A 57671-nucleotide genomic window follows, 5' to 3' on the forward strand; every position below is an offset into this window, starting at 1 on the left:
CGGCGCGGGGGTGGGGGCGCTGCACCCCCGGGCGCACGAGCCGGCGGTCGGCGGCGCCGCGTGCCGCCGCCCAGGCGCACCGCTGGGTCGCCTCGCGGTGTTCGAGGAGGGCGGCGCGGTCGTGCTCGAGCGCCCAGATGAGGGCGGAGCGGACGTCGTGGTGCGCGGGGGCGGAGGGCAGGGTGTCGTGCATGGTCCGTCTCGTCGTGTCGGTGGGTGGCCTGTCGGCCGTCTCTATCGGACAAGACGGAGATCCTGGTCATCCGTGACGCGACTTCGACACCTTTTTTCACCCGGCGCCGCAACGACCGTCGTTCAGCCCTGGCGCGCGGAGGCCACGATCGCGTCGGCGAGCTCGCGCGGCCGGGACAGCATCGGCCAGTGCCCGGTCGGCACGTCGAGGTAGGTGAGGTCGGCGATCTCGCCCAGCTCGGTGTGCAGCGGCGGGCCCGGGTTCGCGAGCTCGGCCAGCACGGCCGAGGGGATCGAGGAGCAGATGGCCGTCGCGGGGACGGCGAACCGGGCGGGGTTCGACACGCGCACCGCCTCGCGGGCCACCGGTGCCGGCGTCGGCACCGCGCGCTCGCGGAAGGTCGCGAGCGCGGTGTCGTCGAGGCCGTCCGTGCTCGAGCCCTGCTCGGCCAGCTGCTCCCACGACGGCAGCGGCAGCTCGGCCGCGTCGGCGGGCAGGTCGGGGTTCAGCGCGGCACCGTCGACGAGCGGCCCGGTGTCGACGTAGACGACGCGGCGGATCCTCGCGGGGTCGCGGTCCACGACCTCCTGTACGACCGGCCCGCCGCCGCTGTGGCCGACGAGCACGACCGGCCCGTCGAGCCCGTCGACCAGGTCGACGACGGCGGTCACCTGGTCCGCGCGCGAGACGGACGCGCGGTCCGTGGCGGTGCTCTGCGGCGACATGCCGGGGAGCGTGACGGGGTGCGCGACGAGGCCGGCGGCCTCGAGGTGGGGGACGACGTCGTCCCACGCCCACGCGCCCAGCCAGAAGCCGGGGACGAGGACGACGTGGACGCGCTCGTCGCCGTGGGCGGCGCTGCTGCTCTGGTGCGTTCTCTCGGTCATGGCACGACCGTCCCACGCGGACGGTGACACCGGTCTGTCACCATAGTTCCGCGCGACACCCACCTCGCGCGAGGTGGACGGGGCCGCGCCGGAGGGGACGGCCGTGAACAGGACCGAGCGGCTCTACGCGATCGCGGAGGAGCTGCGCCGCGCCGGCCGGACGGGGACGACCGGGCGGCGCCTGGCGGCCGCGCTCGAGGTGAGCGAGCGGACGGTGAAGCGCGACGTCGCCGCGCTCCAGCAGGCAGGCCTGACGATCTGGGCGCAGGCGGGCCCCGGCGGGGGCTACGTGCTCGACCCGAGCGCGACGCTGCCGCCCGTGAACTTCACGCCCGGCCAGGCCGTCGCCGTCGCGGTGGCCCTCGCCACCCTCCCGCCCGGCAGCCCGTTCGCCGTCGACGCGCTGGCGGCGCGCGGCAAGGTCTGGGACGCCCTCGCGACCGGCGACCGTGACCGTGCGGACGCGCTCGCCGCGCGCGTGTGGGTGCGCCAGACCCCGGAGGGCGGCGGTACGCCCCCGACCGAGCATGCCCCGACCGAGCCTGCCGCGACCGAGCCTGCCGCGACGGCGCACGGCGGCGTCGTCGGCAGCGCGCGCTCCCACCTGCGCGTGCTGCGCGCGGTCGAGCAGTCGCTCGGGTCCTCGCGCGTGCTCGCGATCCGGTACCGCGACCGCCACGGCCAGGAGTCGGACCGGCGGGTCGAGCCGGTGATCCTGGCCCACACCGACGGGCGCTGGTACCTCGTCGCGTGGTGCCGGCTGCGGCAGGGCGTGCGCTGGTTCCGCCTCTCGCGGGTCGTGCGCGCCGACGTGACCCGCGAGGCGTACGTCCCGCGCCCGGTCGCGGACGTCGGCGAGCCGCCCGCCGGGGCGGCCGCGGTCGGCTGAGCGTCGGGGCCCCGGGCGGGCGTCCGTGGGCGGCAGCCGCCAGACTCGCGGCATGGACCACGACGAGGCGCGAGAGATCAAGTCCCAGCTCGCCGGTTACGCGCGCGAGCTCGCCGAGCGCAGCGGCGCCCCGGGGATCGAGGCCAGCGGTGTGCCCGACGACGCGGCGCGCCTCGTGCGGGCGCCCACCCTCGCGATCGGGCTGGCCCCGCGCGAGGACGGGTACGCCATCGCGGTGCGGTACCGGCTCGGCGTACCGACGGCGCGGAGCATCGCGCGCCGGGTCGCCGCGGAGGCCGGGACGGGCGTCGACGTGCGGCGGACCGGCCGGATCCGCGCGCTCGGCGAGCGCCCGCGCGCCGCGGCCCGCTCGGGACGGCCCGACGGCCCGGACGTCCGGCCGCCGGTCGTGACCGCCCTGGCGGCCGGCGAGACGGGACGGGTGCGGCCGCTGCGTCCCGGGGTGTCGATCGCGCACGTCGACGTCACGGCGGGGACGCTCGGCGCCTTCGTGCGGACCACGACGGACGGGACGTCCGGCTCGGTGCTCGCGCTGTCCAACTGGCACGTGCTCGCCGGGTCGCCCGCAGCGCAGGTAGGCGACGTCGTCGTGCAGCCGGGGGCGGCCGACGGCGGACGCGCTCCGGACGACCGCATCGGCACCCTCGCGGGCCTCGTGCCGCTCGAGGCCGGCGTCACGCAGACGGTCGACGCCGCTCTCGCGCTGCTGGACGACCCGGACGTCGACCCGACGTACCCGGTGGGCCGCGTCACGACCACGGCCGTGGCCCTGGGCGGTGAGGCGGTCGGCAAGGTCGGGCGCACGACGGGCATCACCGCGGGGCGCGTGTCGGCGATCGAGCTCGACGACGTCGTCGTCGGGTACGGCGACGAGCTCGGCGCGCTGCGCTTCGACGACCAGATCGAGGTCGAGTCCACCGGCGCCGGCCCGTTCTCGCGCGGGGGCGACTCCGGCTCGCTCGTGTACCGGGAGGACGGCGTCGCCCTCGGGCTGCTGTTCGCCGGCTCGGAGTCGGGCGGGGCGAACGGCACTGGGCTCACGTACTGCAACCCCGTCGGCACCGTGCTCGACCGGCTCGGTGTGACGCTCCTGGGCTGAGCACACGACCGGGGCGAGCCTCGGCCTGCGCGCGCCCTCCCGCCCGACGGCGCAGAGGGGCACAATGGCAGCGAGCGCACAACGGTCCCGGGAGGTGGTGCGTCGTGGCGACGCTCGAGCACGCGCGCGAGGCGAAGTCGTTGCTGCGCCACGAGATCTCCGGCCGCCGGGGGGTAACCGGCATCGGCCTCGCACGCGCCGGCACCGGGCGCAGCGGTGAGCCCGGCGTCCCCGTCCCGGGCCGGACGGCCGAGCGTGCCGAGGACTGGGTCCTGCGCGTCAACGTCGCGTCCGCGGACGTGCCCGTGCCCTCCACCGTGGACGGCGTCGAGGTCGAGGTGCGCGTCACCGGCGCGGTGACGGCGTCGTCCTGACGGATCCGACCGTCCCTGCCCGCCCCGGCACAATGTGGTCGTGACGACCCACGACTCCTCGCCCGTGTCCCGCCTGCCGCGTGTCCGCGCGTCCGAGCTCGTCGGGCGGGGTTGGTTGAACACCGGCGGCTGGGACCTGTCGCTCGCCGACCTGCGCGGCAAGGTCGTCATCCTGGACTTCTGGACCTTCTGCTGCATCAACTGCCTGCACGTGCTCGACGAGCTGCGCGAGCTCGAGGAGGCGCACCGCGACGAGCTCGTCATCGTCGGTGTCCACTCGCCGAAGTTCGAGCACGAGGCCGACCCCGTCGCGCTCGCCGCCGCCGTCGAGCGCTACGAGGTCCACCACCCCGTGCTCGACGACCCCGAGCTCGTCACGTGGTCCGCGTACACCGCGCGCGCCTGGCCGACGCTCGTCGTCATCGACCCCGAGGGGTACGTCGTCGCGCAGATGGCCGGCGAGGGCCACGCGTCCGCCATCGCGGCGCTCGTCGGCGAGCTCGTCGCCGAGCACGACGCCAAGGGGACGCTGCACCGCGGCGACGGCCCGTACGTGCCGCCCGCCCCGACGTCCGGCACGCTCCGCTTCCCCGCGAAGGCCATCACGCTGCCGGACGGCAACCTCCTCGTCGCCGACGCCGGCCACCACTCCCTCGCCGAGCTCGCGCCCGACGCCGAGACGCTCGTCCGGCGCATCGGCACCGGCGAGCGAGGCCTCGTCGACGGTGGACCCGACGACGCACGGTTCAGCGAGCCCAACGGGCTGTGCCTCGTCCCGGAGGAGCTGCGAGCGTGGGTGGGGTACGACGTGCTCGTCGCCGACACGGTCAACCACGTGCTGCGCGGCGTGCGGCTCGCCGACGGCGTCGTGACGACCGTCGCCGGGACGGGGGAGCAGTTCATGGTCGGGGGCGCGGAGAACGTCCTGCTCTCCGGCGCTGTGGTCGGGGCGGCCCGGGACGTTGGTGGCGGCGGGTCTACCATCCGGTCGCTCGTTCCTCGCGACCTCCCGCCAGACCCGCCACGACCCGCCACCACCACCGACCCCGCCCTCTCCGGTGAGCGGCGCCGTGGTCCGTTCGACCCGGGTGTCACGTACGGGCCGCTCGACGTGAAGCTGTCGTCGCCGTGGGACGTCGCGTGGTCGCCGGATCTCGACGCGTTCGTGGTGGCGATGGCCGGGAACCACACGTTGTGGGCGTTCGCGCCGGGAGGCGCGGAGGAGTCATCGATCCGGCTGCTCGCCGGGACGATGAACGAGGGGCTCGAGGACGGGCCGGGGGAGTCGGCGTGGTTCGCGCAGCCGTCCGGGCTGGCCGTCGCCGACGACGGCGGGATCTGGGTCGCGGACTCGGAGACGTCCGCGCTGCGGCGCGCCGAGCCGGTGAACGGTAGGGAGGTCGCGGTGCGGACCGCCGTCGGGCAGGGGCTGTTCGACTTCGGGCACCGCGACGGGCCGACGGACCAGGCGCTGCTCCAGCACCCGCTCGGCGTCGCCGTGCTGCCCGACGGGAGCGTCGTCGTCGCCGACACGTACGACGGCGCGGTCCGGCGCGTCGTGCTCGACGACGCGGCGCCCGCCGCGGACGTCGGGGACGGGGTGGCCGGTACGCGGCTCGCGGGCCAGGTCACGACGCTGGCGACGGGCCTCGCGGAGCCGAGCGACGTCGTCGTGGAGGCGGGTCAGGCGCCGGACGGGTCGCCGCAGGTGCACCTGCTCGTCGTCGAGTCCGCGGCGCACCGCATCACGCGCGTCGCGCTGCCCGCCGACCTCGCGGGCGAGGTGCTCGACGGCGGCGCCCACCGGACCCAGCGCCCCGTCACCGACGTCGCGGCAGGGCCGCTGCGGCTCGACGTGCCGTTCGTGCCCGCCCCGGGGCAGAAGCTCGACGACAGGTTCGGCCCCTCCACGGAGCTGCGGGTCAGCGCGACGCCGCCCGGGCTGCTGCTGTCCGGGGAGGGCACGGGGACGGACCTCGGTCGCGACCTCGTGATCAACCCGGACGTGGCCGAGGGCGTGCTGCACGTGACCGCGCGGGCGGCGTCGTGCGACGTCGTGCCGCTCGGCCCGGACGGCGAGCCCGACCCGGACGTGTTCCCCGCCTGCCACCTCGCGCAGCAGGACTGGGGCGTGCCGGTCCGGGTCGTCCCGGCGGGCGAGCCGGGGGAGGGTCCGGTCCTCACACTGCCGCTGCGGGGCTGAGTGTCCCACGTCCTCCACAGGCTGTCAGCGCTGGATGTGAGGCACGGACGTCGGGTCTAGTGTGGCGGGCATGTCAGACGCGACGACCCCGCGTCCTCCCTCGGACCCGGGAGAGCCGCGCATCCCTGTCACCCTCTCCACGGCGAGCGTCTACCCGCGCCGTGCCGGCTACGCGTTCCAGGCCGCCGCCGACCTCGGCTACGACGGCATGGAGGTCATGGTCTGGTCGGACGAGGTCACGCAGGACGCGGCCGCCCTCCGCAAGCTGTCCGACGAGCACGAGATGCCCATCCGCAGCATCCACGCGCCCACGCTGCTGGTGAGCCAGCGCGTGTGGGGTCGCGCGCCCGGTCCGAAGCTCCGCCGCAGCGTCCGGCTGGCGCAGGAGGTCGGGGCGAGCACCGTCGTCGTGCACCCGCCGTTCCGGTGGCAGTACAGGTACGCGCGCGAGTTCGAGGAGCTGGTGCGCGAGCTCGACGAGACCGAGGGTGTGACGATCGCGGTCGAGAACATGTACCCCTGGCGTGGTCGCAAGCGCGAGATGCAGGCCTACCTGCCCGGGTGGGACCCGTCCGAGCACGGCTACGACCACGTCACGCTCGACCTGTCCCACGCCGCCGTCGCGCAGCAGAACTCGCTCGAGCTCCTCGACGTGTTCGACGGGCGGCTGCGCCACGTGCACCTCGCCGACGGCTCGTCGTCCATCAAGGACGAGCACCTCGTCCCCGGGCGGGGCGACCAGCCGTGCGCCGAGGTGCTCACCGAGCTGGTGCGGCGCGGGTGGACCGGCGACGTCGTCGTGGAGATCGCGACCCGTCGTGCGCGGACCGCGGCCGAGCGGCGTGCGGACCTCGCGGCGTCGCTGTTCTTCGCGCGCACGTACCTGACGCCGGGGCCGCACCCCGCGTACGAGCCGCCGCCCGGGCCGGTGCACCGCCACGCCGACGCGTGGTGACCGCCGGCGAGGACGCGGCAGCGCCCGACGCCGGGGGCGTCGGGCGCTGCTGACTGGTTCCGGGACGCCGACGGCGGCGCCGTGCCGGGCTCGCTCGTCGGACGGGGCGAGCCGGGCCCCTGGGCCGGCGTCAGTCGGAGCCGGGGTACGCGACCGTCGCGTGATCCCACACCTCGGTGCCGTCGCGCTCGGCCGAGACCGTCACCTCGACCTCTCCGGCAGGGGCCTGTGCGACGCGGGACGCGAACGCGTGGTAGCTCGAGCGCCCGGGCACGACGTCCTCGAACGTCCGGGAGCCGTACGCCGTGGCGATCGTGACGTCGACCGGGACGTCCTCCTGGTTGTCGACGCGCACCGCGACGTAGTCCTTGCCACCGAGCGAACGCAGCTCGGCCTGCGCGGAGAACTCGAGGTCGTCACCCTCGCCGGGGAGGGCGGACTGCCACTCGATCAGGTCGTCGATCTTGTCGCCGAGCAGCGCGCGGTCGCCCGCCGCCTCCGACAGATGGTCCACCAGGGCACGAGCGCCGCCGAGGACCTGGACCGCGGTCGCGTGGTCGTCCGCGTCGGCCGCCTCCTCGGCGCTGTCCAGCAGCGCCGTGATGGATCCGGTGATCACGCGGTCGCCGAGCGCGGTCGTGTCGAGGCCCGCGACGATCTCGTCGACCTCGCCGAACGTCACGCAGTCGCCGCCGCCCTCGACGAGGCCCGCGGTCCACTCGATGCCCTTGAGCACGTGCTCGAGGAAGAGCGGGTCGGTCCACGACGCGTCGGTGTGGCCCGCGCCCTCGTACCAGGAGCGGCCGCCCTCGAAGTTCTGGCACCACGCGATCGGGTGGTCCTCGCCCATCGCGTTGTTCCCCGGGTCGTACGTCGACTCGTCGAGGGTGATGAGGACGTGGACGTCCTCGCGCGGGTTGGTCGTGTAGTTGTACCACTCGTCGAACCGCTCCCAGGCGGCGGGCAGGTGCTCCGTCGACGGGTGCGCCGGGCTCTCGACCCGCATGGTCGCCGTCTGCTGCTGCGGGTGGCTGACGAAGCGCGCGCCGCCGCCGGTGAGCTCGCTGTACCAGGGCACGGTGTGCATCGTGTCCGTCGCGGCGTGGAGGCCGACGAAGCCGCCGCCCGAGCGGATGTACCCCTGGAACGCCGCGAGCTCGTCGTCGTCGAGGAGGCGCGGCTTGTCCGGGTTCAGGTCGTTGGTGTTGTCCACCGGCGAGGCGAACACGATCGTGGCGTACTTCTGCAGGTCCTCGGTGCTCGTGAACGGGGTGCTGTCGAGCGTCAGGTCGGGCTGACCGGGCGACCCGTCGCCCCACCAGCCGCCCGAGTCGTTCGGCGGGTCCCACACGTCCACGGTGAAGCCGTGTTCCTCACCGAGGTCGATGAGCGCCCGCGTGGTGTCGTCGATGTGGGAGTGCCGGAAGCCGAGCGTCTCGCCGACGACGAGGATCTGGTAGTCCTCGTCGGCCGCCACGGCTGTCGGCGCGACGGCGGGAGCCGTGGGCGCGGATGCCGCCGGCCCGGCGGACGCGAGCGCCAGCCCGGTCGCCGCCAGGGGGACGGACACGAGCCCCGCCGTCGTCCTCTGGAACGTCTTGCCGTTGAACAAAACCATGCCTGCGTCTCCTCGTCTCGCCGGTGAGTCCTGAGAGCGTCCGGTCGCGCGTGCCACGTCGCCGCGCGGCGGCCAGGGCCTACTTTTCGCGGGCGTCAGGCAGAAGTCAAGAGCAGGCTCCCCGGCTTGCGACGGGCGTCGACCGTTGGTAGGCGGCATCGCGTAGGCTCTGCGATCGTGTCCCGGGTCAACGGTCTCCTCGCCGACACGACGCCGTTGCGGACCTCGCCGCCGTTCCGCCGCCTGTGGTGGGGCCTGGGAGTCTCGAACCTCGGGTCCCAGCTCACCGTCGTCGCCGTGGGCCTGCAGGTGTACGGCCTCACGGGGTCCTCGCTCGCCGTGGGCGTGCTGGGCGTGTGCGCGCTCGTCCCCCTCGTGGTGCTCGGCCTCTACGGCGGCGCGCTCGTCGACGCCTACGACCGCCGCAAGGTCGCGCTCGGTGCGTCGACGGCGCTGTGGGTCATCACCGTCCTCATCGCCCTGCAGGCGTGGCTGCGCCTCGACTCGGTCGGGGTGCTCTACCTGCTGGTCGCGCTGCAGTCCGCGGCGTTCGCGATCAACAACCCGGCGCGGTCGGCGATCATCCCGCGCCTCGTCGAGCCGCGGCTGCTGCCCGCCGCGAACGCGCTGCAGACGCTCGCGTGGAACGTCGCGCTGACGGTCGGGCCTCTGGGCGGTGCGTTCCTCGTCGCGCTGTGGGGCTACCCGGTCGCGTACACGATCGACGCGGTGCTGTTCACCGTGGCGCTGTGGGCGGTGTGGCGGCTGCCGGACATCCCGCCCTTGTCAGCACCGGAGGTCGCCCCGGCGGCTCCTGATGCTGACACGTCGCTCGGGGCCGACGACGTGTCAGGAGCACGCGTCGCCCCGCTGGATCGTGGTGCTGACAGGTCCGGTGCCCGACGGCGCCGCCGCGGCCGGGTGGTCGGCTGGCGGTCGGTCGTCGACGGGCTGCGCTACCTCGCGACGCGGCCCAACGTCCGCACGACGTTCCTCGCCGACCTCGCCGCGATGGTCCTCGCGTCGCCGCGCGTGCTGCTGCCCGCCGCGGGCGTCCTGTGGCTCGGCGGCGGCGAGGTGACGACGGGCGTGCTCACGGCGGCGTTCGCGATCGGTGCCGTGCTCGCGGGCGTGTTCTCCGGCGGCCTGTCGCGGGTGCGGTGGCAGGGCCGCGTCATCGTCTGGGCGATCACGGCGTACGGGCTGTCGATCGTCCTGTTCGGCCTCGTGCTCCTCGCCGTCGGCGCCGCGGAACCCGCGACGGTGCTCGCGGGTGGCCTCGTCGCGGCGTGCGTCGCGCTGGCCCTGGCCGGTGCCGCCGACGCCGTGAGCGCCGTCTTCCGGCAGACGATCCTCCAGACCGCGACGCCCGACGACATGCGCGGCCGCCTCCAGGGCGTGTTCATCGTCGTCGTCGCCGGAGGACCGCGACTGGGCGAGCTCGTGCTCGGGGCGCAGGCGACGTGGGTCGGCGAGGCCTGGGCCGCCGTCGCGGGCGGCGTGGCGTGCGTCGTCGTGCTGTGGCTCGTGCTGTGGGGGCAGCGCCGCTTCTGGCGCTACGACGCCCTCCACCCCGAGCCCTGAGCGGGCGTCGGGACGGCGGGCGCTACGACGCCGCGAACAGCGGGTCCCGTCCGGGCGGCTGCGCGGGGGGCGTGCGCACCTCGCCCGGCGGCACGTGCCGGCGCTCCTGCGGGGAGGCGGCCGTGAGGCGCAGCTTCTCGCCGTGGTGCGTCAGCCGCGCCTCGTCGCCGGCCGTGAGCCGGTACGTCACGGTCTGCCCGCGGACGTCGACCGTGATGCGGGCGTCGCCCTGCCGGACGGCGAACGCGAGGCGCCGCAACCGGGACGGGAGCCGGGGCGCCAGGTGCAGCAGGCCGTCGTCCGCGTGGCGCAGCCCGCCGAGTCCCGCGACGAGCGCCGTCCACGCGCCCGCGAGCGACGCGACGTGCAGCCCGCCGTCGGTCGAGGCGCGCAGGTCGCACAGGTCGAGCAGCGCGCACTCGCGCGCGTAGTCGTACGCGAGGTCCACGTAGCCCACCTCGGCGGCCACGACCGCCTGGGCGGGAGCGGACAGGGACGAGTCCCGCACCGTCAACGGCTCGTAGTAGTCGAAGTCGCGGAGCTTCTGCTCGGGCGAGAAGGCGTCGGAGGCCGTGTGGAGCGCGAGCACGAGGTCGGCCTGCTTCACCACCTGGTGGCGGTACAGCTCGACGTACGGGACGTGCTGGTCGAGCGGGAACCGCGCCGTGGTGCGGGGCTCGAAGTGCCACGGCGCGTGCCGGGTGAAGTCCTGGGACTGCTCGGTGACCCGCAGCTCCGCGTTGTAGGGGACGATCATCCGGCTCGCCGCGCGCAGCCACGCCTCGCGCTCGGCCGTCGTGACGCCGAGTCGGCCCGCCTCCTGGGGGTGACGCTCGCACAGCGCGTCGGCGTGGCGCAGGTTCGCGGCCGCCATGAGGTTCGTGTACGTGTTGTTGTCGACGACGGCGGTGTACTCGTCCGGTCCGGTGACGCCGTCGATCCGGAACCCCGCGGCGGTGTGGTGGCCCCGGCCGGCCCACAGGCGCGCCGTCTCGACGACGAGGTCGACCGCGCTCTCGCGCTCGAGCACCTCGTCGCCGGTCACCGCGACGTGCCGTGCCGCGGCGCACGCGACCGCCGCGTTGACGTGGAACGCCGCCGTCCCGGCCGGCCAGTAGCCCGAGCACTCGCGCCCGCTGATCGTCCGCCACGGGAAGGACGCGCCGGGCAGCCCGAGCTCCGCCGCGCGGTCGCGCGCCAGCGGCAGCGTCTGGTGGCGCCAGCGCAGGTGGTCGGCGGCGGCCGCGGGCAGGACGTGGTCCAGCACGGGGAGCACGAAGCACTCGGAGTCCCAGAAGGCGTGACCGGCGTACCCGGTCCCCGTCATCCCCTTCGCCCGGACACCCACGTCGCGCACCTGGGCCGAGGCCTGCACCACGGAGAACAGGGCGTGGCGCACGGCCTGCTGCATCTCGTCGTCGCCCTCGACGACGACGTCGCCGCGCTCCCACACCTCGGCCAGGAAGCGTCGCTGCTCGTGCTGGAGCTCGTCCCACCCGGCGCGGCCGGCTGCGGTGAGCGCGTCGTGCGCCCGGGCCGCGAGCGCGCCCGTCTCGGTGCCCGCGGCGTGCGCCGCGAGCACGAGCACGCGCAGCCGGTCGCCGGCGCGCAGCCGCGCGGTGAGCGAGGCGGCGCGCGGCGCGTCGTCCCACGTCGCGGTCACACCGTCGGAGCACTCCACGAGGTGCGCCGTCTCGACCGCGAGGGCGCGCCCCGACCGGACGGCCCGCTGGTCCACCGACGACCCCTGCGCGTCGTGGCGGCACGTGACCGTGACCAGCCTGGGCCCGTCGCCGGCAGGGCCGTCGTGCCCCGGCCCGTCGTGCCCCGGCCGGTCGTCGCCGCCCGCGCCGCCGTGCGGGCAGTCCGGCGCGGGCAGGACCGTCACCGTGACGTCGTCCTCTGCCTGCACCTGCCACCACGTGGCGACGATCTCGCGGCGTACGAGCGACACGAGTCGCCGGCTGGTCAGCGTCACGGTCGCGCCCGAGGGCGCCGTCCAGCGCAGCTCCCGGTCCAGCACGCCGTGGCGCAGGTCGAGCTCGCGCCGGTGCTCGTGCACCGTCCCGGCCCGCACGTCGACGGGCTCGCCGTCGACCGACCAGCCGAGGCGCCACGCGTCGACGACCGGCACGAGACGCTCCTCGACCTCGGGGTAGGCGTACCCGCCCTCGGCGTAGGTCTGGTCGTACTCCTCGAACACGGGCGCGACGAGCGTGGCGGGCTCCTCGCCGGGGCCTACCTCGTCGAGCACGCCGCGCACACCGACGAAGCCGTTCGCCAGGCTCAGAACGGACGCGACGGCGCCCGGCTCGAGGTCGAGGTCCGCCTCGCGCACGGACCACGGGTCGGGTTCGCTCGGGGTCACGGACGACACTCCACCACGAACGCGGTCGCCTCACCCCCCGACGCCGACGCCGACGCCCGGGCCGCCGCTCAGGCCAGGCCCGCGTCCCGCGCGACGATCGCCGCCTGCATGCGGGTCGCCACGCCCAGCTTCGCGAGCACGCGCGACACGTGCGTCTTCGCCGTCGCCTCGGTGATGAACAGCTCGGCCGCGATGCCCTGGTTGGACAGCCCGCGGCCCAGCGCTGCCAGCACGTCGACCTCGCGGGGCGTGAGGTCGGCCAGCCGCGGGTCGTCCTCCGTCGGCTCGCCAGGACGCGCGCCGTCGTCCGTCCCCGGCGCGACTCCGCCCGACGCGAACGCCGCCAGCAGGCGGCGCGTGACCTCGGGGGCGAGGACGCCGTCGCCGTCGGCGACGCGACGCACGGCCTCCAGCAGCGCGGCGGGCTCGGCCGACTTGAGGAGGAACCCGGCCGCTCCCGCGCGCAGCGCGCCGTCGACGTACTCGTCGAGGTCGAACGTCGTGAGCACGAGCACGTCCGCGAGCCCCTCCGCGGTGATGGTCCGCGTCGCCTCGATGCCGTCCACGCCCGGCATCCGCAGGTCCATGAGCACGACGTCGGGCCGCAGCGCCCGCGCGTTCGCGACGGCCACGGTGCCGTCCGCCGCCTCGCCCACGACGTCGACGTCCTCCGCCGCGTCGAGCAGCAGGCGCAGCCCGGCGCGGATCGCCGCGTGGTCGTCCGCCAGCAGCACGCGGACGGTCCGCCCGGTCCGCCCGGTCACGAGGTGCCGCCGGTCCCGGGCGCGCGGGCCGGGTCCTGGACCGCTGCGCCGTCGACGGCTGCGCCCGGCGCGGCCGGGACCCGCGCGCGCACCGTCCACCCGCCGTCCGGGGCCGGCCCTGCCGCGAGCGTGCCGCCGAGCCCCTCGGCGCGCTCGCGCATCGTCAGCAGGCCGGTGCCCGCGCTGAGCGCCGGCTCGGCGAGCGGGGAGGGCGCGGGGGCGCCGTCGTCGTGCACGGTGAGCTCGACGTGCGCGCCCGAGCGGTCGAGGCGCACGACCACCGGTGCGCCCGGTGCGTGCTTGAGAGCGTTCGTCAGCGCCTCCTGGGCGATCCGGTGCAGCGCCTGGTCGGTGGCCGCGGGGAGAGAGCCGTGGCCGACGTCGTCCGGGTCGACGACCGTCACGGGGCTACCCGCGGACCGCGCCGCGTCCACGAGGGCGTCGAGATCGGCGAGCCGCCCGGGAGAGGCGACCGGCGCACCGGCGGCGTCGTCCCGCGCCGACCCGCCACGCAGGAGCAGGATCATCGACCGCATCTCCTCGAGCGACGCCACCGCGCTCGCGCGCACCTGCTCCAGCGCGGCGCGGTCCCGCGCCGCGTCCGGCGGCACCTGGAGGGCCGCGCCCGAGTGGATGGCGATCGCCGACAGGTGCGAGGCGATGACGTCGTGCAGGTCCCGGGCCATCGCGGCACGCTCGGCACGCACGGCCTCGTGCCGGTCGAGCTCGGCGAGGCGTTCGAGGTCGCCCGCGCGCTGCCGCTCCAGCTCGGCGGCCCGGGCGGCGCTCGCGGCGTCGCGTGCGGCGAGGTCGGCCCGCTCGCGCTCGAGGTCGGCGAGCTCGCTCTTCTGCCGCACGTTCGTCGCCCACCACAGCGGGAGGAGCAGGACGGCGCCGAGCTGCATCCCCATGAAGACGAACTCGCGCACGTCCCGGCTCGCCTCCCCGGCGGCGACCGCACCGGCGACCGTCACCGTGACCGCCGCGCCCCACAGCCACGCGCGGGGGCGCGGGCGCGCCCACAGCGCCGCCGCGTACAGCAGGTCCCACAGCACGAGCATGAGCGCGACGCTCCCGCCCCACGCGAGGTCGACGAGCACCACGACGAGGCCGCCGGCGAGCGCGAGCACCGGGTGGCGGCGCTTGACGAGGATGAGGGCGCAGCCCGCCGCGAGCAGCGCGAGACGCCACCACGGCTCGGGCGGCCCCGCCGGTGGTCCGCCGTCGACCTGGACCAGGTCGACGAGCCCGACCTCGATGAGCACCCAGCCGAGCGCGAACGTCAGCACCGCGGTCACGACGTCGTTGCGGCGGTCCTCGATGCGCCACACGTCACGCAGCGCGCCGACGACGGGGCGCGTCGACCTCTCGCTCACGCCCCCATCCCAGCACAGCGACGTGCCCCGGGGGATCCGTCGAAGGGTGTACGGCGCGGCGGACGGGCGTCCGCCCGGCGCCTCCGAGATCCTCCGTCCGCCCGACGACGTGGCGGGGCCCTGCGCGCGAGGGTCGTCGACATGGAACTCCCCCTCCCTCTCGACGGCCTGGGCGACGCCGGGCTCGGTCTCGCCGCGACGGCCGGCGTCCTCGTCGTGCTGGCCCTCATCGACTCCACGAGCTTCGGCACGCTCCTCGTGCCCGTGTGGCTGCTCCTCGCCCCCGGACGCCTCCGCGGGGGCCGCGTGCTCGCCTACCTGGCGACGGTGGCGGGGTTCTACCTCGTGGTCGGCGTCGTCGTGATGCTCGGCGCCGGCGCGTTCCTCGAGCGGTTCGGTGCGGCGCTCGACACGCGCGCCGCCACGATCGTGCAGCTGCTCCTCGGCATCGGGCTGTTCGCGCTGAGCTTCCGCTTCGACGGCAAGCGGGCGGCGCGGCGGCGGGCGGAGTCCGGCGGCGGCGGCCGCCTGTCGCGGTGGCGCGAGCGAGCGCTCGGGATCGAGGCGGCGGCCGACGGGCGCGTCGGTGCTGCGGCGGGCCCCACGGCGAGCGCCGCGACGGGGACCACGTCCCGGGGGACGTCCGTGCTGCCGCTCGTCGGGCTCGCCCTGGGCGCGGCGTCGATCGAGGTCGCCACGATGCTGCCGTACCTCGCGGCGATCGGGATCATCACGACGTCCGACGTCGCGTGGCCGGCCTCCGCGGGCGTGCTCGCGGCGTACTGCGTGGTCATGGTCGCCCCTGCGCTCCTGCTGCTGCTCGGCCGCCTCGTCGCTGCTCGCGCCGTCGACCCCCTGCTGCGGCGGCTCGACGCGTGGCTGACGAAGAACGCGGCGGAGATGACCGGGTGGGTCCTCGGCGTGCTGGGTGTGCTGCTCGCGCTGAACGCGATGGGGCGGCTGGGCTGGACGTGACCGGGCGCCCGGGCTGCGTGCGGGGACGGGTCTTCGTACCGTGCTGGGACGGCGACCCGCCGTCGACCGCGTACCGCGACCAGTGAAGGTGGCACCCGTGACCCGTACCCGACCTCTCGGCGCCGCCGCGGCGCTGCTGCTGACCGTCGCGCTCGCAGGGTGCGGTGACGACGGCTCCGGCGGCACCGCCACGCTCCCCGAGCCGTCGGCGCCCGCAGGCGGGCAGACGTCCGCCGGGGAGGATGCCGGCGCGACGGACGACGCCCCGGCCGAGGGCCCGGGAGAGCTGACGTTCCGCACCGAGGACGGCAGCATCGAGATCACCGGACCGTCGGACAACTGCGCCAGCACCACCGGGACGGACCTCCAGGCCACGTTCACGGAGGGTGAGGACGAGGTCGGGGTCACGGTGACCGACGGCGCGGGCCAGGTCACCGTCACCGGCGGCACGACGTTCGAGGGGACGACGACCGAGTTCTCGGTCGACGGCGAGGGGAACGTCGACATCGCGGGCACGGGGGCGCCGGCCGAGGGCCGGATGGAGCCGGTGCCGTTCACCGTGACGGGGGTGTGCACCGCCGAGCGGTGAAGCGGCACGAGCCGCCGGGACGGCGACGGGCCGCCCGGGAGGTCCCGGACGGCCCGCCGTCGTGCGGAGGACGCGGGTCAGTGGCCCGTGCCGTTGCTCCCTGCCGCCGCCTTGCCGTCCGCGCCCGTCAGCGTCCCGCCCGCGAGCCCGGAGATGAGCGCGTTGATGTCGACGCCCGTGAGCTGCTTGACGACGCCCTGACCCTCGCCGAGCACGGAGGCCACGTTCTTCGTGAGCGCGGACGCCCCGTCGGTGGACACCACGGTCATGCCCTGGATCTTGCCGATCGGCTCGGCGGCCGCGCGCACGATCTCGGGCAGGCGCTCGATGAGCTCCTGCACGAGCGCCGCTTCGCCGTACTTCTTCAGCGCCTCCGCCTTGGCGTCGGTGGCGACGGCCTCCGCGCGCCCCTCGGCCTCGGTCGCGGCCGCGCGGGCCTCGCCCTCGGCCTTGATGCCCGCCGCGAGCGCGACCTGGCGGTCGCGCTCGGCCTCGCCGGCACGGCGCACGGCCGCGGCGGAGGCCTCGGCGTCCTGGATCGCCGCGGTCTTGTTCGCCTCGGCGATGACGGTGCGCTTGTAGGCGTCCGCCTCGGTGGCGGCGTTCGCGGCGTCACGGCGCGCGTTGGCCTCCTGGACCTCCGCGTACGCCTTGGCCTCGGCCGGCTTGCGGACCTCGATGTCGAGGCGTTCCTGCGTCACGCGGGCCTGCTCGGCGAGCGCCTCGCGCTCCTGCTGGGCGACCAGACGGTCCTGCTCGGCACGGGCGAGCTGGCCGGCGGCCTCCGCCTCGGCGTTCGCCCGGTCGGTGTCCGCCTTGATCACGGCGCGCTTGAGGTCGAGGGCCTTCTGCCGCTCGGCGATCTGCTCGGCGGCGTCGATGACCGCGAACTCGGACGCCCGCTTCGCCTCGGCCTCGGAGACCTCGGCGACCTGGCGGGCGCGCGCGGACTCCGCGCGGCCGAGGTTCGCCAGGTAGTCCGAGCCCGGCGTCGAGATGTCGGAGATGTTGAGCAGGTCGACCTGGAGACCCTGCTCGGACAGGTCGGCCTTCGTCGACTCGACGACGCGGTCGGACAGGCCCTTGCGGTCGGAGATGATCTGCTCGATCGTCATGTCGCCGACGATGGAGCGCAGCGAGCCCTCGAGCGACTCCTTGATGATCTCGGTCAGCGTCCCCTGCTGGGACAGGAAGCGCTGCGCTGCCCGGCGCACGCCCTCCTCGTCGCCCCGCACCTTGAAGTTGATCGACGCCTTGATCGCGATCTTGATGCGGTTCTTGTCCACGCCCTCGACGGTGATCCCGATCTGGCGCTGCTCGAGCGAGATCGAGAAGCCCTGCTGGAGGATCGGCCAGACGAACGTGCGGCCGCCGACGACGACCTTCTGGCCGCTGCCCGCGGCCTCCTTGCGCCCGGCGCCCCGACCGACGATGACGAGGGCCTCGTTCGGGGGGACGCGCCGGATGCGCTTGCTGATGAAGACGATCACCGCGAACAGCGCGATGACGAGGGCGACGACCGCCAGGGTCGTGACGAGGTCGTTCGAGTCCGTGAACATGGTGCGCGCCGGGGCGCGTCTCCTTCCGGAAGGGGTGGGTAGGGAGGTGGTGGGCTCAGTCGCCGGCGAAGTGGCGGCGCACGCGCACGCGGCTGCCGGACTGCTCGAGCACGACGACGCGCGCCCCCGCGGGGATGGGCTCCTCGGACCAGGCCAGGCGGCGCTCGAGCTCGTGCGCGGCGTCGAGGGACACCTCGCCGGCGCTCGGGTCGATGTCGGTGGTGGCGGTACCCTGCACGCCGACGAGCGACGCGGCGCCGCCGTCCTCGGAGTCGCGCAGGCGGCGCACGAGCGCCTGGACGAGGAGCACGACGACGACGGCCACGCCGAGCGAGCCGGCGTACGCGACCCAGGTGGGCAGGTCGTTCACGGTGACGATGGCTCCCACCGCGCCGAAGACGACGCCCCCGACGCCGAGCGAGGTCCCGGACAGCGCCCCGTCCGCGACGTCGATGATCTCTCCCACGAGGAGCGACAGCAGCAGGAGGGCGAGGCCGGCCAGGCCGATGACGACGAAGACGAGCATGTGGGTTCCCTTGGGCGGCGTGTGGAGTTGTCGTGAAGGCGCGCTCACCCTACCGTGACGCGACGCGCACGTGGGAGCCCTGTGGGAAAAGCGGATGGGGAGCAGTCACCATCGGTGGTTGCCGGGCAGGCCACGGACCGAGGGCGGTGGCGTGGCCTGCCCGGACCACCGGTGCTCGAGGCGCGGCCCGAGCCCCGGGGCGTGCAGCATCGAGGTCCGTGCGCCCCACACCCCGCGGGCCGCGACGCCCCGGAGACTGACGAGCGGACGGCCCGAGACGGCGACGCGCAGCGCCGGGTCCCGCTCGACCCGGCCGCGCCCGCGCACGTGGTAGCTGAGGTCCATGTCGTCGTGGATCATCGGCACGTCGTCGTGCACGGCGTCCCGGACGGCGTGCCAGACGCCGCGCCGCACCGCCAGGTTGGAGCCGAACAGCGCGGTCCCGCGCACCATCGCTCCCACGAGGAGGAAGTACGCGCCGAGGTAGACCGAGCCGCCGACGCGGCCGAGCACGGGCCGCACGTCCGCGAAGTCGGCCGGGCCCGTGAGCGCGGCAAGGTCCGGCTCCGCGCCGAACCGTGCCGCGACGTGCGCGACCCAGGTCGGCGGCAGCACGGTGTCGGCGTCGCAGCGGGCGACGACCTCCGTCCGAGCGGCGTCGTACCCGCGCGCCGCCGCGGGCCAGATGCCGCGCCGCGGCTCGTGCAGCACCGTCGCCCCGTGCGACTGCGCGACGGCGACGCCGCCGTCCCGCGACCCGTTGTCGACGACGACGACGGCGTCCGGGGCGCGGGTCTGCGCGGCGACCGAGCGCAGCAGCCGGTCGAGGTGGGCGGCGTCGTCGAGCACCGGGACGACGAGCGTCACGCCGGCGGGTCCCTGCGTCATGCGGGGTCGAGGAGGTCGTGCTGCGCCACGGCGTCGAGGCTCAGCGTCCGGTACCCGTGCGAGGCGAACAGCACGGTGACGCGCGCGTGCGCCCCCTCGCCGCCGCCCTCGTACCCCATGACCGTGCCCTCGCCGAACTCGTCGTGCCGCACGGTGGCGCCGACGGCGAAGGGGGCGTCCGCGTCGTCGAGGGCCTGCTCGGCGGCGGTGCCCGCCCAGCAGGTGTCGCAGCGCCCGCACGGCTCGGCCAGCTCCTCGCCGAGGTACGCGAGGAGGAACTGGCGTCGGCACTGCGTCGTCTCCGCGTACCCGCGCATCATCTCCAGGCGCGAGTCCTCCATCCGGCGACGTTCCTCGGCGAGCCCGACGGCCGCGTCGGCGACGGCGGCGGGGCGGGCGTCGGGTCCCAGCAGCGCCCGCGCGTCCGTGACGAGCGCACGCAGGCGAGCGAGGCGCCGGGGCAGTCGCGCGCTCCGCGCGTCGTCGTCCGTCGACGGCGCGGCACCGCCGTCCTCGTCGTCGGCGCGCTCCGCACGGCGCAGCGCCCGCGCCACCTCCAGCACGTCGTCCCGGTCCGGGACGGCGACGCGGAAGTAGCGCTGCAGCCCGAGGTCCTCCGGCCGGTAGTACAGGACGGCGACCGCGGGCTCGCCGTCCCGCCCGGCGCGGCCGACCTCCTGGTAGTAGCCGTCGGGCGAACCCGGGACGTCGGCGTGGACGACGAAGCGCACGTCCGGCTTGTCGATCCCCATGCCGAACGCCGAGGTCGCCACGACGACGTCGACCTCGTCCTCGGTGAACCGGCGCTGGGCCTCCTCGCGCTCGGCACGGCGCATGCCGCCGTGGTACACGGCGACGCGCAGCGGCGTACCGGTCCCCGGGTCGGTCAGCGCGTCCGCGAGCTCGGTCGTGTGCCGTCGCGTCGCGACGTAGACGATCCCGACGCCCTGCTCCGCCTCCTGCCGCACGCGCTCGACGACGGCGCGCCGCTTGTCCGCGTCCTCGACCGCGCGCACGACCTCGAGCGCGATGCCCGGACGGGCGAACCCGCGCACGATCACCGCGGCGTCGCGCAGGTGCAGGCGCGCCGCGACGTCCTCGCGGACGGGCGGGGCGGCGGTCGCGGTGAGCGCGAGGACGCGCGGGCGCGGGTCGAGCGTGTCGATGCGCTCGCCGAGCCGCAGGTACTCGGGCCGGAAGTCGTGCCCCCACACCGACACGCAGTGCGCCTCGTCGACGGCCACGAGGCTCGGCCGCGCGGCGCGCACGGCGTCGAGGACCTCGTCGTTCGCGAGCTGCTCGGGCGAGAGGAACAGGAACTCCAGCTCGCCCGCGGCCGCCGCCTCGAGCGCCCGCCGGCGCTCGGCCACGGGGACGGCCGAGCTCACCGCCCCCGCGGCGGCGTCACGGTCGCCGAGCTCGTCGAGCGCGCGCACCTGGTCCTGCTGGAGCGCGATGAGGGGTGAGACGACGAGCGTCGGGCCCGGCAGCTCCAGCCCGGGGAGCTGGTAGACCGCGGACTTGCCCGCGCCCGTCGGCAGCACGAGGAGCACGTCGTGGCCGTCGAGCAGCGCGGCGATCGCCTCGGCCTGACCCGGCCGCAGCCGGTCGTACCCGAAGACGTCGCGGGCGGTCTGCCGGACGTCGGCGAGCGTGGGGTCGTCGCTCACGGGCGGGGGACGTTGCGCAGGTTGGCGCGCGCCATCGACACGACCTCGCCCGTGCCCCCGCCGAGCACCTCCTTGCTCATCGCGACCGCGAACCCGCGCACCTGACCGGCCGTGATGTTCGGCGGGATGGACAGCGCGCGCGGGTCCGTGACGACGTCGACGAGCGCCGGGCCCGGGCGGCGCAGGGCGTCCTCGAGCGCACGCCGCACGTCCTTCGGCTTCTCGACGCGTACCGCCGGGATGCCGATGGCCTCGGCGACGGCGGCGTAGTCGACCTGCGGCGACTCGGTGCCGAACATCGGCAGCCCGTCGACGAGCATCTCGAGCCGCACCATGCCGAGGCTCGCGTTGTCGAACAGCACGACCTTGACCGGCAGGTCGTACTGCCGGAGCGTGACGAGCTCGCCGAGCAGCATCGACAGCCCGCCGTCGCCGGCCATCGCGACGACCTGGCGGTCCCGCCCCGCGTCGCGCGCCGACGCGGCGGCACCGATGGCGTGCGGCAGGGCGTTGGCCATCGACCCGTGCAGGAACGACCCGACGATGCGGCGCCCCGGGCTCGGCGTGATGTAGCGCGCGGCCCACACGTTGCACATGCCGGTGTCGACGGTGAAGACGGCGTCGTCGTCGGCGACCTGGTCGAGGACGTCGGCCACGTACTCCGGGTGGATGGGCGTCGTGCGCTCCACCTTCTTCGTGTACGCCCCGACGACGCCGCCCATCGCCTTCTCGTGCTTGGCCCGCATCTGGTCGAGGAACTTGCGCGACCGCGCCTTCCTCACGAGCGGCAGCAGCATGCGCACCGTCTCGCCGACGTCGCCGACGACCGCGAGGTCCAGGCGCGTGCGTCGCCCGAGGCGCGTCGGCTCGACGTCGACCTGCGCGGTGCGCACCTCGGCCGGCAGGAACTGGTCGTACGGGAAGTCGGTGCCGAGCAGCACCAGCAGGTCGCAGTCGTGCATGGCGTCGAACGCCGCGCCGTAGCCCAGCAGCCCCGACATCCCGACGTCGAACGGGTTGTCGTACTGGATGAACTCCTTGCCGCGCAGCGAGTGGCCGACGGGCGCGGCGATCTTGTCCGCCAGGGCGAGCACGTCGTCGCGCGCGCCGCGCACGCCCGCGCCGGCGAAGATCGTGACCTTCTTCGCGGCGTCGATCGCCTCGGCGAGCTCCTGCACGGACTGCGCGTCGGGGACGACGCGCGGGCGGGCGGGGCGCGTGGCGACGTCGGGCACCGCCGCGGGCGCCTCGAGGTCGGCGACGTCGCCCGGCAGGGTGAGCACCGAGACGCCGGGGCCGCCGAACGCGTGGTGGATCGCCGAGTTGATGACGCGCGGCGCCTGCTCGGCGGACGAGATCATCTCCGAGTACACCGAGCACTCGTTGAACAGCCGGTCCGGGTGCGTCTCCTGGAAGAAGCCCGTGCCGATCTGCTTGCTCGGGATGTGGCTCGCGATGGCGAGGACCGGCACGCGCGAGCGGTTCGCGTCGTACAGGCCGTTGATGAGGTGCAGGTTGCCCGGGCCGCACGAGCCCGCGCACACCGCGAGGCTGCCGGTGACCTCGGCCTCGCCGGCTGCGGCGAACGCGGCCGCCTCCTCGTGGCGCACGTGCACCCACTCGATGCCCTTGCCGGCGTTCTCCCCGACGTTCGAGCGGTGCACCGCGTCGACCACGGGGTTGAGGCTGTCACCGACGATGCCGTAGATCCGCCGCACCCCCGCCTCGATGAGCTGCGCGACGAGCAGGTCCGCGACCGTGCGGTCGCGCTTGTCCTGCGGGGAGCGGCCGATTCCGAACGGCATGACGTACCTCCACGAGCGGGGACGGTTCGCCGTCCATCGTGCTCCGTGGTGCGTCCCGCCGCAGGGCGAGAGGCGCCGGCCGCGGCGTCTCGTGCGTCACGTCGGTGCCGAACCCCGGGTCACGGGCGATGTCGTGTGCCGAACCCCGGGTCACGCGTCACGAGACGTCTCCGGTGCCGCGCAACCCGGGGTTCGGCGGTGCTCCGTGACGCGCAACCCCGGGTTCGGCGCGTCAGGCGGTGCGGCGGGCGGCGTACGGGGACCGGCGCCGGGCGACCGCCTGCGCGACGTCCTCCTCGACGAGCTCGGCGTTGATCTGCGCACCGGCCATGACGCCCGCGGCGGCCGACGCGCCGACCATCGCCGCGAGGTCGCTGGAGTTCCCGGCCGCCCACACGCCGGGCAGCGGGGTCGCGCCGCGCGCGTCGGACGGCACGTAGCGCCCGCCCACGGCGTGGTCGTCGAGCGTGCCCCCGAGCTGCTCGTACAGCTCGCCGCGCGCGACGAGGTACGGCGCGACGGCGACCGCGTCGACGTCGATCGTCGTGCCGTCCTCGAGGACGACGCCGGCCAGCCTGCCGTTGCCGTTGCCGTTGCCGTTGCCGTAGGCATTGTCGTTCGCGGCGCTGTCCCCGTCGCCGGTCTCGGTGCTCTCGGTGCTCTCGGTGATCGCGAGGCGCGCGACGCGACCCTCGACCACGCGCACGCCGAGCGCCGCGAGCCGCTCCCACGCCCCGTCGTCGGGCTCGGGAGCGGTGTGGAGGAAGAGCGTGACGTCGTCGCTGAGCTGACGCAGCAGCTGCACCTGGTGGATGGCGTTCGCGCCGGTGGCGAGCACGCCGATCCGGCGGCCACGCACCTCGTAGCCGTGGCAGTACGGGCAGTGCAGCACGTCGCGGCCCCACAGCTCGCGCACGCCGGGCACGTCGGGGAGCTCGTCCACCAACCCGCTCGCGAGCAGCAGCCGCCGCGCGCGGACGGTCGTCGGGTCCGTGCCCGTGCCGCGCGGCTCGTCGGCGGGGGCCGGGACGACGTCGATCTCGAAGCCGTCCTCGACGCGTCGGGCCGCGACGGCCCGGCCCGGGCGGATCTCGGTGCCGTAGCCCGTCGCCTCGCGCCGCCCGGCCGCGAGGAGCTCGTGGGGCGCGGCGCCCTCGCGACCGAGGAGGTTGTGCGCGCCCTCGGCGGGCGCGTTGCGCGGCTCTCCGGCGTCGATGACGACGACGGAGCGCAGCGAGCGGGCGAGCGTCACCGCCGCGGACAGGCCCGCCGGCCCGCCGCCGACGACGGCGACGTCGTAGGTGCCGGCGGCGGTCGTGCCGTCGGTCGTGGTGGTGGAGGTCATGGCGCTCCTCGGGGTGTGGGGTGACGGTGCGGGATCGGGAGTCGGGGAGTCCGGGAGCCCCTGGCGTCCGGCAACCTGGTGGTTCCGGGAGCCGGGCCGGGCGGGGCTCAGGAGGTGGTCGGACGGCGCGCCGTCCACAGGACGCGTCCGGCCCGCGCGGACACGCCCGTCGGGAAGGCGGGGTCGTCGAGCAGCGCGGCGACGGCGGAGTGGTCCGCGGGGTCGAGGTGCGGCGCGAGGTGCTCGTGCAGCCGCTCGAGCGTGGCGCGGGCCCAGCGCGCGGTCGTCGGGCCCGGGGCTGCGGTGGCGTGGTGCTCGGTGCGCTCGACGGTCTCGAACCCCGCCTCCTCGAGGTACGGCGTCCAGTCGGGGTAGCGGTTCCAGCCCGCGTGGACGGTCGCGGACGTCAGGCGCTCGTCGAGCCCGGGGCGGCCGGTGCCGGGCGGCAGGACGGGCGTGGAGCCGGTGATCTCGACGACGGCCACGAGCCCGCCGGGGGCCAGCGCGTCGTGGGTGTCGCGCAGCACGCGGGCCGGGTCGGCCACGTGGTGCAGCGACGCCGACGCCCACACGACGTCGGCGACGCCGGTGGCCGGCCACGCGGCGTCGAGGTCGGCGTGGACGGATCGCATCCGCTCGCCGACGCCGGCGGCCTCCGCCGCGCGCCGGGCACGATCGAGCATCGCGGGGGAGGAGTCGACCGCGACGACCTCCGCCGCGGGGAACGCCCGCGCGAGGGCGACCGTGCCGGTCCCCGTCCCGGCGCCGAGGTCGAGCACGGTGCGCACGTCGGCGGGCGCGGCGGCCGCGACCCGGGCGACGACGTCGGCGAGCAGGTCCGCGAAGACGACGGCGTCCAGGTCGAGCAGCTCGACCCACGCGGCCTCCGGGTCGTCCGGGTGTCCGTGCGCGTGTCCGTGGTCGTGGCCCCCGTCGTGGCCGTGCACGGGGTCGTGCGGGTGCTCCGTGGCGGGGTGGGCGGCGTGCGGCTGCTCGGTCATGTCTCGACCGTACGCCCATGGTGCGCCGCGGGCATAGACTCTTGCGCATGACGCAAGAAGTTGACCTCGACGCGATCGTCCGCCAGCGCATCCGCGGGTTGCGGCTCGCCCGCGGCTGGACGCTCGACGCCCTCGCGGCGCGGTGCTACCTCAGTGCTTCCACGCTGAGCCGGATCGAGACGGGCGGTCGCCGCATCGCGCTCGACCAGCTGGTCCCGCTCGCCCGGGCGCTCGGGACGACGCTCGACCAGCTCGTCGAGCCGGTCGACGACGAGGACGTCGTCATCCGTCCCGAGCCCAGCAACCGGGAGGGCGTCACGACGTGGCTCCTGTCGCGCGACCGCGGGGGCAAGACCGTGGCGAAGATGCGCTTCACGCCCGAGCACCCGTCCGGGCCGGACCGCCAGCGCGTGCACCCCGGGCACGAGTGGTTCACCGTGCTGACGGGCACCGCGTGCCTGTTCCTGGCGGACCGCCGCATCCTCGTGCACGAGGGGCAGGCCGCCGAGTTCTCGACGATGGTGCCGCACTCGTTCGGCGCGCACGGCGGTCCCGTCGAGATCCTCACGATCTTCGACCACGACGGCGAACGGGCTCACCTGCGCGACGACGGTCCGCGCGAGCTCGCGGAGACCCCGGACGCGACGGCGCCGTCCGGCTGAGCGGACGTCGTCGGGCGCTTAGCCCGCCGGCGTGACGTCCTGGCGGACCGCGCGCCGCCGCAGGGTGCGCAGCGCCGCGACCGCGAGCACGACGGCGAGCACCCCGGCCGCGACGACGACCTCGAACCCCGCGTGCGCGCCCGCGGCGTCGATCCGCGACCCGGCGACGGACGACCCGATCGACACGCCGACGCCGAGCGACGTGCCGACCCACGCGAGCCCTTCGGTGAGCTGGCGCGGCGTCACGAGGTTCTGGACGAGCGCGTTGCCGTTGATGAGCGTCGGCGCGATGGCGAAGCCCGTCACGAACATCACGGCCGCGAGCACGGGCAGCGACGTCACGACGAGGAAGAGGCTCACGCCGGCGCCCAGCGCCACGATCCCGACGACGAACCGTCGCCACAGCGGCGACACCCAGGTCCGCGCGCCGTAGGCGAGGCCGGACAGGCAGGACCCGAGCGCGAAGACGCCGAGGATCACGCCGGCCACGGCGGGCGCGCCCTCGTCCTCGGCGAAGGCGACGGTCGCGACGTCGGTCCCGCCGAACACGACGCCCATCGCCACGAACACGAGCGCGAGCACCACCATGCCCGGTGCCCGGAGCGCGGACCGTGTGCGCACGCCCGGCTCGACGGTGAACGTCGGCGGCTCGGTCGCGCGCTGGGAGAGGAACCACAGTCCGCCGACCGTCACCGCGACGAGCGGCACCACGAGCCCCGCCGGCGGGGCCACGAGCGTCGCCAGCACGGTCGCCAGCGCCGGCCCGACGACGAAGACGAGCTCGTCCAGCGCCGCCTCGAGCGAGTACGCGGTGTGCAGGCGGCGCGGGTCGTCGAGCGCGTGCGTCCAGCGCGCGCGGACCATGGAGCCGTACGAGCCCTGCGTCGCCCCCGCGACGACGGCCGTCGCGTACAGCGTCCACTCGGGCGCGCGCGTCGTCGCGCACACGACGAGCCCGCCCAGGCCCAGCACGGTCGCCGCGAGCAGGGGCAGCATGACGGTGCGCTGGCCCTTGCGGTCGACGAGCCGCGCGATCTGCGGCGAGCAGATCGCCTGCACGACCACGAGGACGGCGGCCACGCGCCCCGCGAGCGCGTACTCGCCGTAGATGCCCTGGACCATGAGGATCGTGCCGATCCCCACCATCGACATGGGCAGGCGGGCCACGAGGGCGGCGGCGGAGAACCGCCACGCGCCCGGCACCGCGAGGACGGCGCGGTACGGGTTGCGCGACGCGGGTACGGCGTCGCCCTCCCGTGCGTCGGGTGGAGGGGAGGGGTCCTGCGCCACGGCCATAGTGTCGCACCGGGCGGGTGGATCGGGGACGATGTCGGCATGAGCGAGAACGCAGACCCGCAGACGGTCGAGGTCGTCGAGACGGAGGACCGGTTCGAGGCGCGCCTGCCGGACGGGACCGTCCCGGGTTTCGCCGAGTTCGTGGTGCAGGACGGCGACGTCGTCTTCACGCACACCGAGGTCGACCCGGCCTACGAGGGTCAGGGCGTCGGCTCCGCGCTCGTCGCGGGGGCGCTGGAGCAGGTGCGCGCGTCCGGTCGCGGCGTCGTGGCGCTGTGCCCGTTCGTCAAGGCGTACCTCGCGCGGCACCGCGAGTACGAGGACCTCGTCCGGCGCTGACGCCGGCCCCTCGTCGGGACGTTCGGCCGTTGCGCGCCGGGCCGGTCACGGGGACCCTTCCGGTATGACGCCTGCCCCGACGCCGGTGACCGCCCCCGACGACGGGACCCGCCCGTGACGCGCCTGCGCGTGGAGCACGCCGACGTCGTCATGGTGGGCGGTGGCGCCGCGGGGCTCAGCGCGGCGCTCGCGATCGCCGAGGCGGCGGGGCGCGACGCGACGGCGCACGCGCGGCCGCCCGTCGTCGCGCTCGTGTCGAAGGTGTACCCGATGCGCTCGCACACGGTCGCGGCCGAGGGCGGCGCGGCCGGGGTCGTGGGCGACGACGACTCGCTCGAGCAGCACGTCGCCGACACGCTGGCGGGCGGCGCGGGCTTGTGCGAGGAGGACGCCGTCCGGTTCGTCGTGGAGCGCGCCGCGGGCGAGCTGTGGCGGCTCGAGCGGTACGGCATGCCGTGGAACCGGGCCGACGACGGCCACCCCGCGGTCCGCCGGTTCGGCGGGATGAGCCGCGCGCGCACGTGGTTCGCGGCCGACCGGACGGGCTTCCACCTCCTGCACACGCTCTTCCAGACGTCGCTGCGGTACTCCGGCGACGGCGGGGTGGTCCGGCGCTACGACGAGCACCACGTGCTCGACCTCGTGGTCACCGACGGCGCCGGGACCGGGGACGGCGCGCGGGACCGGCAGGTGCGGGGCGTCGTCGTGCACGACCAGCACCGCGGGGAGCCGCTGCTGCTCGCCGCGCCGGCCGTGGTGCTCGCGACGGGCGGTGCGGCGCGCGCGTGGGGCACGAGCACGAACGCGGGCATCGTCACGGGTGACGGCATGGCGATGGCCCTGCGTGCCGGTGTGCCGCTGCGCGACCTCGAGCTCCTCCAGTTCCACCCGACCGGCCTGCCGGGCAGCGGCATCCTGCTCACCGAGGCCGTGCGCGGCGAGGGCGGTGTGCTGCTCGACGCCGACGGCCGGCGCTACCTCGCCGACTACGGACTCGGGCCCGAGACGCCCGTCGGGTCGCCCGTGCCGCGCACGATGGAGCTGGGGCCGCGCGACAGGCTGTCGCAGGCGTTCTGGCGGGCCGACCGCGACGGGCGCACGATCCCCACGCCGGACGGCGGCGTCGTCCTCCTCGACCTGCGGCACCTCGGGCCCGAGCGCATCGCCGAACGCCTGCCGCTCGTCGCGGGCCTCGCGAAGCAGTTCGCCGGGGTGGACCCGGCGCGCGACCCCGTCCCCGTGCGCCCGACGGCGCACTACACGATGGGCGGCGTCCGGACCGACGCGCGCGGCGCGACCGAGGTGGGCGGGCTGTTCGCCGCGGGCGAGTGCGCGTCGACGGGGCTGCACGGCGCGAACCGGCTCGGGTCGAACTCGCTCGTGGAGACGCTCGTCGTCGGGCGGGCGGCGGGGGAGGCGGCGCTCGCGCGGGCGCGCGAGGCCGGGTTCGCGGACAGGAACGCCGGCGCAGGGGCGGGCGTCGACCCGGCCGTCGTGGATCGTGCCGCCGACGTCGCCGACCGGTACCTGGCGATGCGCGGCCGCGGCACCGAGCCGCCCGCCGCGATCCGCGCCGAGCTGGGGCGCGTGCTCGACGCCGACGCGGGGATCTTCCGCGACGCCGACGGGCTGCGGCGCGCGCTCGCGACGGTCGAGGAGCTGCGCAAGCGGTACGCCGACGTGCACGTCGCGGACACGAGCACCGTGCTCAACACGGACTGGGCGGCGACGGTCGAGCTCGGTGCGACGCTGCTCGTCGCGCACGCCGCCGTCGCGGGCGCGCTCGCGCGCGAGGAGTCGCGCGGCGCGCACCAGCGCCTCGACTTCCCGGACGCCGGCGACGTACCGCTCCACGCGCTCGCGACGCTGGGCGCGGACGGTTCGATGACGATCGCGCACGCGCCCGTCGGCGCCCCGCCGGGCGCCGAGCACGAGGTTGCTGCCGGAATGCGGCCCGTGACGACATCAACGTCGTTCTCGGCAGGGGGAGGGGACGCGTGAGCGAGCAGATCGTCCACGACCAGGCCGAGGGCCCGCAGACCGTGCGGCTCGAGGTGGCGCGCCAGGAGCCCGACGGCTCGGCGCGGCGCGACGTCTTCGACGTGCCGTTCGACGACCGCACGTCCGTGCTCGACGCGCTGCAGTGGGTCAAGGACCACGCCGACCCGACGCTGACGTTCCGGTGGTCCTGCAAGATGGGGGTCTGCGGCTCGTGCGGCGTCATGGTCAACGGCCGCCCCGTCCTGGGGTGCGAGACGTTCGTGCGCGGCTTCCGGGCGTCGGGCCTGGTGGTGGACCCGCTCGCGCACGCCGAGGTGCTGCGCGACCTCGTGGTCGACACCGACACGTTCGTCGGCAAGCTCGCCGCGGTGAAGCCGTGGCTCGTGCCCGACGGCGCGACGCGGCTCCCGCTCGCGGACGACGCCCCGCCGACGTCGGGACACACCCAGGCGCCGGGCGAGCTCGCGGCGTTCCGCGACTTCGCGCAGTGCATCGACTGCATGCTCTGCTACGCGGCGTGCCCGCAGCTCGACGTGGCGCCGGACTTCCTCGGCCCGGCGGTGGTCGCGACGGCGCGCCGCTGGGACGAGGACTCGCGCGACAGGGGCGAGCTCGAGCGCGCCGACGTGCTCGACACCGAGTTCGGCGCGTGGCCGTGCATCCAGATCGGCGCGTGCACGCAGGTGTGCCCCAAGGGGGTCGACCCGGCCCGCGCCCTGCGCGACGCCCAGCGCGTGGCGACCGAGACGTGGGAGGCCCGCCAGGGCTCGCGCTGACCACCGCTCGCGCCGAGATAGAGGCCTGGGCCGCGAGGTAGAGCGCTGGGGGTTCTACCTCGCGGCCGAAGCCTCTACCTCGCGGCGCGGCCGCTGCCAGGGCGGACGGCCGGGTCAGCCGCCGAGCGCCGCCGAGACGACGTCCTTGGCCTCGGCCTGCACCTGCTGGAGGTGCTGCTCCGAGACGAACGACTCGGCGTAGATCTTGTAGACGTTCTCCGTGCCCGACGGCCGGGCGGCGAACCACGCGTTCTCGGTCGTCACCTTGAGCCCGCCGATCGCGGCGTCGTTGCCCGGCGCGTTCGTGAGCTTGGCCGTGATCTGCTCGCCCGCGAGCTCGGTCGCGGTGACCTGCTCCGGCGAGAGCTTGCCGAGCGTGGCCTTCTCCTCGAGCGTCGCGGGCGCGTCGACGCGCGCGTACCAGGACTCGCCGTAGCGCTCGACGAGCGCGCGGTGGTGCTCCGAGGGCGACTTCCCGGTCGTCGCGATGATCTCCGACGCGAGCAGCGCGAGGAGCAGGCCGTCCTTGTCGGTCGACCACACGCGGCCGTCCGTGCGCAGGAACGACGCCCCGGCGGACTCCTCGCCGCCGAACCCGACGGAACCGTCGAGCAGGCCGGGCACGAACCACTTGAACCCGACGGGCACCTCGACGAGGCGGCGGCCGAGCCCGCCGGCGACGCGGTCGATCAAGGCCGACGACACGAGCGTCTTCCCGATCGCCGCGTCGTCGCGCCAGCCGCCCCGCGCGCCGCCGTAGAGATATTCGATCGCGACCGCGAGGTAGTGGTTCGGGTTCATCAGCCCGCCGTCGGGCGTGACGATCCCGTGGCGGTCGGAGTCGGCGTCGTTGCCCGTCGCGACGTCGAACGGCGACTGCTCGCCCGCGCCCGTCATGCGCTCCACGAGCGAGGCCATCGCGTACGGGGACGAGCAGTCCATGCGGATCTTGCCGTCCCAGTCGAGCGTCATGAACGACCAGCGCGGGTCGACCTGCGGGTTCACGACCGTGAGGTCGAGCCCGTACCGCTCCCCGATCTCGCCCCAGTACTCGACCGATGCGCCACCGAGCGGGTCGGCCCCGATGCGCACGCCGGCCTCGCGGATCGCCGCGAGGTCGAGGACGTTCGCGAGGTCGTCGACGTACGTCGTGAGGAAGTCGTGGCGGTGCACGTGCTCGGAGCCGAGCGCCTCCGTGAGGGGGACCCGGCGCACGCTCGCGACGCCCGAGCGCAGGATCTCGTTGGCGCGGTCGGCGATCCAGCCGGTCGCGTCGGAGCCCGCGGGGCCGCCGTGCGGAGGGTTGTACTTGAACCCGCCGTCGCGCGGCGGGTTGTGGGACGGCGTGACGACGATCCCGTCCGCGAGCCCCGGGCCCGAGGTGCGCACGCCGTCGGTCGTCGCCGCGCCGTTGTGCAGCAGGATCGACTGCGAGACGGCGGGCGTCGGCGTGAAGGAGTCCCGCGCGTCGACGAACGTCTCGACGCCGGCCGCGACGAGCACCTCGAGCGCCGTCTGCCACGCCGGGAGGGACAGCGCGTGCGTGTCGCGGCCGATGAAGAGGGGGCCGTCGGTGCCCTGCGAGCGGCGGTACTCGACGATCGCGGCGGTGATCGCGACGATGTGCGCCTCGTTGAAGGCGTGGTCGAGGCTCGAGCCGCGGTGGCCGGACGTGCCGAAGGCGACCTTCTGCGCGGGGTCGTCCACGTCGGGGGCGAGGTCGTAGTAGGCGCTGACGACGGCGTCGACGTCGATGAGGTCGCTGGGCTGGGCGGGCGTGCCGGCGCGGGGGTCCATGGCTCGATCCTGCCAGGGCGGCGGTCGCTCGTCAGCCCCGGGGGCTCACCCGGGCGACGTGGGGTTCTGCGCCCGGTCGATCGCCATCTCGATGGCGTCCAGCAGGCGCTCGAGGCTCGCGTCGAGGGGGCCCTGGGGGGCGTCGAACCCGCCGGCCACGTAGATGCGCGTCATCGTCGGATAGCGCTCGACGTCGAACCAGTCCTCCCAGAAGCTGCTCATCGTCGTCCAGTACTCGTCGGTGCCCATGCCGGTCGCGTCCTGCTCGGCGGACTCGGCGATCGTGGCCCGGGCGAGCCCCTGGACGAAGTTGTCGACGAGGCCGAGGATCTCGACGACCTGGATCTCGCTCAGCCCGGTGTCGACGATCGTGCGCAGCCCGGCCTCCTGTGCGTCGAGCACGTGGGGGGCGAGCGGAGCGCGCCACATGTTGGTCTGCAGGATCCAGGGGTGGCGCAGGTACAGGCGCCACATCTCGTGGGCGTACTGCGACAGCGCAGGACGCCACGGGGCACCGGCGCGCGGCAGGTCGAGGCCTGCGTACGCGCGGTCCACCATGAGGTCGACGAGCTCCGTGCGCCCGGGCACGTAGGTGTACAGGGACATCGCGCCGACGCCGAGCTCGGTCGCGACGCGGCGCATCGACAGCGCGTCGAGGCCGCCCTCCTGGGCGACGGCGGTGCCGGCGCGCACGACGTCGTCGAGCGTGAGCCGGGCCTTGCGTCCGCGCGTCGCCGGGGCGGGCGGGTCCCACAGGAGCGCGAGGCGGCGTGTCACCTCGGGGGTCCGGACGACGTCGCCGAGGTTGCTGCGCGCGTGCTCGGCTGCCGCGACGGCGCTCGCCACGCCGGCCTCGGCGGCCGCCACGACGCCGCGCGGGCGGCCCTCGGGTGCCGGGGCGTCCGTGGTGGGGTCGGCGTGCTCGTCGTTGCGGTGGGTCACGTGCGCATCCTCCCCGATCCTCCGGTGCTCTCGCCGGTCGGGCGCTCGGCCGTGGAAGAGACCTATCCATTCCCGTACACCGTATGTTAGCGTGGACCGTCCTTTCCGGTACGGCGTACGACGGGTGCGCCGGCGTCCCGACCGTCCAGCAGCGCAGCGCGGCACGAGAGGTGTGTTCCGGTGATCCGAGCCCGTGGTCTGACCAAGACCTTCCACCGCAAGAAAGAAGTCGTCGAGGCTGTCAAGGGCATCGACGTCGACGTCCGCGAGGGCGAGCTCGTCGCCTTCCTCGGGCCCAACGGGGCCGGCAAGTCCACGACCCTGCGGATGCTCACGAGCCTCCTCGAGCCCACGGCCGGCACCGCCGAGGTCGCCGGGTACGACGTCGCGCGCCACCCGGCGCACGTGCGCTCGCGCATCGGCTTCATCGGTCAGGGCAACGGCGGCGGGTACTCCTACCGCGTGCTCGACGAGCTGCACAACCAGGGCCGCTTCTACGGCCTGCCGCCCGCGGAGTACGAGCAGCGGGCGCGGACGCTGCTCGAGGCGCTCGACCTCGCGAGCCTCGAGAAGCGCACCGTGCAGTCGTTGTCCGGCGGCCAGCGCCGCCGGCTCGACGTCGCGCTCGGGCTCATGAACCACCCCCCGCTGCTGTTCCTCGACGAGCCGACGACGGGGCTCGACCCGCACGCGCGCGCCAACCTGTGGGAGCACATCGCGGCGATGCGCGAGCGGTACGGCATGACCATCGTGCTCACCACCCACTACCTCGACGAGGCGGACAGCATGGCCGAGCGCGTCGTCGTCATCGACCACGGCGAGATCATCGCCGACGCGACGCCGGACGCCCTCAAGCGCGACCACGCCGACGACGTCATCACCCTCACCGTGGTCCCCGCGAGCGGTGACGCCGCGGCGGGACCGGACGACGTCGCGCACGTCCGCGCCGCTCTCGCCGGGGACGCGGAGCAGGTCGAGGTGACCACGGGCGCGAGCGGCGCGCTCGCCGTCCGGATCTCCACGACGCACGGCGCCGACCGGCTGCCCGAGGCCATCGAGGCGCTGCGCGTCGGCGGGTTCGTCGCCCGCACGGCGGCGCTCAGGCAGGCGAGCCTCGACGACGTGTTCCTCAACCTCACCGGCCGGAGCCTGCGCGAGGAGGCGGCGTGATGACCAGGACCGACCTGTCAGCAGCACAGCCCACCACAGAGAGCTCCGGTGCTGACACCGCGTTGCGGACCGGCGCCGCGAAGTTCCTCGCCGACACGTGGGCGGTGTTCACGCGCGAGATCCTGCTCGTGCTGCGCGACCCCTTCACGCTCATCTTCTCGCTGCTCCAGCCGCTGATCTTCCTCGGGCTGTTCGGACCGCTCCTCACCGGCGCCGTCGGCGGTTTCGGCGGGGGAGCGCCCGGCGGCGGGGGCAGCACCGCCGAGACGCTCCAGTGGTTCGTGCCCGGCGTGATCGTCATGATCTCGCTGTTCGGCACCTCCATGAGCGGCTCGAACCTGCTCTACGAGATGATGACCGGCTCCTACGAGCGTGTCCTCGCGACCCCGCTCGACCGCTCCGCGATCCTCGTCGGGCGTGCGCTCAAGGAGTTCGCGCCGCTCGTCGTCCAGGGCCTGCTCATCGCGCTCGTGTGCATCCCGTTCGGGTTCACGCTGTACCCGCTGCACCTGCTCGTCGGGCTCGCGCTGCTCGGCCTGTTCGGGATCGGCGTCGGCGCGCTGTCCATCGCGCTGGCGCTCGCGGCGAAGAACCGCGAATGGCTGTTCTGGGGCGTGCAGCAGTCGCTGCTGTTCCCGCTGCTCATCCTCTCCGGGATGATGCTGCCGCTCGAGGCCGGCCCGGCGTGGATGCGCACCGCGGCGCTGTTCAACCCGCTGACGTACATCGTCGACGCCGAGCGTGCGCTGCTCGCCGGCCGGTTCGACGCCGACGTCCTCTGGGGTTTCGTCGCGGCGGCGATCACGTGCGCCGTCGGGCTGTGGGTGGGCATCCGGCGCACGCGCCGCACCGTCTGACCCCGCCGAACCCGGGGTCGTGCGCCACCAGCGCTCCGACGTGGCGCGCAACCCCGGGTTCGGCGGTGCTAGGTGTCGGTCGGGCACGCCCACCGCACCGCACGGCCGGTCGCGACGGACGCCCGTGCGTCGAGCACGCGCTGGTTGGCGCTGCCGCGGAACGCGATCGTGAGGTCGCGACGCGCGAGCTCGAACCGGCCGTCGACGAGCACGTCGACCTCGTCGAGCAGCGCGCGCTGGTCCGGTGGGCCGTCGAGCAGCTCCTCGACGGTCCAGCCCGTCCAGCACCACACGTCCTTGGCGCGGCCCTGCTCGGCGCGCAGCCGGCGCACGAGGCGCAGGCACACGCCGGTGTTGAGGAACGGCTCCCCGCCGAGCAGGGACAGGCCCTGCACGGCGGGGTGCGCGAGGTCGGCGAGGACGCGGTCCTCGAGCGCGTCGTCGTACGGGCGCCCGTAGCGGAAGCTCCACGCCGCCTCGTTGAAGCAGCCCTCGCAGGCGAACAGGCACCCGCTGACGTACAGCGCGCAGCGCACGCCCTCGCCGTCGACCATGACGAACGGCTTGTAGTCGGCGACGTACCCGTGGCTGACGCGCTCCGAGCGCCAGCCCGGCCCGGGTTCCCTCGGCACGGCGCGGCCTACGCGCGGTCGCCCGCGGTGAGCGACGTCGGACCCGCCAGGTGCTTGACGCGCGAGGAGATCTCCACGTGGCGCCCGTGCACCATGGGTCGCTGCTGCGGGTTGCCGAGGTAGCCGCACGTGCGCTTCACGACGTCGCACGTGCGCGGGTCGGTGCTGCCGCACCCGGGGCACGCGAAGCCGCGCGCCGTGGGCTCGAAGTCGCCCGTGAACCCGCACGCGTAGCAGCGGTCGATGGGCGTGTTCGTCCCGAGGTAGCCGACACGGTCGTAGGCGTAGTCCCACACCGCCTCGAGCGCCTTCGGGTTCTGCTGGAGCACCGGGTACTCGCAGTAGTGGATGAAACCGCCCGACGTGTACGGCGCGTACTCGGCCTCGAAGTCCAGCTTCTCGAACGGCGTCGGGTTCTTGCGGACGTCGTAGTGGAAGCTGTTCGTGTAGTAGTCCTTGTCCGTGATGTCGGGCACCGCGCCGAACCGTTCCTTGTCGAGGCGGCAGAACCGGTCGGTGAGGCTCTCGCTCGGTGTCGCGTAGACGCTGACCTGGTACCCCAGGCGCTGCGTCCAGCGCGCCGCGTGCGCGTGCAGCGTCCGCAGGACGTCGAGCGTGAGCGCCTTCGCCTCCGGGTTCTGCTCCCACGCCCCGCCGAAGAACGCCGCCGCGACCTCGTACAGACCGATGTAGCCGAGCGACACGGTGGCGCGGCCGTCGCGGAAGAGGCGGTCGACGTCGTCGTCCGGGGCGAGGCGCTGCCCGAACGCGCCGTGCACGTAGAGGATCGGCGCGTTGCCCGGCGTCGCCTGCCGGCAGCGCTCGACGCGGAAGGCGAGCGCGTCGTGCACGACCTCGAGCCGCTCCTCGAGGATCCGCCGGAACGTGTCGACGTCCCCGTCGGCCTCGAGCGCGACGCGCGGGAGGTTCAGCGTGACGACGCCGAGGTTCATGCGGCCCTCGACGACGTCCTCCCCGTTCTCGTCGCGCCAGCCCTGGAGGAACGAGCGGCAGCCCATCGGGACCTTGAACGACCCCGTGAGCTCGACGATCTTGTCGTACGACAGCACGTCCGGGTACATGCGCTTCGTCGCGCACTCGACGGCGAGCTGCTTGAGGTCGTGGTTCGGGTCGCCGGGCTCGAGATTGACGCCGCGGCGCAGCGCGAGGACGAGCTTGGGGAAGATCGCCGTGCGGCCCTCGCTGCCGAGCCCGCGGATGCGGATCTCGAGGATCGCGCGCTGGATCTCGCGCTCGAGCCAGCCCGTGCCGAGGCCGAACCCGACGGTCGTGAACGGCGTCTGCCCGTTGGACGTGAACAGGGTGTTGATCTCGTACTCGAGGCTCTGCATCGCGTCCTCGATGTCCTTGCGCGTCTTCTCGCGGGCGTACTCCTCGCGCCGGTCCACGTCGCGGATCCAGCGCTCGGCGTCGGCGCGGTGCTTCGCGAGGTTCTTCTCGGCGTACGGGGCGAGGAGCTCGTCGATCCGGTTGACCGAGCACCCGCCGTACTGGCTGGAGGACACGTTGGCGATGATCTGGCTGATCTGGGCCGTCGCCGTCTGGATCGAGCGCGGCGGCTCCACCTGGGCGTTCCCGATGCGGAACCCGTGCGCGAGCATCGTGCGGAAGTCGATGAGGCAGCAGTTCGTCATCGGCGCGTAGGGGTGGTAGTCGAGGTCGTGGTAGTGGATGTCGCCCTTCTGGTGGGCGTTCGCGACGTGCGGGGGCAGCATGCGCAGGCCGATCGCCTTGCCGACGGTGCCGGCCGTGAGGTCGCGCTGGGTGTTGAAGACCTCGCTGTCCTTGTTCGCGTTCTCGTTGACGACCGCCTGGTCCCTGTCGAGCAGCCGCACGATCGAGTGGTTGAGGTCCGTCGCCCGGGCGCGGTCGATGTCGCGGCGCACGCGGTAGTCGATGTACGCGCGGGCGACGTCGTACTCGTGCGACTCCAGCAGCACGTGCTCGACGACGCCCTGGACCTCGTAGATCTTCACCGTGCGCCCGAACCGTGCCGCGATCTCCGCGCACGCGCGGTCCACCACCTCGGCGACGCGACGACGGTGCGTCGCGGTCGGCTCGCCGTGCACCTCTGTGAAGGCCTTGCTGACGGCCGCGCGGATGCGGCCGTCGTCGAACGGCCGGCGCCGGCCGTCGCGCTTGAGGACCTCCGGCAACGGTGTGCCCGCGGTGCCCGTGGTGCCGTCGGTGTCCGTGATGTCTTCGGTCGTGCCCGGTCGTGCTCGGTCGAGCTCGATGGTGCTCATCGCTCTCGCCCCCCTCTGCCCACCGAGTCCTGGTCGCCGCCCGCAGGGGACTGCGGACGGGGCCCGCCGTCCCCACATGTGGGGTCGAAAACGCGGCGACGCCACCATATCTAGTGGGCGACGGCGTGTCGGTCTCGACGCGCGGATCTTCGGCAGGTGAGGACCAAGGTCCCGCCGCGAGTCCCCCTCCACGGCGCCCGGCAACCGCGTCGACCGGCGGCCCGTGGGGTCGGTACGGTCTCGGGGTGACGAACGACCCTCACACCGGTCCGATGGCCGACACGCGCACCGACCCGCCCGTCGCCGCCGACGAGGTGACGACCCTGCGAGGCTTCCTCGACTTCCACCGCGACACGATGCGCTGGAAGACCGCCGGGCTCGGCGCCGTGGAGCTCGCCACGTCGCTCGCGCCGTCGACGATGACGCTCGGCGGGATGCTCAAGCACCTCGCGTACGTCGAGTCGCAGTGGTTCTCCGTGGTCCTCGTCGGCAACCCGTTCATCGCGCCGTTCGACACCGCCGACTGGTCGTCCGACCGCGACTGGGACTGGCACAGCGCGGCGCACGACACCCCGGAGCAGCTGCGCACGCTGTTCGACCGCGCCGTCGCGGCGTCGGACGCGGTCCTCGACGCGGCGCTCGCCCAGGGGGGCCTCGACCAGCCCACGGTGCGCCGCGACCCGCACACGGGCGAGCGGTGGAACCTGCGCTGGGTGCTCGTCCACATGATCGAGGAGTACGCGCGCCACAACGGGCACGCCGACCTGCTGCGCGAGGCGATCGACGGCGCCGTCGGCGAGTAGCGGGCCGAGCGTCCCGCGGCGCTTGCCCCGAGCCGCCGCGACCCGCCACGATGACCGGCGTGAACGCACCTCCACCGCCGCCGCTGCCCCGGTTCCGTCGACCGCGCGGTGCGACGGTCGTGCTGGTCGTCCTCGTCGTGGTCGGCGTCGCGTTGCTCGGCGGCGCCGCGTGGCTCGCCAGCCGGCCGCTGTCGTTCGGATGGTTCGCCTACGCGCCGCTGTCCGAGACGACGTTCTCCCCCGTCGGCGCCTACTCACCGGGGCTGTCCGCGCTGCTCGCGGCGGCGGGCGCGCTCCTCCTCGGTCTCGCGGGCGGCTTCCTGCTCGGCCGACGCTCGCGCCCGGAGGCCCCCACGCCGTCGCCCGGCGACTGACTGACCGTCAGGCGCACGCCACCACGACCACGGGCGCGACCACGCCGCCGCGGGCGGCGGCCACCAGGTTCGCGACGCGGTCGAGGAACGTCGCGCCGAAGACGACGGCGCGCTCCACGTGCTCGTCGGCCCGCTCGGCGACGTCGGCGCGCCGGTCCTCCACGCGCAGCACCGCGAAGCCCGCCGCGGACAGCGCGTCCTCGTAGGCCGACGGCGGTTCGACGAACGAGGTCTCGGCGTCGACGGCCCAGGGGAGCGGGAAGGTCAGCTCGCCGGGCCCGACCCGCATCTGGTCGTGCACGCCGACGAGGCCTCCCGGGCGCACGACGCGGTGCAGCTCGGCGAACGCCGCCGTCTTGTCCGGCACGTTCATGCCGACGTGGATCATCATCGCCCGGTCCTGTGACGCGTCCTCGCACGGGAGCTGCTCGGCGGCGCCCACCTCGAGGCGCACGAGGTGCGACAGCCCGACGTGCTCGGTCAGGACGCTACCTGCCGCGACGAAGTCCGGGCTGAGGTCCACACCGGTGACCGGGCATCCGAAGCGGTCCGCGGCGATGCGCGCCGGACCACCGAGCCCGCAGCCGACGTCGAGCAGGGCGGTCCTGGCCTCGAGCCCGAGCAGGCGCAGGAGGTGGAGGGTGGTGGGTGCGCCTCCGACGTGCAGCTGGTCGTACGGCGCGAGCGACCCGACGTCGACGGGTCCCCCGGCCGACGCGGCGGCGAGGATGCGCTCCGCGAGGTCCGCGCCCGCGTAGTGCTGCCGCACCCGGTCCGTCGTGGCCATGGTGGCCTCCGCAGTCGCTCGCACCCCTTCGGTCCGCTGTCTTCGACGCTACGCCGCACCGGTTGTGCCCGCCACGCGCGCACGGGCTGCGGGGGTTGACCTTGACGTAGCGTCAATTTCTACCGTGGTCGTCGTTGCCGCACCGCGCGGTACGAGGACGGGAAGGAGGGAAGACATGAGCACGACGACGGGCACGGCCGACTGGTCGATCCAGGAGGTCGCGCGCCTCGCCGGCACGACGAGCCGCACCCTGCGTCACTACGACGCCGTGGGGTTGCTCGCCCCGACGCGGGTCGCGTCGAACGGCTACCGCCACTACGACGCGGACGCCCTCGTGCGGCTCCAGCGGATCCTGCTCCTGCGTGATCTCGGGCTCGGTCTGCCCGCGATCAGGGACGCGCTCGACGGCCCGGACGGGCCCGCGTCGTCGGGCACGGGGACCGGGGAGCGCGACGCCCAGGTGGCGGCCCTGCGGCACCACCTGGGGTGGCTGCGCGCGGAGCGGCGGCGGCTGGCGCGGCAGATCGCGTCGGTCGAACGGACGATCACGACGATGGAAGGAGGTGGCGAGCTCATGGCGGACGACATGTTCGACGGGTTCGACCACACGCAGTACGAGGCCGAGGTCACGGAGCGCTGGGGAGCCGACGCGTACGCGCGCGGCGACGCCTGGTGGCGCGGCCTGTCCGACGCGGACAAGCAGGGTTTCAAGGACCAGGTCGCGCGCCTCCACGCGGACTGGACGGCGGCCGCGGAGGCGGGCGTCGACCCGGCGTCCGACGAGGCGCAGGACCTCGCGCGCCGGCACGTCGAGTGGCTCGGCAGCGTCCCGGGAACGCCGGGCGCGGGCGCTGCGCCCGTCAAGGAGTACGTCGTCGGGCTCGGCGACATGTACGTGGCCGACGAGCGGTTCGCGAAGAACTACGGCGGGGTCGAGGGCGCGACGTTCGTGCGGGACGCGCTGCGCACCTACGCGGACCGCGTCCTGTGACCTCCGACCCGAGCGGGATGGCTCCGTCGTCACTAGCCTGGGGTGACGGCGGACGCCGTCCGCCGGGAGGCAGCCGAGGGAGGCAGCCATGGGCACGTCGACGTCGTCCACCGGGGGGCCGCGCACGGGACCCCGCGCGGCGCCGCGAGCGGTGCGCAACGTCGCGCTCGTCGGGCACAGCGGGGCGGGCAAGACGACGCTCGCCGAGGCGTTCCTGCACCGCGCCGGCGCGGTAGCACGGCCCGGCTCGGTCACGGAGGGCACCACCGTGTGCGACCACGAGCCCGAGGAGGTCGCGCGCGGGATCTCGGTCGCGCTCGGCGTCGCGCACCTGGACTGGACGGCGACGGACGGCGAGGCCTACCGCGTCACGCTGCTGGACACGCCGGGCTCGCCGGACTTCGTGGGCGCGGTCGACGCCGCCCTCGCGGTCGCGGACCTCGCGGTCGTGGTGGTGAGCGCCGTCGACGGGGTCCGTTCCGGGACGCAGGAGGTGTGGCGGCTGTGCGACGAGGCGGGGATCCCCCGCCTCGTCCTCGTCTCCCAGGAGGACCGGGCCCGGGCGAGCTTTCGCACCGTGCTCGACGAGCTGCGCTCGACGTTCGCCGCCGCGTTCGTCCCGCTCGAGCTCCCGCTCGGCGAGGAGCAGTCGCTGCACGGCGTGGCCGACGTCCTCGCCGAGCGCGCCCGCGAGTACGACGGCGACGGGCAGCTCCACTGGCACGGCCACGACGGTGCCGTCCCCGGCGACGTGCGCGACGAGGAGCACGCGCTGCACGACCAGGTGGTCGAGGACATCGTCACGCACGACGACGACCAGCTCGAGGCCTACCTGTCCGGGCAGGAGCCCGGCGTCGCGGAGCTCGAGCGCACGCTCGCCCAGGAGGTGCGCGACGGCGAGGCGGTGCCCGTGCTGCTCGCGTCCGGCCTCACGGGCGTGGGCGTCGACCGGGCCCTGGACCTCGTGTGCGAGCTCGGACCCTCGCCCGCGGACCGGCCCGCCGTCGTCCTCCTGCCCGACGGCGCGGGGCAGGACGGCGCGTCCACCACCGAGGTGGTGGCCGACCCGGGCGGGGACACGCTCGTGCAGGTGTTCCGCACGGTCGTCGACCCGTACGTCGGCCAGGTGTCCGTGTTCAAGGTGCTGTCGGGCACCGTGGCGAGCGGAGACCGGCTCGTCGACGTCGCCACGGGCGCGGAGGACCGCGTGCACGGCCTGTTCCGCCTGCGCGGCCGCGAGCACGTCGCGGTCGAGCGCGTGGTGGCGGGCGAGGTCGCCGCGGCGGCGAAGCTCGGCGCCGCGACCACGGGCGCCCTGCTGGGGAGCCGCCGGGGCCCCGTCTCGGCCCGGGCGCTGCCCGACCGGCCGCCCGTGTACGCGCAGGCGCTGCGACCGGTGTCCCAGCCCGACGACGACAAGCTCTCCGCGTCCCTGGCCCGGCTCGTCGCGGAGGACCCGACGCTGCACGTCGACCTCACCGGCGCCCAGGCCGTGCTCGGCGGGCTCGGGGACACCCACCTCGCCGTCGCGCTGGAACGGCTCGAGCGCTCGTTCGGCGTGCACGTGACGACAGAGCCGGTGCAGGTCGCGTACCGGGAGACGATCACCCGCACGGTGGAGGCCGAGGGCCGGCTGAAGAAGCAGTCCGGCGGTCACGGGCAGTTCGCCGTCGTCCAGCTGCGCGTGGCCCCGCTGCCGCGCGGTGCCGGGTTCGAGCTCGTCAACGCCGTCGTCGGCGGGTCCGTGCCGCGGCAGTACCTGCCCGCCGTCGAGCGCGGGGTCACGGAGGCGATGGCCGCCGGCGGCCCCCACGGGTACCCGGTAGTGGACCTGCGGGTCGAGGTCTACGACGGCAAGGCCCACTCCGTCGACTCCTCCGACATGGCGTTCCGCACCGCCGGCGCGACCGGGCTCCGCGAGGCGCTCGCGGCGGCCGGGACCGTCGTCCTCGAACCCGTCTCGGCCGTCACCGTCACGGTGCCCGCCGACGCGCAGGGCGACGTCCTCGGCGACCTCTCGGGCCGGCGCGGGCACATCACCGCCACCGGCTCCCTGCCGGACGGCCGCGTCGTCGTCGACGCGCTCGTGCCCGAGGCCGAGCTCGTGCGCTACGTCCTCGACCTGCGCTCCCTCACGGGCGGGCGCGGGTCCTTCACGGCGCGCCCGGACCGCTACGAGGTCCTGCCGCACGGGGTCGCGGCGGCACCGACGCGGTAGCCCTCAGCGGCGCGGCAGCACGATCGGGGCGCCGCCGCCGGGGTGCTCGACGACCTCGACGGGATGGTCGTAGACGTCGCTGAGCAGCGTCTCGGTGAGCACCTCGCGCGGGGTGCCGTCGGCGACCACGCGCCCGTGCGCGAGCAGCGTGACGCGGTCGGCGTACGCGGCGGCGAGCGACAGGTCGTGCACCACGACGACGACGGCACCGCCCGCGGCGGCGTGCGCCCGCGCGAGCTGCAGGACGAGCTCCTGGTGCTTGAGGTCGAGCGCTGCCGTGGGCTCGTCGAGCAGGAGCAGGGCGGTGCGCTGCGCGAGGACGCGGGCGAGCGCGACGCGCGCCCGCTCGCCCCCGGACAGGGACGTGAAGTGCCGCTCGGCGAGGTGCGCGACGTCGGTCGAGGCCATCGCCGCGCGGACGGCGTCCTCGTCGGCCTCCTCGATCGGCGTCCCGCGCCACGGGGAGCGCCCCATGCGCACGACGTCGACCGCGGTGAACGGGAAGCTCAGCGTGATCTGCTGGAGCAGCACGGCGCGGCGCATCGCGAGCTCGGTCGGGGTCCAGGCGGTCAGCGCGCGCCCGTGCGCGACGACGACGCCGGCCTGTGGCGCGAGGTCGCCGGTGAGCACGCCGAGCAGCGACGACTTGCCCGCGCCGTTGGGCCCGAGCAGCGCGTGCACCTGGCCCGCGTGCACGTCGACGGACACGTCCCGCAGCACCGGTGCCCCGCCGAGCGTGAGCGACACCGCGTGCGCGGCGGTGACCACCTCGCCGGGCGCGACGGGGCCGGGGCGGCGCGAGCGTCGTCGGGCACCGGCGACGGCGGTGCGCAGGGACGCGAGGAACGTCGAGCCCTCGTGGCGCAGGTCGCTCATGCCCAGCCTCCCTGGCGCGAGCGCGTGCGGCGCAGCAGGTAGAAGAAGAACGGCCCGCCGACGAGGGAGGTGATCATCCCGAGCGGCAGCTCGACGTTCTCGACGGCGCTGCGCGCGAGGAGGTCCGCGGCGAGCAGCACGACGGCGCCGCCGAGCACCGACGCCGGGACGAGCGTGCGGTGGCTCGGCCCGCACACCATGCGCACCAGGTGGGGGACGACGAGCCCGACGAACGCGACGATGCCCGTGAACGCGGTCCCCGCGGAGACGAGCAGCGCGACGAGCACGATGACGACCTGGCGCAGCCGTTCGACGTCCACGCCGAGGTGGTGGGCCGCGCGCTCGCCCAGCGCGAGCAGGTCCATCCGGCGGCGCACGAGCATCGCGCCCGTCACGCCCACGACGGCGATCGGCAGCACGACGGCGACCGAGCTCCACGTGGCGCCGCCGAGCGACCCGAGCTGCCAGAAGACGATCTGCTCACGGGCCGCCGGGTCGGCGACGAACGTGAAGAACGCGAGCAGCCCGCCCGCGAACGCGTTGACCGCGATGCCGGTGAGCACGAGCGTGACGACCTCCGTGCGGCCGCCCGCGCGGGCCAGCGCGTAGACGACGAACGTCGTGACGAGGCCGCCGAGGAACGCCGCCCCCGCGACCCACGTGCCGGGCACGAGCGCGCCCGCGGTGACGATGACCGCGCACGCGCCGACCGCCGCACCGGACGAGACGCCGATGACTCCGGGCTCGGCGAGCGGGTTGCCGAACACGCCCTGCATGAGCGCCCCCGAGCACGCGAGCGCGGCCCCGACGACGATCGCGAGCACGACGCGCGGGAACCGCACGACCCACAGCGCGTTCTCGCCCTGCGGGTGCGACGGCATCGGCCCCCGGTCGAGCCCGACGTGGTGCGCGAGCGACCCGAGCACCTCCGCCGGGGACACCGGGACCTGCCCGGTCATGCCGGACACGACGGTGAGGACGACGAGCGCCACGCCCAGGCCGGCGAGGAGCCAGCGCGCGGCGTTGCGGCGGTCGCGCCCGACGTCGGGCAGCACGCGCGCGAGCGGTCTGGTCACGACGCCGGGAGGTCGGGGGCCGGCACGCCGTAGAACGCCTCGACGAGCGCGGCGATCGTGGCCCCGGTGCGCGGCCCGAAGGTCAGCAGGCGGGAGCCGTCCATGTCGACGACGCGCCGCGCCTCGCCGGCGGGCGTCTGCGCGAGCCCGGGGATCGCCATCATGGCGTCGAGGCCGCCCATCGACTCCAGGCCGTCGGTCATGACGAGATAGGCGTCGGGCGCGGCGCTGATGATCGCCTCGCTCGTCACCGGTGCGTACTCGCGGTCGAGCCCGACGGCCGTGCCGGCGTCCTCGCCCCCGATCGCGCGGATCAGGTCGTCGGCTCCCGAGCCGGGACCGAAGAGCATCTTGATGTTCGCGCCGCGCAGGTAGAGGAACGCGACGCGCGGCGTGCCGGTGTCGACCGGGACGGCGTCGAGCGCCGCGCAGATCTGGCGGTCGGTCCGCTCGACCAGGGTCTCTCCCGGCTCGGGGACGCCGAGGGCCGTCGCGACGGCACGGATGCGGTCGTCGACCCCGTCCAGCGTGCGCGACTCGTCGAAGTACACGACCGGGACGCCCGACTGCTCGAGCTGGCTGCGCACGTCGTCGGTGAGGATCGTCGCGTCGGTGAGGATCACGGTCGGGTCGAGGCCGAGGATCGCCTCGACGTCGAGCTGGTGGCCCGCGCCCGTGACCACGGGGACGTCCGCGGCCTCCGGGAAGCCGGTCGGCAGGTCGCGGCCGACCACGTTCGCGCCGAGGCCCAGGCTGTAGACGATCTCGCCGAGCGTGCCGTAGAGGTCGACGGGGATGATGCGGCTGACGTCGGCGACCTCGACCTGGCGCCCGTCGGCGGACTCGACGGTCACCGGGAGCTGCGGCGCGGGGGCGTCCGCGACCGGGTCGACCGTGTCGTCGGCGAAGGTCGCGGTGGTGGGGCCGGTGGGGAACGACGCCGGGTCGGCGTCCGAGCCGCCTCCGGTCGCGCGGGACTCCTCGAGCGTCGTGCAGGCGAGGGCTGCGGCGTCCTCCGCCGCGTCCTGGGTGGGCGTCGCCTCGACCGGCGCGGCGGCCTCCGTGGCGGCGGGGCTCGTCGGCGGCTCGTACGGCAGCGGGGCGCAGGCCGTGGTGAGCCCGAGCGCGACGGCGCACGCCGCGCCCGTCAGGCCGGTCGTCGCACGGCGGGCCCACCGGCGCGGCGACCGGGCGACGGACGTCGACGGGCGGCGCAGCAAGGCGTGGGCAGAGCGGGGCATCGTGGTGACTCCAGGGACACGGGCAGCGACTTAGGTGACCCTACCCTAAGGTGCCCCCGCGCAGGTGGGCCGCCGGTTCAGCAGTGGACCGCGCCGAGGTCCGCGAACATCGCGCTGTTGAGGCGGAAGGCGTGCTGCGCCTCCGCGACGGTCGCGTCGAGCTCGTCGGGTGACAGCTCGAGCGCGTCGAGACGCCCCCGGTACACGTCCTTGAACGGCTTGGACTTCGGGATCTCGGTGAACGTGTAGAACGCGAGCCCGTCCTGCGACAGCCCGTAGTGGCGCTCCAGCATGCGCTTGACGATCTGCCCGCCGGACAGGTCGCCGAGGTAGCGCGTGTACGCGTGCGCGGCGTACGCGGGCAGGGAGCCGCCCACCTCGTGCAGGCGCGCGACGTACCGCTCGGTCGCCGGGTGGACGGTGATGCGCTCTGCCCAGTTCGCCCCCACGAGGAAGGTGAGGTCCTTCTCGATCTCCGGGGTCCGCGTCAGCTCGTCGAACACGAGCGTCGCGCCCTGGGCGTCGGAGCGGATCGCGGCACTCGCGTCCTCGAGCGCGCGGTAGACCGCCCACTGCTGCGCGGCGAGGTCCGCGTAGGCCGCGACGTCGAGCTGCCCGGACATCAGGTGCTCGACGAAGCCCGAGGTCTCCGCCTGCTCGTGCTCGGGCCGCGTGCCCTCCCGCAGGCGGTGCGAGAGCGCGACGGGCCGTCGGGCGGTGCCGAGGTCGTGCGAGAGAGCGGTCACGGGAGCTCCTGCGGTGGGTTCCGGTCGCGGACCTGACGGCTTGTCAGGACGTCGCGACACGCACTGTAGCGCAGTGAGGTGAGGTTTACCTATCCTCTGCGGGCAGGGCGTTCTTCGCTGGTGCCGGAACGGCGCCGACGGCGTCCACGGCGTCCGGGGCGGAGGGTGTGGGTGCGACGTCCTCCGGGTTGGGCAGGCGCGCGAGGAAGCGGAACCCGACGAGCCCCGTCGCGACCGCGAGCCCGCCGCCGACGACGAGCGGCGTGGTGAGGTCGATGCGGGCCAGCAGGCCGCCGAGGAACGACCCGAGCGGCATCACGCCCCACAGCAGGGTGCGCCACGTGCCGTGGACCCGGCCCAGCAGGCGGCTCGGGATGACCGCCTGCCGCAGCGACATCACGTGCACGTTCCACACCGTCGTCCCGCCGAACCCGATCGCGAGGCCGGCGGCCGCGACCGGGACCACGGGGAAGAGCCCGATCAGCACCAGCATCGTGGGCGTCACCAGGTTCGCGACCGCCATGACCGGGCCCGAGCGGAACCGGTCCTTGAGCGGCGTGGCGACGGCGGCGGCGAGCAGCGATCCCAGCGCGCCGGCGAGCATGAAGGCGCCGAACCAGCCCTCGGGGACCCCGAGCCGTTCGAGCACGTAGAGCACGAGGGTCGCGGTCGCCGCCGAGAAGCAGATCCCGACCACCGTCGACAGCAGCCACAGCGGCCGCAGCATCGGGTGCCCCCAGATGAACCGGAACCCGTCCGCCGTCTGGCGGTACCAGCGCACCGGCGTCCCGCGCGCCGGGTCCGAGCGGTGCTCGCCCGCCGCGGCCGCCGGGAGGAAGAACGCCAGGACGAAGGCCGCAGCGTACGTCGCGGCGCCCACCCCCAGCGGCACGACGACGGCGACCGCGAAGAGCGCCGACGTCAGCGGCGCCGAGAGGAAGTTCTGCACGGTGATCTCGCCCGCCTCGATGCGCGAGTTCGCGCGCGGGAGGTCGGCCGGCCGCACGATCGACGGGACGACGGCGCGGATCGCGCCGTCGTACACCGTCTCGAAGGCGCCGTACAGGAACACGACCGCGTACAGGAACCAGATGGTGAGGGTGTCCGTCCACGCGAGGGCGACGAGCCCGAGCGCGAGCGCGGTGCGGACGCCGTTGGCGAGGGCGAGCGCGTGGCGGCGGTCGATCCGGTCGAGCAGGATCCCCGCGGGGATGGCGAAGAACAGCCACGGCAGGAGGGCCGCCGCCGCGATCCCGGACACGAGGAAGGGGTCGTCGGTGAGGCGGACGGCGAGCAGCGGGGCCGCCACGCGCGCGACGCCGTCCCCGAGGCTCGAGCTGAGGTTCGCCGTGAAGACGTTGGCGAACGCCGGTCCCAGGCGGGGTCGTGCGGGGCCTGCCACCGGGGCGCTCAGCGGTGCGCCGCGAGCGCCGGGGTGCGCACGTCCGCCCCGACGGCGCGGAGCACGAACGCCTCCGTGGCGTCGATCGCCTGCTCCCTGGCCGCGGGGTCGTCGGGGACGAGGCGGCCGGACAGGCACGCGTTGACGAGCTGGACGGTCGTGTCGATGTCCTGCGCGGGGAACGCCCCCGCGTCGATCCCGGACCGGACGATCCGGCGCAGGATCGCCTCGACGAGCTCGGCGTGCTCGCGCAGGCGCTGGCGCGTGGTGCGCGAGAGCACGGTCCGCAGGTCGGGCCCCGGGGCGAGGTGGAACACGCGCTTGAGCTGGGCCTGCTGGCGGATGTAGGTGCGCAGTTGCGCGACCGGGTCCGACACGTCCGTCAGGGCGCGCTCCAGCGTGCCGACGTACTGCTCGGTCTCGTGCGTGATGAACCCGAGGAGGAGCGCCTCCTTGTCGGGGAAGTGGTTGTACACGGCCGTGCGGCCCACACCCGCCGCGGCGGCGATGTCGGCGAGCGAGATCGCGTCGAAGCCGCGGTCCATCATGAGGTTCGAGAGCGCCGCGAACAGCTTCTGCCGGGTCTGGGCGCGGTGCTCGTGGAGGGACCCTCCGATGATCTTCGGCATGCTGACATGGTAGGCCCTCGGCGTCAGCACACCGGCGGCGCCGGGTCTCGTCGCCGTCGGCGCCCTCTGCCAGACTCCCCGCATGGACACCACCCCGCACCCCGGTGACACCCCTGCGGCGCAGGACGGCGCGCAGGAGTACCCGCCCGTCCCCGCGGACACCAAGGACTGGACCTGGGTCCTGGCACGTCCGTGCCCGGAGTGCGGCTTCGTCGCCGCCGACGTCACGCCGGACCGGGTGGGCGCCGCGGTGCGCGACGCCGTCCCGCGCTACGTGCGCGTCCTCGCCCGCGAGGGCGTGCGCGGGCGGCCGGACCCGTCGACGTGGTCGCCGCTGGAGTACGCCGCCCACGTGCGGGACGTCTTCTCGGTCTTCGACGTGCGCCTCATGGCGATGGTCGAGGACGACGACCCGCTCTTCGCGAACTGGGACCAGGACGCGGCCGCGGTCCAGGCGGACTACGCGCACCAGGACCCGGCTGCCGTCGCGCGCGAGCTCGAGGTGGCCGGTGAGCGCGTCGCGACCCGGTTCGACGCCCTCACGCCCGACCGGTGGGAGCGGCCCGGTCGGCGCTCCAACGGCTCGGTGTTCACGATCCGGACCCTCGGGCAGTACTTCGTCCACGACGTCGTCCACCACCTGCACGACGTGCGCGGCTGAACCGGCGAGGCGTTCGAGATCTCCACCAGATTCTTCACACACCCGTAACATCGGCGCATTCCGGGCACACTACGCTTCCCGGCATGGACGCCGACGTCTCCGGTCTCGTGCCTCCGGCGTACGCCGGCGCGCACCTGCTCGCGCTCCCGTGCGCCGGCTCAGCGACGCGCACGCCGCTGGACACGCTGGCGCGCGCCTGGTTCCCCACGGCGGGCTGGGAGCCCGACCCCGGGACGCCCCGCGACGTGCGCCCGGCCGTCGGGGCGCGGTTCCGCGGCGTCGCACCGGTCGACGAGGTGCGGCCCGGGCGGCTGCGTCTCGCCGACGGGGTGCGCGTGGTCGGCCCCTTCCCCGTCCCGACGGCGGCGGTGCGGGCGCTGTCCCTGCGGGGCGGTGCCGGCGAGGCGTTCGCGCTGCACGTCGAGGAGCCGGCCCCCCGCGGCACGCCGGCCCCCGTGCCCGACGACCGCGACGGTCTCGCCCGGGCCTTCCCCGCGGGACTGCCGCAGGGCGTCGAGCTGCTGCTGCTGGGCTGGGCCGTGGCCGCCGCGCGCCGGGTGGGCGGGGCGGTGGTGGTGGACGGGCGCGCGCTCCTCGTGCCGGACCCGGGTGCGAGCGTCGACCTCACGCTCTACAGCCCGGTCGCCCTCGCGCCCGAGGACGCGGTCGGCGTCGTGCGCACCGTCGTCCCGGGCGCGCGCGTGGCGCGGGTCGACGACCGGGACGACGGGGCGCGCGGTTTCGAGGTGACGGGCGGCACGCCGTACGACGGTGCCGTGCTCCTGAGTGCGCAGCACGTGCCCGAGGTGCCGGTGGCTCTCGGCGACCTCGACCCGCGCGAGTACGGGCCCTGGGCGTACCGCCTCGCGTGGCAGCCGCCGGACCCGTACGAGCTGGAGGTCGAGCGGCCGTCGGGGGTGCACGTCGTCGCCCGCGGGCGCGGACGTCTGCTCGTATCCCGTCTCGCGGCGGTGCTCCACGGGCGCGTGCCGGGCGTGCTCGTCGACGACGGCGGGTTCGTGGTGCGTGACCACGATCTCGACGACCGGCTCGCGCCGTCGGCGGCGCCGTCGTCGTCCTCGATCTGGGCCTGACGCGGCCGAGCGCGCGTCCACAGATTTTGTCCACAGGTGTGTGGACGACGGGGCGAATCCGCACCGCGCGCTGTGGACGGACCTGTGGTCGGAGGCGGCCCGCGAATGACAGCCGCGGAACCTCTTGCCCTCGCCCGGAGCGGGGACTACAAACGTCCGTATCGGCCCGCACGGGCGCACGTGGACGACGATGTTCGACAGCGACAGCGAGGGGCTCCCGGGCCCCGTCGGCACCGAGGCCACGGCGCACGCGTGGGTACGGTCGAACGGAGAACGGTGGACGTCCCGCGGCCCAGGCCACGGGCTGCGCGCGACGGCGCAGGCTCCACCGGACCCGGAAGACCGACCGCGATCGGAGTCGCCGAGGAGAACGGACCGGGTTCCCGCGTCCGCGGCGACGACGAGCCGCCTCGTCGCGAGCGGCGCCCCGGCGGGCCCACGGGCCCGACCGCCCCGGGGTGCGCGGCGACGGCGAGGCCCCTCGGAATCCTGCTCCGAGGGGCCTCGCCGCCATTCTCTCGCGCGAGCGGTCCCCGTGCGAAGACTGCGAGGGTGTGTCCGAGCGTCTCCCGGCGGCCTACGCTCGACCCATGAGCAACCTGGACACCCGGCCCGAGGAGCGCGTGTGCTCGTCCGGTGCGCCCGGCCGGGGCGACGGCCCTGGCGAGGGCGCCGCCGGCCCTGCCGGGGCGGTGGAGGTCCTCGCGCACCGCGACGTCCCGCTCGGCGGGGCGCGCGCGATGCAGGTGCGGCGCACCATCCCGCAGCGCGCGCGTTCGCTCGTCGGGGCCTGGTGCTTCCTCGACCACTACGGCCCGGACCCGGTCGCCGCCATCGGTGACGGCACCGACGGGATGCAGGTCCCGCCGCACCCCCACACGGGGCTGCAGACCGTGTCGTGGCTGTTCGCCGGCGAGGTCCTGCACCGCGACTCCGTCGGCTCGCTGCAGACCGTGCGGCCGGGCGAGCTCAACCTCATGACGGCCGGCCACGGCATCTCGCACTCCGAGGAGTCGCCGCGCGGCGTGCGGCCGCCCGTGCTGCACGGCGTCCAGCTGTGGGTCGCGCTGCCGGGCGACCGGCTCGCCGACCCGCCCGCGTTCGAGCACCACGCGGACCTGCCCGTGGCGACGCCCGACGGAGCGCGGGTCCAGGTATTCCTCGGCGCGCTGACCGTCGACGGCGACGAGCTCCGCTCGCCCGCGACGGCGTACACCCCGCTCGTCGGCGCCCAGCTCGACCTCGAGCCGGGCGCGCACGTCGTCCTCGACGTCGACCCGTCGTTCGAGCACGGTCTGCTCGTGGACGACGGCGCGGTGCGGCTCGAGGGGGAGGGCGTGCCGGTGTCGTCGCTGGGGTACGTCGCGCCCGGCCGCCGGACGCTGACCGTCGAGGCCGGGCCCGACGCCCCGGTGCGCGCGGTCCTCGTCGGCGGTGAGCCGTTCGCGGAGGACATCGTCATGTGGTGGAACTTCGTCGGCCGCTCGCACGACGACGTCGCGCGGGCCCGCGCCCAGTGGCAGGCGCAGCTCGAGGTGGGGGACGGCGGCACGGACTCGGCCCCTCGGCAGGGCGGCACGCGCTACGTCACGGGTGCCGCGGCGGGCCGGTACGGGGAGGTCGTCGGGTACGAGGGCGGACCGCTGCCCGCCCCGGCGCTGCCCGACGTGCGCCTGCGCCCGCGCGCCCGCCCAGCGCGTCAGTAGACTGCCGCGCATGGCCAAGAACTCCACGACCGACTTCGTGCTGCGCCCGTTCGAGGGGCTCCCCGGCGAGACCGACTGGGTCGCGATGCGCGAGGTCGTGCCGTCGGCCACCGCGACGGCCCGCACGACCGCCGAGCACGGGGGGCGCGACGTCCTCGTCGTGACCGTCCTGCCCGCGGGCTGGGCGGCGCTGCACCGCCAGGACGGCACGGTCCTGCTCGCGCTGCAGACCCTCGCGGGTTCCGGCGACCTGAGCCGCGACCTCGCCGCCGCGCTCCTCGAGGCGCTCGACGCCGAGCCCGGCACCTCGGTGGAGCTGGGCGCGCTGCCCGGGCCCGGCCCGCGCCTGCAGGACGTGCTCGACCCCGACGTGCCGTTCGAGGTCACGGTGCACGAGGACTTCTCGTACTGGCTGGACCCGAGTCAGGAGGTCACGGCGGAGGTCCGCGCCTCGCTCGACGAGGCCTCGGGGTCGATGGTCCCCACGGTGAAGCTGGACGCCGTCCCGTCGGCCTACTGGTGCCGCATGTCCCGCGAGTTCCTGCGCTGGGCGCGCCCGGAGGACGAGGAGTCGCTCATCGACGCGATCTCGCGCCTGCATGCGCGGCGCGAGTCGGGCCTCGCCGGCGGCAAGTTCGTCGGCGCGTTCCGGTCGAGCGGCCTGCTCGTTCCCGTGTGGGAGCTCCCGCGCGGCACGGAGGCGGACGAGCTCGAGGGACCCGTCGCGGAGCTGGACGCCCGGCTCACGCAGGCCCTCGCGGTCACGGAGCCGCTCGACGCGAACGAGCGCCGCGCCCGCGCGGGCATCGTGTCCCGACAGGTCACGCTGCGCTGACGATTCTGCGGTGAACTCTTTGCCCTACTAGGCTGGGCGGCGTGAACGCGGACCAAGGGTCGACCGAGGTGAAGGACGGGGCTGGGCGGACGACGGCGCCCCCGTCGCCGAAGACGTCGACGCCCGGGTCCGTGCCGACCTACCTGACGGCCTCCGGGACCCGCGCGCGGACGCCCCGCCCCGTCGTGGGGGAGGGCCGCGCCGGGCGTGCCGCTCGCCAGCGCGTCGCGGTGATCATCCCCGCCAAGGACGAGTCGCGGCGCATCGCCGCGACCGTCCGCGCCGCCAAGGCGATCCCGCACGTCGACCTCGTGCTCGTCGTGGACGACGGCAGCGAGGACAGCACCCAGCACGTGGCACGCGAGGCCGGCGCCGTCGTGGTGCGGCACTCGCACAACCGCGGCAAGGCCGCGGCGATGGAGACGGGCGCCGCCGTCGTCGCGATGCGCGACGCGCCCGACCGGCCGCCGCGACTGCTCCTGTTCATCGACGGCGACCTCGGCGAGACCGCCGTCAACACCGCCCCGCTCGTCCCGCCGGTGCTCGACGGGCACGCGGACGTCGCCATCGCGCTCCTGCCGCCGCAGCCCGGCGCCGGGGGGCGCGGCATCGTCGTCGGGGCAGCGCGCCGGGCGATCCAGTCGCTCACCGGCTGGACCCCCACGCAGCCGCTCTCGGGCATGCGGTGCCTGACGCGCGAGGCGTTCGAGGCCGCGACGCCGCTCGCACGGGGGTGGGGCGTGGAGACGGGCATGACAATCGACCTGCTGCACCAGGGGTACGTCGCGGTCGAGGTGCCGTGCGACCTGCGGCACCGCGCCTCGGGCTCCGACCTCAAGGGCCAGCTCCACCGTGCCGCGCAGTACCGCGACGTGCTCGTCGCGGTGAACGCCCGCAAGATGCGCTACGCCGTCGACCGCGTCACCGGCCACTGACCGACCGGCCTCCGGCCTGCGGGCTCAGCCCACGCGCACCGTGTCCGCGCTGCCCGTCCCGGGAGCGAGGTCCCCGGTGGCCGTCGCGTCCTCGTCGGGCGCCGCGACGTCGACGCCCTCCTCCGGCGGGGCGGTCGCGTGGAGCGCGGCGACGGTGAGCAGCGGGACGGCGGGGATGAGCGCGATCATCGCGATGCGCACGCCGAAGTCGTTGACGACCGAACCTGCCGCGCACACGATCCACAGGGCGAGGACCGTCGGGCGCAGGAGCGGCCAGGCCTCCTCGGTGCGGGCGAACCAGCGCGGCGTGAACCGGCGCGGGGCGAACAGCAGCAGCGCCGCCGCGACGAGCACGAGCAGGGTGATCCACACCGGCACGCCGCCGAGGACGGACCGCAGCGCGTAGCCCGCCTTGCGCAGGAGCGTGTCCCAGGCCGAGCCGTCGACGACCTGCTCGACGAACCGCCCGAGGTGCGAGCGCTGGTCCGCCGGGCGCAGCCAGTCCAGCACCCCGACCGCCGCCACCACGGCGACGCCCGTGGCGGCGACGAGGAGGAACCGTCGCCAGGTCAGGCGCGCCCCCGACGCGGCGAGGCCGAGCACGGCGAACGCGGGCACGACGACGAGACCGCCGCCGAGGTCCGCGCCGAGGGTCGGCCACACGTCCACGACCATCGTCACGAGGCCGATCACGCCCACCACCGCCGCGGCGGTGCGCGGGCGACGCCGCCGGACCAGCCACTGGGCGAGGGCGGCGGCCAGCACGAGGGCCGCGACCGCGTACACGGAGAACGTCGGGTTGCCGAACCCGTAGAAGCGCGCGCCGAACGTGGGGGCGGAGCCGAGCGGGCTCGCCCGGTTCAGCGGGGTGCCGACGAGCGCGTCCAGCGTGAGGACGGCGAACGCGATGCCGGCGAGGACGCCGGGGCCGAGCCACACGGGCCGGCGCGGGGCGAGCGCCCCGAGGGCGGCGACGACCGCCGTCGTGACGACCGTGCCGAGGACGATCGCGACGAGCGGGTCGGCGAACCGCCACCACCCGGTGAGCGAGACGACGAACGCCGCCGTGGGGACCGCCGCGAGGACGAGCGCCGCCGCGCGGGCCGCGCGCTGCGCCCGCAGCCAGAGCCGCCGCTCCCGCTCGCCCGTCGCCCGGCGCGCGCGCGGCGCGAGCGCCAGGCACAGGCCCGCGAGCGCGAGCGCGGCGTAGAACGGGACGTCGACGAAGGACGAGTAGACGACCCGGCGCACGTGGTCGCGCGTGGTGAGGTCGGCGAGCACTTCGGCCGTCGTCGCCGCGTCCGGCGGGCGCGGGGAGCCCCACGCGAACGGGGTGTCCTGCACGCGCGCGGGCGGGGCGACCCCGGCTGCGTCCAGCACGGTGGCAGGGACGTCGAGCGCGCGGGCGACGCCGTCGGTCCGGGTGGCGGCGCTCGTCAGGTAGCGCGCCTGCTCGGGTCCGTCGGGCGACGGCCGGACCAGCGCGGCACCGAGGACCGGCCGGGTGCCGGGCGTGCCCGCCAGGTCGACGACGAGGACCGTGGCCCCGGACGGCGCGGCGTCGAGCACGGCGTCGATCGTGGCGTCGACCGCCTCGAGGCGCGTCGCGCGGGCGGCGTCCTGCTCCGTCGCCGACAGGCCTGCGCCCGTGGCCGTGGCGTCGCCGGCGTCGACGACCGTCACGGGGCACGCGTACGCGTCCCCGCCGTGCGTCGTCGCGGCCGACAGGTCGCGGTACCGCGCGACGGTGCCGTCCGTGCCGGCGAGCGCGACCGCCGCCCCCGGGCCGACGGCCGTCGCGCACACCGAGGGAGCGCCGGCGGTGCCGTCGGCGAGCGCCTCGCCGAGCACGCCGAGCCGCGCCTGGTAGGCCGAGCCGCGCTGGAGGGCCTCGAGCCGGTCCCAGCCGTCCACCCGGGCGCCGTCACCGGTCGGCACGGGCTGCGGCGTCGGGCAGTCCCAGGAGCCGTCCGGGGCTCGCTCGGTGGCGACCTCCGTGAGCTGGCCGGCGGACAGCGCGAGCCACCCGCCGACGGTGCAGCGGCTCGCCGAGCCGGTCGGCTGCGCCACGCCGGCGGCTCCCGCGCCGTCCGTGAGCAGCGCGTGGAGGGTGGGTGCGCGCACGTCGGCGACGTCCTCCCACGTGACGCCGGTGGTCCCGACGACGACGAGCGGCTGGTCGGTCGCGATGACGTCCTCGCGCGTGGTGGAGACGTCGCCGCCCGCGCGGGCGGCGGCCGAGGCCGCTCCCGGGCCACCGGAGCCCAGCACGGTCGAGGCGAGCAGCACCACGAGCAGGAGCCCGCCGCCGACGGCGAGCAGCATCGACGGCACGCGCCGGATGCCGGGCTCGGTGCTCGGGACCGCGCGGTGGTCGGCGGCGGTCGCCGTGAACCCGGGGACGATCATGGCCGCGCCGACGACGAGCACCATCACGCCGATGATGACCCCCGAGTCGTTGAGGAACGACCCCACGCCGGTGACGACGACGAGCGAGACCACCAGGGGGCGCAGCAGGGGCCACGTCTCGTACGCGCGCGCGACCTCCGGGAGGCGGGCCTGCTCCGGGCGCAGCACGGCGACCGCGAGGAGCGCGACGAGGACCGCGGCGAGCGCGCCGAGCGGGTGCGCGATCGTGGCCCACGCACCGAGCGCCTTGCGGCCCAGGACCTCGAGCGCCGCGCCGTCGACCACGGACTGCACGAAGCCCCCGAGGTGCGAGCTGCCGCCGGGCAGGAGCCAGTCGACCACCGCCACGAGCGCGACGACGCCGACCGTGAGCGCCGCCACGACCAGTGCGCGCACCCACGTGATCCGCACCCGGCCCACGAGCAGCGCGAGCACCGCGAACGCGGGGACGAGCGCGAGGATGCCGCCGAAGTCCGCGCCGAAGGCGGGCCAGCCGTCGACGACGACCGTGACCGCGCCGACGGCGACGACCGCCCACGCGGCGGCGCGGCGCCCGGCGCGCGGCAGCAGCACGGACGCGAGCCCGCCCGCGAGGACGAGCCCCGCGACGGCGTAGACCGCGAACGTCACGTTGTTGAACCCGTAGAAGCGCGTGAACCCCACGACGGCGGAGGTGCCGAGCAGCGACGCCTGCTGGAGCGTCGTGCCCGTCGCGCCGTCGATCGTCAGCACGAGCCACGTGACGCCGGCGAGCGACGTCGGCAGCGCCCAGGGGCGCCGCGGCAGGAGCCGGGAGACGCCCCAGGCGACGAGTGCGACGACCACCGCGCTGAGGGCGAGCGCGGCGGTGAGCGCCGGGGCGGGCGCGCTCCACACCCACCACCGGGACAGGCTCGCGAGCGACGCGGCGACGGGCGCCGCCGCGGCCACCACGAGGACCGCCGAGAGCAGACGGTTGCCGACGGGCCCGGGGCGTGACGGCTCGCCGCGCCGCGCGGCCGCGCGGCGCACCCACAGCGCGCCGCCGAGCGTGAGGACGAGCGTGGCGACGAGCAGGCCCACGAGCACGGGGTACAGCGCGGGGATGGTGCTCGTCAGGACGTTGAGGTACTGCCGGTTCTCGACGGTGCGCGCGACGTCCATGCGGCGCGTCTCGCCGAGGCCGAGGGCGGCGCCGTCGAGGCCCTCCGTGCTCCCGCCCGCCTCGTCGACCACGGTGGCCGTGAGGTCGACGAGCTGGACGATGCCGTCCTTCTGGGTGCTCGGGGAGTGCAGCCACCGGCCGGTCGGCTCGCCGCGCCGCCAGTCCACGACCACCTGGAGGCCGGGCTCGCCCACGGGTCCCGCGGAGATGCCCGCGACGAGCACCCGCGTGCCGCGCTCGGTCTCGGCCATGACGCGCTCGAGCGCGTCGTCGAGCTCGGCGAGGCTCTCGGTGCGGCCGGTCGCGGCGTCCACGA

Annotated in this window: 49 protein-coding genes (1 of these 49 running past the window's edge); 23 read left to right on the plus strand and 26 right to left on the minus strand. The window is 75.1% G+C overall.

Going from position 1 to position 57671, the window contains the following annotated elements; translation table 11 throughout:
- A partial coding sequence (locus ACFTZA_RS00010; RefSeq protein ID WP_378189398.1) for a hypothetical protein occupies nucleotides 1-193 on the minus strand: 193 nt, incomplete at its 3' end.
- 122 nt (nucleotides 194-315) lie between these two features.
- The gene (locus tag ACFTZA_RS00015; protein ID WP_378189400.1) at nucleotides 316-1080 is read right to left on the minus strand and encodes an alpha/beta fold hydrolase; all 765 of its coding nucleotides are present in this window, start codon (nucleotides 1078-1080) and stop codon (nucleotides 316-318) included.
- 103 nt (nucleotides 1081-1183) lie between these two features.
- Between ACFTZA_RS00015 and ACFTZA_RS00020 the strand changes: the two genes are divergently transcribed.
- From ACFTZA_RS00020 to ACFTZA_RS00040, 5 genes are all read left to right on the plus strand, one after another.
- Complete coding sequence (locus ACFTZA_RS00020) at nucleotides 1184-1969, plus strand: helix-turn-helix transcriptional regulator (RefSeq protein ID WP_378189402.1); 786 nt, start codon at nucleotides 1184-1186, stop codon at nucleotides 1967-1969.
- Between the two features lie 52 nt (nucleotides 1970-2021).
- On the plus strand, nucleotides 2022-3089 hold the full coding sequence (locus ACFTZA_RS00025) for a hypothetical protein (protein ID WP_378189404.1): 1068 nt from the start codon (nucleotides 2022-2024) through the stop codon (nucleotides 3087-3089).
- A 104-nt stretch (nucleotides 3090-3193) separates the two neighbouring features.
- Nucleotides 3194-3463 carry a hypothetical protein gene (locus tag ACFTZA_RS00030; RefSeq protein WP_378189406.1) on the plus strand — a complete coding sequence of 90 codons (270 nt, stop codon included), beginning with the start codon at nucleotides 3194-3196 and terminating at the stop codon, nucleotides 3461-3463.
- Nucleotides 3464-3503: 40 nt separating this feature from the next.
- A complete protein-coding gene (locus tag ACFTZA_RS00035; protein WP_378189408.1) occupies nucleotides 3504-5666 on the plus strand; it encodes an NHL domain-containing thioredoxin family protein in 2163 nt (720 codons plus the stop codon).
- A 70-nt stretch (nucleotides 5667-5736) separates the two neighbouring features.
- Nucleotides 5737-6621 (plus strand): sugar phosphate isomerase/epimerase family protein, encoded by an 885-nt coding sequence (locus tag ACFTZA_RS00040; protein ID WP_378189410.1) that lies wholly within the window; start codon nucleotides 5737-5739, stop codon nucleotides 6619-6621.
- A 130-nt stretch (nucleotides 6622-6751) separates the two neighbouring features.
- Here ACFTZA_RS00040 and ACFTZA_RS00045 read toward each other — a convergent pair whose 3' ends face one another.
- Nucleotides 6752-8239, minus strand: coding sequence for a ThuA domain-containing protein (locus ACFTZA_RS00045; protein WP_378189412.1), 1488 nt, complete (start codon nucleotides 8237-8239; stop codon nucleotides 6752-6754).
- A gap of 177 nt (nucleotides 8240-8416) precedes the next feature.
- Between ACFTZA_RS00045 and ACFTZA_RS00050 the strand changes: the two genes are divergently transcribed.
- A complete protein-coding gene (locus tag ACFTZA_RS00050) occupies nucleotides 8417-9823 on the plus strand; it encodes an MFS transporter (protein ID WP_378189414.1) in 1407 nt (468 codons plus the stop codon).
- 22 nt (nucleotides 9824-9845) lie between these two features.
- Here ACFTZA_RS00050 and ACFTZA_RS00055 read toward each other — a convergent pair whose 3' ends face one another.
- The 3 genes from ACFTZA_RS00055 to ACFTZA_RS00065 all read right to left on the minus strand — a co-directional run bounded on the left by ACFTZA_RS00055 (nucleotide 9846) and on the right by ACFTZA_RS00065 (nucleotide 14331).
- Nucleotides 9846-12191 (minus strand): glycoside hydrolase family 65 protein, encoded by a 2346-nt coding sequence (locus ACFTZA_RS00055; protein ID WP_378189416.1) that lies wholly within the window; start codon nucleotides 12189-12191, stop codon nucleotides 9846-9848.
- Between the two features lie 68 nt (nucleotides 12192-12259).
- Nucleotides 12260-12925, minus strand: coding sequence for a response regulator (locus ACFTZA_RS00060; protein WP_378189418.1), 666 nt, complete (start codon nucleotides 12923-12925; stop codon nucleotides 12260-12262).
- Between the two features lie 26 nt (nucleotides 12926-12951).
- Nucleotides 12952-14331 carry a sensor histidine kinase gene (locus ACFTZA_RS00065; protein ID WP_378189420.1) on the minus strand — a complete coding sequence of 460 codons (1380 nt, stop codon included), beginning with the start codon at nucleotides 14329-14331 and terminating at the stop codon, nucleotides 12952-12954.
- A 141-nt stretch (nucleotides 14332-14472) separates the two neighbouring features.
- On the opposite strand from ACFTZA_RS00065, the gene ACFTZA_RS00070 reads away from it, so the two are divergent.
- Complete coding sequence (locus ACFTZA_RS00070) at nucleotides 14473-15306, plus strand: GAP family protein (RefSeq protein WP_378189422.1); 834 nt, start codon at nucleotides 14473-14475, stop codon at nucleotides 15304-15306.
- 97 nt (nucleotides 15307-15403) lie between these two features.
- Complete coding sequence (locus ACFTZA_RS00075; RefSeq protein WP_378189424.1) at nucleotides 15404-15895, plus strand: hypothetical protein; 492 nt, start codon at nucleotides 15404-15406, stop codon at nucleotides 15893-15895.
- 77 nt (nucleotides 15896-15972) lie between these two features.
- Here the strand turns inward: ACFTZA_RS00075 and ACFTZA_RS00080 are convergent, their stop codons facing one another.
- From ACFTZA_RS00080 to ACFTZA_RS00110, 7 genes are all read right to left on the minus strand, one after another.
- Entirely contained in the window at nucleotides 15973-17454 is a 1482-nt protein-coding gene (locus ACFTZA_RS00080) for a flotillin family protein (RefSeq protein ID WP_378189426.1), read from the minus strand.
- Between the two features lie 55 nt (nucleotides 17455-17509).
- On the minus strand, nucleotides 17510-17980 hold the full coding sequence (locus ACFTZA_RS00085; protein WP_378189428.1) for an NfeD family protein: 471 nt from the start codon (nucleotides 17978-17980) through the stop codon (nucleotides 17510-17512).
- 105 nt (nucleotides 17981-18085) lie between these two features.
- Nucleotides 18086-18868, minus strand: coding sequence for a glycosyltransferase family 2 protein (locus ACFTZA_RS00090; RefSeq protein ID WP_378189430.1), 783 nt, complete (start codon nucleotides 18866-18868; stop codon nucleotides 18086-18088).
- Entirely contained in the window at nucleotides 18865-20538 is a 1674-nt protein-coding gene (locus ACFTZA_RS00095; protein ID WP_378189432.1) for a RecQ family ATP-dependent DNA helicase, read from the minus strand. Before ACFTZA_RS00095 ends, ACFTZA_RS00090 begins: the two co-directional genes overlap by 4 nt.
- On the minus strand, nucleotides 20535-22343 hold the full coding sequence (locus ACFTZA_RS00100; protein ID WP_378189434.1) for a pyruvate dehydrogenase: 1809 nt from the start codon (nucleotides 22341-22343) through the stop codon (nucleotides 20535-20537). Before ACFTZA_RS00100 ends, ACFTZA_RS00095 begins: the two co-directional genes overlap by 4 nt.
- A 232-nt stretch (nucleotides 22344-22575) precedes the next feature.
- On the minus strand, nucleotides 22576-23688 hold the full coding sequence (locus ACFTZA_RS00105; protein WP_378189436.1) for an NAD(P)/FAD-dependent oxidoreductase: 1113 nt from the start codon (nucleotides 23686-23688) through the stop codon (nucleotides 22576-22578).
- A gap of 107 nt (nucleotides 23689-23795) precedes the next feature.
- Entirely contained in the window at nucleotides 23796-24689 is an 894-nt protein-coding gene (locus ACFTZA_RS00110; protein WP_378189439.1) for a methyltransferase domain-containing protein, read from the minus strand.
- A gap of 47 nt (nucleotides 24690-24736) precedes the next feature.
- Between ACFTZA_RS00110 and ACFTZA_RS00115 the strand changes: the two genes are divergently transcribed.
- Nucleotides 24737-25351, plus strand: coding sequence for a helix-turn-helix domain-containing protein (locus ACFTZA_RS00115; RefSeq protein WP_378189441.1), 615 nt, complete (start codon nucleotides 24737-24739; stop codon nucleotides 25349-25351).
- 18 nt (nucleotides 25352-25369) lie between these two features.
- On the opposite strand, the gene ACFTZA_RS00120 is transcribed toward ACFTZA_RS00115, so the two are convergent.
- The gene (locus ACFTZA_RS00120) at nucleotides 25370-26641 is read right to left on the minus strand and encodes an MFS transporter (RefSeq protein ID WP_378189443.1); all 1272 of its coding nucleotides are present in this window, start codon (nucleotides 26639-26641) and stop codon (nucleotides 25370-25372) included.
- 45 nt (nucleotides 26642-26686) lie between these two features.
- Between ACFTZA_RS00120 and ACFTZA_RS00125 the strand changes: the two genes are divergently transcribed.
- The 3 genes from ACFTZA_RS00125 (at nucleotide 26687) to ACFTZA_RS00135 (ending at nucleotide 29763) form a co-directional block, all read left to right on the plus strand.
- Nucleotides 26687-26986, plus strand: coding sequence for a GNAT family N-acetyltransferase (locus ACFTZA_RS00125; RefSeq protein ID WP_378189446.1), 300 nt, complete (start codon nucleotides 26687-26689; stop codon nucleotides 26984-26986).
- 114 nt (nucleotides 26987-27100) lie between these two features.
- Nucleotides 27101-28987 (plus strand): FAD-binding protein, encoded by a 1887-nt coding sequence (locus tag ACFTZA_RS00130; RefSeq protein ID WP_378189448.1) that lies wholly within the window; start codon nucleotides 27101-27103, stop codon nucleotides 28985-28987.
- Nucleotides 28984-29763, plus strand: a complete 780-nt coding sequence (locus ACFTZA_RS00135) for a 2Fe-2S iron-sulfur cluster-binding protein (protein ID WP_378189451.1) — start codon at nucleotides 28984-28986, stop codon at nucleotides 29761-29763. The genes ACFTZA_RS00130 and ACFTZA_RS00135 overlap by 4 nt, the downstream gene beginning before the upstream one ends.
- A gap of 114 nt (nucleotides 29764-29877) precedes the next feature.
- Here the strand turns inward: ACFTZA_RS00135 and pgm are convergent, their stop codons facing one another.
- Both pgm and ACFTZA_RS00145 read right to left on the minus strand, forming a co-directional pair.
- Entirely contained in the window at nucleotides 29878-31560 is a 1683-nt protein-coding gene (pgm, locus tag ACFTZA_RS00140) for a phosphoglucomutase (alpha-D-glucose-1,6-bisphosphate-dependent) (protein WP_378189454.1), read from the minus strand.
- Between the two features lie 45 nt (nucleotides 31561-31605).
- On the minus strand, nucleotides 31606-32502 hold the full coding sequence (locus ACFTZA_RS00145) for a TetR/AcrR family transcriptional regulator (protein WP_378189456.1): 897 nt from the start codon (nucleotides 32500-32502) through the stop codon (nucleotides 31606-31608).
- 180 nt (nucleotides 32503-32682) lie between these two features.
- Here ACFTZA_RS00145 and ACFTZA_RS00150 point away from each other — a divergent pair, with 180 nt between their 5' ends.
- Together ACFTZA_RS00150 and ACFTZA_RS00155 are read left to right on the plus strand one after the other, a co-directional pair.
- Nucleotides 32683-33672, plus strand: a complete 990-nt coding sequence (locus ACFTZA_RS00150) for an ABC transporter ATP-binding protein (protein WP_378189458.1) — start codon at nucleotides 32683-32685, stop codon at nucleotides 33670-33672.
- Nucleotides 33672-34529, plus strand: coding sequence for an ABC transporter permease (locus tag ACFTZA_RS00155; protein WP_378190060.1), 858 nt, complete (start codon nucleotides 33672-33674; stop codon nucleotides 34527-34529). The genes ACFTZA_RS00150 and ACFTZA_RS00155 overlap by 1 nt, the downstream gene beginning before the upstream one ends.
- Nucleotides 34530-34597: 68 nt before the next feature.
- Here the strand turns inward: ACFTZA_RS00155 and nrdG are convergent, their stop codons facing one another.
- Together nrdG and nrdD are read right to left on the minus strand one after the other, a co-directional pair.
- On the minus strand, nucleotides 34598-35161 hold the full coding sequence (gene nrdG, locus ACFTZA_RS00160) for an anaerobic ribonucleoside-triphosphate reductase activating protein (protein WP_378189460.1): 564 nt from the start codon (nucleotides 35159-35161) through the stop codon (nucleotides 34598-34600).
- 8 nt (nucleotides 35162-35169) lie between these two features.
- Entirely contained in the window at nucleotides 35170-37428 is a 2259-nt protein-coding gene (gene nrdD / locus ACFTZA_RS00165; protein WP_378189462.1) for an anaerobic ribonucleoside-triphosphate reductase, read from the minus strand.
- 272 nt (nucleotides 37429-37700) lie between these two features.
- Between nrdD and ACFTZA_RS00170 the strand changes: the two genes are divergently transcribed.
- Nucleotides 37701-38231: a DinB family protein gene (locus ACFTZA_RS00170; protein WP_378190062.1), complete on the plus strand. Its 531-nt coding sequence runs from the start codon at nucleotides 37701-37703 to the stop codon at nucleotides 38229-38231.
- A 59-nt stretch (nucleotides 38232-38290) separates the two neighbouring features.
- Nucleotides 38291-38605 (plus strand): hypothetical protein, encoded by a 315-nt coding sequence (locus ACFTZA_RS00175; RefSeq protein WP_378189464.1) that lies wholly within the window; start codon nucleotides 38291-38293, stop codon nucleotides 38603-38605.
- 7 nt (nucleotides 38606-38612) lie between these two features.
- Here the strand turns inward: ACFTZA_RS00175 and ACFTZA_RS00180 are convergent, their stop codons facing one another.
- Nucleotides 38613-39392 (minus strand): class I SAM-dependent methyltransferase, encoded by a 780-nt coding sequence (locus ACFTZA_RS00180; protein WP_378189466.1) that lies wholly within the window; start codon nucleotides 39390-39392, stop codon nucleotides 38613-38615.
- A 175-nt stretch (nucleotides 39393-39567) separates the two neighbouring features.
- Between ACFTZA_RS00180 and ACFTZA_RS00185 the strand changes: the two genes are divergently transcribed.
- A complete protein-coding gene (locus tag ACFTZA_RS00185) occupies nucleotides 39568-40383 on the plus strand; it encodes a MerR family transcriptional regulator (RefSeq protein WP_378189468.1) in 816 nt (271 codons plus the stop codon).
- An 88-nt stretch (nucleotides 40384-40471) separates the two neighbouring features.
- Nucleotides 40472-42601 carry an elongation factor G gene (locus tag ACFTZA_RS00190; RefSeq protein ID WP_378189470.1) on the plus strand — a complete coding sequence of 710 codons (2130 nt, stop codon included), beginning with the start codon at nucleotides 40472-40474 and terminating at the stop codon, nucleotides 42599-42601.
- A 3-nt stretch (nucleotides 42602-42604) separates the two neighbouring features.
- Here ACFTZA_RS00190 and ACFTZA_RS00195 read toward each other — a convergent pair whose 3' ends face one another.
- The 6 genes from ACFTZA_RS00195 to ACFTZA_RS00220 all read right to left on the minus strand — a co-directional run bounded on the left by ACFTZA_RS00195 (nucleotide 42605) and on the right by ACFTZA_RS00220 (nucleotide 48571).
- The gene (locus ACFTZA_RS00195; RefSeq protein ID WP_378189472.1) at nucleotides 42605-43477 is read right to left on the minus strand and encodes a heme ABC transporter ATP-binding protein; all 873 of its coding nucleotides are present in this window, start codon (nucleotides 43475-43477) and stop codon (nucleotides 42605-42607) included.
- Entirely contained in the window at nucleotides 43474-44553 is a 1080-nt protein-coding gene (locus ACFTZA_RS00200; RefSeq protein WP_378189474.1) for a FecCD family ABC transporter permease, read from the minus strand. Before ACFTZA_RS00200 ends, ACFTZA_RS00195 begins: the two co-directional genes overlap by 4 nt.
- Nucleotides 44550-45794, minus strand: a complete 1245-nt coding sequence (locus tag ACFTZA_RS00205) for a hemin ABC transporter substrate-binding protein (protein ID WP_378189476.1) — start codon at nucleotides 45792-45794, stop codon at nucleotides 44550-44552. The genes ACFTZA_RS00200 and ACFTZA_RS00205 overlap by 4 nt, the downstream gene beginning before the upstream one ends.
- A 77-nt stretch (nucleotides 45795-45871) precedes the next feature.
- Complete coding sequence (locus tag ACFTZA_RS00210; protein ID WP_378189479.1) at nucleotides 45872-46540, minus strand: heme oxygenase (biliverdin-producing); 669 nt, start codon at nucleotides 46538-46540, stop codon at nucleotides 45872-45874.
- A gap of 85 nt (nucleotides 46541-46625) precedes the next feature.
- Nucleotides 46626-47942, minus strand: a complete 1317-nt coding sequence (locus tag ACFTZA_RS00215; RefSeq protein WP_378189481.1) for an MFS transporter — start codon at nucleotides 47940-47942, stop codon at nucleotides 46626-46628.
- Between the two features lie 8 nt (nucleotides 47943-47950).
- Entirely contained in the window at nucleotides 47951-48571 is a 621-nt protein-coding gene (locus ACFTZA_RS00220; protein ID WP_378189483.1) for a TetR/AcrR family transcriptional regulator, read from the minus strand.
- 82 nt (nucleotides 48572-48653) lie between these two features.
- Between ACFTZA_RS00220 and ACFTZA_RS00225 the strand changes: the two genes are divergently transcribed.
- The 5 genes from ACFTZA_RS00225 (at nucleotide 48654) to ACFTZA_RS00245 (ending at nucleotide 53802) form a co-directional block, all read left to right on the plus strand.
- Entirely contained in the window at nucleotides 48654-49232 is a 579-nt protein-coding gene (locus ACFTZA_RS00225; RefSeq protein ID WP_378189485.1) for a DinB family protein, read from the plus strand.
- A gap of 83 nt (nucleotides 49233-49315) precedes the next feature.
- Nucleotides 49316-50326, plus strand: a complete 1011-nt coding sequence (locus ACFTZA_RS00230; protein ID WP_378189487.1) for a hypothetical protein — start codon at nucleotides 49316-49318, stop codon at nucleotides 50324-50326.
- Nucleotides 50327-50916: 590 nt separating this feature from the next.
- Entirely contained in the window at nucleotides 50917-52032 is a 1116-nt protein-coding gene (locus tag ACFTZA_RS00235; protein WP_378189490.1) for a pirin family protein, read from the plus strand.
- Between the two features lie 10 nt (nucleotides 52033-52042).
- Nucleotides 52043-52867 (plus strand): DUF5926 family protein, encoded by an 825-nt coding sequence (locus tag ACFTZA_RS00240; RefSeq protein WP_378189492.1) that lies wholly within the window; start codon nucleotides 52043-52045, stop codon nucleotides 52865-52867.
- A gap of 143 nt (nucleotides 52868-53010) precedes the next feature.
- Nucleotides 53011-53802, plus strand: a complete 792-nt coding sequence (locus ACFTZA_RS00245) for a glycosyltransferase family 2 protein (RefSeq protein ID WP_378190065.1) — start codon at nucleotides 53011-53013, stop codon at nucleotides 53800-53802.
- 24 nt (nucleotides 53803-53826) lie between these two features.
- On the opposite strand, the gene ACFTZA_RS00250 is transcribed toward ACFTZA_RS00245, so the two are convergent.
- Nucleotides 53827-57671, minus strand: the 3' portion of a protein-coding gene (locus tag ACFTZA_RS00250) for a hypothetical protein (protein WP_378189494.1). It continues 775 nt past the right edge of the window; only the last 3845 of its 4620 coding nucleotides appear in the window; its start codon lies beyond the right edge, outside the window; its stop codon occupies nucleotides 53827-53829.

Source organism: Cellulosimicrobium sp. NPDC057127, from assembly GCF_042670945.1.
Taxonomy (GTDB): domain Bacteria; phylum Actinomycetota; class Actinomycetes; order Actinomycetales; family Cellulomonadaceae; genus Cellulosimicrobium.

Excerpts from the sequence above, each read along its gene's own strand:
- ACFTZA_RS00235 (WP_378189490.1), top strand. The coding sequence starts at position 50,917 with ATGAGCAACCTGGACACCCGGCCCGAGGAGCGCGTGTGCTCGTCCGGT.
- ACFTZA_RS00230 (WP_378189487.1), top strand. The coding sequence starts at position 49,316 with ATGGACGCCGACGTCTCCGGTCTCGTGCCTCCGGCGTACGCCGGCGCG.
- ACFTZA_RS00190 (WP_378189470.1), top strand. The coding sequence starts at position 40,472 with ATGGGCACGTCGACGTCGTCCACCGGGGGGCCGCGCACGGGACCCCGC.
- ACFTZA_RS00110 (WP_378189439.1), bottom strand. The coding sequence starts at position 24,689 with ATGACCGAGCAGCCGCACGCCGCCCACCCCGCCACGGAGCACCCGCAC.
- ACFTZA_RS00080 (WP_378189426.1), bottom strand. The coding sequence starts at position 17,454 with ATGTTCACGGACTCGAACGACCTCGTCACGACCCTGGCGGTCGTCGCC.
- ACFTZA_RS00180 (WP_378189466.1), bottom strand. The coding sequence starts at position 39,392 with ATGGCCACGACGGACCGGGTGCGGCAGCACTACGCGGGCGCGGACCTC.
- ACFTZA_RS00085 (WP_378189428.1), bottom strand. The coding sequence starts at position 17,980 with ATGCTCGTCTTCGTCGTCATCGGCCTGGCCGGCCTCGCCCTCCTGCTG.
- ACFTZA_RS00240 (WP_378189492.1), top strand. The coding sequence starts at position 52,043 with ATGGCCAAGAACTCCACGACCGACTTCGTGCTGCGCCCGTTCGAGGGG.
- ACFTZA_RS00125 (WP_378189446.1), top strand. The coding sequence starts at position 26,687 with ATGAGCGAGAACGCAGACCCGCAGACGGTCGAGGTCGTCGAGACGGAG.
- ACFTZA_RS00015 (WP_378189400.1), bottom strand. The coding sequence starts at position 1,080 with ATGACCGAGAGAACGCACCAGAGCAGCAGCGCCGCCCACGGCGACGAG.
- ACFTZA_RS00155 (WP_378190060.1), top strand. The coding sequence starts at position 33,672 with ATGACCAGGACCGACCTGTCAGCAGCACAGCCCACCACAGAGAGCTCC.
- pgm (WP_378189454.1), bottom strand. The coding sequence starts at position 31,560 with ATGGACCCCCGCGCCGGCACGCCCGCCCAGCCCAGCGACCTCATCGAC.
- ACFTZA_RS00090 (WP_378189430.1), bottom strand. The coding sequence starts at position 18,868 with ATGACGCAGGGACCCGCCGGCGTGACGCTCGTCGTCCCGGTGCTCGAC.
- ACFTZA_RS00045 (WP_378189412.1), bottom strand. The coding sequence starts at position 8,239 with ATGGTTTTGTTCAACGGCAAGACGTTCCAGAGGACGACGGCGGGGCTC.
- nrdD (WP_378189462.1), bottom strand. The coding sequence starts at position 37,428 with ATGAGCACCATCGAGCTCGACCGAGCACGACCGGGCACGACCGAAGAC.
- ACFTZA_RS00170 (WP_378190062.1), top strand. The coding sequence starts at position 37,701 with ATGGCCGACACGCGCACCGACCCGCCCGTCGCCGCCGACGAGGTGACG.
- ACFTZA_RS00115 (WP_378189441.1), top strand. The coding sequence starts at position 24,737 with ATGACGCAAGAAGTTGACCTCGACGCGATCGTCCGCCAGCGCATCCGC.
- ACFTZA_RS00105 (WP_378189436.1), bottom strand. The coding sequence starts at position 23,688 with ATGACCTCCACCACCACGACCGACGGCACGACCGCCGCCGGCACCTAC.
- ACFTZA_RS00195 (WP_378189472.1), bottom strand. The coding sequence starts at position 43,477 with ATGAGCGACCTGCGCCACGAGGGCTCGACGTTCCTCGCGTCCCTGCGC.
- ACFTZA_RS00205 (WP_378189476.1), bottom strand. The coding sequence starts at position 45,794 with ATGCCCCGCTCTGCCCACGCCTTGCTGCGCCGCCCGTCGACGTCCGTC.
- ACFTZA_RS00100 (WP_378189434.1), bottom strand. The coding sequence starts at position 22,343 with ATGCCGTTCGGAATCGGCCGCTCCCCGCAGGACAAGCGCGACCGCACG.
- ACFTZA_RS00040 (WP_378189410.1), top strand. The coding sequence starts at position 5,737 with ATGTCAGACGCGACGACCCCGCGTCCTCCCTCGGACCCGGGAGAGCCG.
- ACFTZA_RS00185 (WP_378189468.1), top strand. The coding sequence starts at position 39,568 with ATGAGCACGACGACGGGCACGGCCGACTGGTCGATCCAGGAGGTCGCG.
- ACFTZA_RS00070 (WP_378189422.1), top strand. The coding sequence starts at position 14,473 with ATGGAACTCCCCCTCCCTCTCGACGGCCTGGGCGACGCCGGGCTCGGT.
- ACFTZA_RS00220 (WP_378189483.1), bottom strand. The coding sequence starts at position 48,571 with ATGCCGAAGATCATCGGAGGGTCCCTCCACGAGCACCGCGCCCAGACC.
- ACFTZA_RS00025 (WP_378189404.1), top strand. The coding sequence starts at position 2,022 with ATGGACCACGACGAGGCGCGAGAGATCAAGTCCCAGCTCGCCGGTTAC.
- ACFTZA_RS00225 (WP_378189485.1), top strand. The coding sequence starts at position 48,654 with ATGGACACCACCCCGCACCCCGGTGACACCCCTGCGGCGCAGGACGGC.